This is a genomic window from Frankia sp. AiPs1 (genome assembly GCF_023716945.1).
GTDB lineage: Bacteria > Actinomycetota > Actinomycetes > Frankiales > Frankiaceae > Frankia.
In genome coordinates this window covers 1-42,218 of the sequence record NZ_JAMQQF010000011.1, presented here as the reverse complement: position 1 = coordinate 42,218, position 42,218 = coordinate 1, and the positions used below count along the sequence as shown (strand labels likewise).

Below are 42,218 nucleotides of genomic sequence, written 5' to 3'. Positions count from 1 at the left end.
CGACTCGCCGCCCGCGACCGCCGCGGCGCCCCGGGGGATCGTGCCGTTCCACGGCGCGCAGCAGGCCGGAATCACCACCGACGCCCAGGATCGACTCGCCTTCGCCGCCTTCGACGTCTCCGCCGGGGTGAGCCGCGACCAGCTGCGCGAGCTGCTCGTCGGGTGGACCGCGGCCGCCGCCCGGATGGCCGCCGGGCAGGCCGTCGCCGACGACGCCGCCGCGCCGCATTCGCCGCCGCGGGACACCGGCGAGGCGATCGGGCTGACCGCCGGCAACCTGACCATCACCTTCGGACTCGGGCCGAGTCTGTTCGACGGACGCTTCGGCCTGGCCGGGCGCAGGCCCGCGGCGCTCACCGACATCCCGCCGCTGCCCGGCGACAACCTCGACCCGCTACGCAGCCGCGGCGACCTGTGCGTGCAGGCCTGCGCCGACGATCCGCAGGTCGCCTTCCACGCCGTGCGCAACCTGCGCCGTCTCGCCCAGGGCACCGCCGTGCTGCGCTGGTTCCAGCTCGGCTTCGGCCGGACCAGCACGACCAGCAGCAGCCAGGACACGCCGCGCAACCTGATGGGCTTCAAGGACGGCACGAACAACGTCAAACGCGAGGACACCGCGTCGCTGGCCAAGCACGTCTGGGTCGGCGCGGACGGCGACCAGTCGTGGATGCGCGGCGGCACCTACGTCGTCACCCGCCGCATCCGGATGCTGCTGGAGTCCTGGGATCGCGACTTCCTGCTGGACCAGGAGCAGGTCTTCGGGCGGACGAAGGCGAGTGGCGCGCCGCTGGGCGCGGCCGAGGAGTTCGACCCGGTCCCGCTGAGCACCAAGGGGGCCGACGGCGAGCCGGTCATCCCCGCGGACGCCCACATCCGGCTCGCGGCAGCGTCGACCAACGGCGGCGCGACGATCCTGCGCCGCGGCTACTCCTACACCGACGGCGTCAACCAGGAGACCGGACAGCTCGACGCGGGCCTGTTCTTCATCGCGTTCCAGCGCGACCCCCGCACCGGGTTCCTGCCGATCCAGCGCCGGCTGGCCGCGTCGGATGCACTCAACGAGTACATCGTCCACACCAGCAGCGCCGTCTTCGCGGTCCCACCCGGCGTCCGCGACCCCAAGGACTTCTGGGCCAGCGCCCTGTTCACCACGACCTGACATCCAGCCCGGCCGCGATCTCCGGGAACACGCGGATCACAACTCATCGTCCGGCGGGCGGGCAGCATTCTTCACCGGGAAGGCGGGGCCGCGATGGGTATCGGTGTGGTCCCGGCCGTCGGAACGGAAGGCTGCTATTCGTGCGCGGGCAACGCGGCGCCGGCCGGGCTGCCGCCGCGGGAGCGGGTGCTGGTCGGGACGGGATGGCGGGCGGCACACGCGATCCGGACGGCGCTGCCGGGATGGCTTGTCCTGGTCAGCCGGCGGCACCTCACCTCCCCGGCGGAACTCACCGAGGCCGAGGCCGCCGAGCTCGGGGTGCTGACCTGGCGGCTGAGCCGGGCGCTGGTCAAGGTGACCGGCTGCGCGAAGACCTACGTGGCCGCGTTCTCGGAGGCCGCCGGATTCGAGCATCTGCACGTCCATATCGTGCCGCGGGCCAAGGATCTGCCCGTCACCGCCCAGGGCCCGGACGTCTTCACGTTCCTGCGCCGCCCGGAGGTCGAATGGGTGCTGCCGGCGGTGATGGACGACCTTGCCGTCAGGCTCGCAGCAGTGCTCGACACCGAGCGCTGACGCCTCCTGGATGCCGGCCCAGCCCGGATGCCGACTCAGTCGACGACGGCCGGGGCGGTGGGGTCGTCCAGGTAGCCGAACATCAGGGCGAGCTGGCCGGCGGTGTTGCGCTTCTCGGACAGCGGCGGCAGGGCGTCGCGCTGGAACCAGCCGACCTCAGAGGTCTCCAGCCCCCCACCGGGGCTCCCGCCGACCACCCGGCACCGAATGAAGATCTTGTAGGTGTCGTTCGGGTACGGCGGGTGGGCGTGCCGGCGCTTGTCGAGGACCGCGAGCAGGCGCTCCGGCTCGGCGCGCAGACCGGCCTCCTCGAAGATCTCCTTGACGACGACCTCGGCCGGGGTGAGGCCCACGTCGGCCCAGCCGCCCGGCAGCGACCAGCCGCCGTCCTCCTTCTCCCGGACGAGCAGGATCCGATCGCCGTCGAACAGCACCCCACGCACGTCGACCTTCGGCGTCTGGTAGCCGACCTCGCCACCGAAGAGGCCCTCCGCCGCCTCCACGGTGACGACGGTGCAGTGGGCCGCGATCTCGTAGCTGAGCCGCCGGAGCTGCTCGAACCGTTCGAGGTCGTAGGGGTCCTGGGAGTAGGCGAGCCCGGCCTGGGCAATGGAGTGCAGCTCGCGCACCCACGGCAGCCACTCGGGACTGCGCGACTCGATCTGCCTCCAGGGCGGCTCGGAGGGGCCGGCCCCCGCGGGCGCGGGACGCGGGGTTGGCGAGTCTTCTGTCATTCGATGATCCTCCACCCGGCCGCCTCGGCCGGGACCGTGCGAGTGGGTAGTTCCGCAGGAACACCATCACACCGCAGGCCCCGCGCCCATGATGTTCCGCGGTGCGCGGTCGACGCCGGCGCGACGCCACGGATAGCGTTGCCGTCTCGTGGCACAGGTGATCGCGGTGGACTGGTCGGGGCGGGCCAAGGGCGCGGCCGAGTCGATCTGGCTGGCCCGGGTGGTCGCCGGGCGGCTCGTCGAGCTGGACAACGGCCTCGACCGGGCGGCCCATGGCGGCCGACCTGCCGAGCCTGATCGACCTGCCGCGGTTCGCCCCCGGCGCGCCGCAGCTCATCGAGGGCTCTGTCTGGGCGCCTAGGCCGTGACATACACCCACACCTATGCCTATGCCGTGACGAACGCCTGGGCGGCGGTCTTGGTGACACCGAGGCCGCTGAGCACGCCCGAGCCATCCTCGAGCTCCAGCAGTGCGAGCAGGATGTGCTCGGTCCCGACCTCTTCGTGCCCCAGCCGCAGGGCCTCGCGGATGGTCAGCTCCAGCGCCTTCTTCGCGCCCGCGTCGAACGGGACGAGGTCGGGCACCCGCGCGACCCGCGGGGGCAGCGCCGCTGCGGCGGCCCGTCGGACGGCCGCGAGCTCGACTCCCTGCGCCCGGACGGCCTGCGCGGCGAGCGCCTCGGGCTCGGCGAGCAGGCCGAGGGCGAGATGCGCCGGGCCGATCTCGTCGTTGCCCGCCGAGTGCGCCTCGTTCTGGGCCGCCATCACCACGTTGCGGGCCGGGACGGTGAAGCGGCCGAAGCCCGGGTCGCCCTCCGGCGGCGCCGGCTCGCCCGCGGCCTTCGACACGAATCGCTTCTGCGCCGCCTGCCGGGTGACCCCCATGCTCCGACCGATGTCGGTCCAGGACGCTCCGGACCTGCGCGCCTGGTCGACGTAATGCCCGATCAGATGGTCGGCCACCTCGCTGAGGTGGTCGGCCAGGAGAATGGCGTTCGACAGCCTGGACAGCGCGTCGGGGTGGGCGGCGGCGACGGCCTCGATCAGGTCGTCGAGGCTGACGGCGCGCGTCATCCGAACCGGTTCGGTCACGGCGTCAACTTTAGGTTGACAGGAGAACGCCGTCAACTCGAAGTTGACGGCGTGCCCCAGCTCCGGGATCTCCTACGACGCAGCCGTTCCGCGGTAGCCCACCGGGCCCTCACCCGGGAACTGGGCCGCACCCTGGAACAGGGCGCCGTCCTCGAAGAACGTGACGCTGCCGTTCCCGTGCGGGCCGGACCAGGACACCTGGGTACCCGTGGCGGGCAGACCCGTCGGCGGAACGACCCCGTTACGGTTGCTGATGACGATCTGCAGGTCGCTGTCCTTGTGCCAGTCCGCGCCCGGACCGCCCCACTGAATTTCGGTGTGATAAAGGGACATGTTCCCACCTCTCGTGTCCGCACAGCCGTATCTCGGCCATGCAGGAATCCGGCCAGGAAAAGCGAAAGAAGCAGCCGGCCGGACCCGACCGCGAGACAGTCCACAATGGCCGGCAACCCGTGGCGCCGACGCAGAAACGTGAACCCCCGTGATTCCGCCGGCTGCCCGAAAAGGCACATCGCGAACCGGCGCAGGGGAAGCGTAACGACGCCGGAACCTGGTGACAACACCCACGTGCAGCAAAATACGACCACGGGCGGCCGAAACCCGCTATGCCCGTATTGCCCCGTCGGCGACGCCAGGTCGGATCCCTCCGCTCCCGGGTTCGATCAGCTCCCGGGTTCGCTTAGCTCCCGGGTCCCTGCCCGGTCAGAGGTGCGGGGACGGCAACCGCAACCGTCAGTTCCGGGTCGTCCGCACCGTTCGGGTTGTCCGAGTCGGCGACTGGGCGACCCACCGCCGGACGGTCGGCAACGTCTCCGGGTGTCTCGACGAGGGCGGGCGGCTCGACGAGGACAGGCGGCTCGACGAGGACAGGCGGCTCGACGAGGACAGGCGGCTCGACGAGGACAGGCGGCTCGACGAGGACGGGCGGTTCGACGAGGACAGGCGGCTCGGTGCCGCCGTGGTCGAGGACCTGGTGCATGCGCTCAGTGTCGAGGACGCCTTCCCAGCGGGCCACGACCAGGGTGGCGAGGGTGTTCCCGCAGACGTTCGTCAGCGCCCGGCATTCGGACATGAACTTGTCGATGCCGAAGATGAGCATGATGGCGGCCACCGGAATCGAGTCGACCGTGGATAGGGTCGCGGCGAGGACGATGAATCCGGAACCGGTGACGCCCGCGGCGCCCTTCGAGGTCAGCAGGAGAACGCCGACGATAGCGAGCTGTTGGCCGATCGACAGGTCGGCGTCGACGGCCTGGGCGAGATAAAGGGCGGAGAGGGTCAGATAGATGCAGGTGCCGTCGAGATTGAACGAGTATCCCGTCGGCACGGTCAGCCCGACGACCTGCCGCGGTGCGCCGAGCGCCTCGAGCTTGCGCATGAGCTGGGGAAGCACCGGTTCCGAGGACGAGGTGCCCAAAACGATGAGCAGCTCCTCCCGGATGTAGCGCAGCAGCCGCAGGATGTTGACACCGATGGCAGCAGCGATTGCGCCCAGAACGACAAGGACGAAGAACACCGAGGTGCCATAGAAGATACCGATGAGCTTACCGAGGCTGGTCAGGGTGTCGACGCCGTACTTGCCGATGGTGAAGGCCATGGCCCCGAACGCGCCGACGGGAGCCGCGTACATGATGATCCGCATCACCTGGAACATGGCGGTGCCGACCCGCTCGACCCCGGCCGCGAGCCCGGCGCCGGCGGGCCCGATGAGGTTCAGGGCGATCCCGAACAGGACTGCGAAGAACAGCACCTGCAGGATGGCGCCGTCGGCGAAGGCACCGACCACGCTGCCCGGCACGATGTCGGACAGGTAGTGACCCCAGCCCTCGCTCTTGCCCTGTTTGATGTAGCCGCCGACGGTGTCGTTGACGACGAGGCCGGCGGGGTTGGCGTGCACCCCGTCCCCGGGCCGGAACACGTTCATCACGATCAGGCCGAGCAGGAGCGCGACGCTGGTGACGGCCTCGAAGTAGACGATGGACTTCAGGCCGACGCGGCCCACCTTGCGCAGGTTGTCGACCTGCGCGATGCCGCCGACGACGGTGCAGAAGACGATGGGCGCGATGACCATTTTGATGGCGTCGACGAAGGTCGTGCCCAGCGGCTGGAGGCGGACCGCGAAATCCGGCGCCAGCTGGCCCACGACAATGCCGGCGGCGATACCGGCGAGGACCCACACGTACAACTGGCGATACCACGGGCGGCGGACCCGCGGGGCGATTGGAGCGGGCGCGGACATAGGTGCCTCCTCGCCGGGCAGGAAAACCTTTCCCGGTGATGTCGATGTTCGCGACCACACTGCTCAGCGGCGGCCCCCGTGTCACGGTTCTGCGCATATTCTCCAGGAACGGCACCATAGTGCCGGTGAGCCGCGGAGGAAGGGTGTCGACGGGGCCGCGGCACCGGGCCGTCGACCGCCGGTTCCGCACGTTCGTCGGCCGGACCGGGACGCATCTCCGACAGCTGGCGGATGCATTCCCGGGCTTGCTCTGTGAAAATACGCGTCACCCGAGACCGGGAATCCGACAGACCATTACCCCGATACCTCTCCTGCTGTTTCTTCGACCAGACCGTCCGGAGCCGCGACGTATGCCTGATAATCCGATCCGCACGCTGATCGTCGACGGTGACACGCGGCTGGCCGAGCAGCAGGGCAGCCATGTCGACCAGCTGCCCGGATTCGCCGTCATCGGCATCGTCCACAGCGGCGCCGAGGCGCTGGAGTTCGTCTCCCGCGGTCATCCGCAACTCGTCCTGCTCGATCTCCTCCTGCCCGACATGACGGGCGTGGAGGTATGCCGCACACTGCGGTCCCGCAGCGCCGTGCTCGACATCATCGCCGTGACGTCGGCCAGCGACCTTGCGACAGTCCGGGCCGCGTTGTCCTACGGGGTCGCCCAGTACCTGGTGAAACCGCTCAGCGCCGCGACTCTGCGCGACCGTCTCCACCGGTTCGCGACGACGCACCGCGCGCTGACGACCGCTCCCCCGCACCATCTCAGCCAGGAGGAGGTCGATCGCGCCCTGACCGCGCTCCGGCCACCGTTCACCCCGGTCGCCGACCAGCCCAAGGGCGTGTCCACGACGACCCTCGACGCCGTCGTGGCCCAGTTGCGGGCCGAGACCGTGCCGGCCTCCGCCACGGATATCGCTTCCGCGATCGGAGTGTCCCGCGCCACGGCCCGCCGCTACCTGGAGCACCTGGCCGTCCATCGACTGGCGATCCGCTCCCACCGCTACGGACGGTGCGGCCGTCCCGGGAACCTGTACCGCTGGCAGGGAGCCTAGAACTCCCGCCGGCACCAATTTAGCCGACTCTCCGGTTGACAATAATTCGCGGGATTGTTACCAATGTCACGGACGCGCGGGATCACCGCCGCTTCCGGCGACAGGAGGGTCGATGATCGACCGATCGGAACTGATCATCAACGGCGAGCTCGTCGCCGCCCGCTCCGGGCGGACGTTCGACAACGGCAACCCCGCCACGGAGGAGCTCCTCGGGGTCGCCGCCGACGCGGGACCGGCGGACCTCGACGCGGCGGTCACGGCGGCCCGACACCGGTTCGACCGGGGCTCATGGAGCACCGACCCGGCGTTGCGGGCGCACTGCCTTCGTCAGCTCCAGACCGCGTTGCAGGCCCGGATCGAACAGGTCCGGGAGGTCCTCATCGCCGAGACCGGCTGCACGCTGTCGCTGAGCCGGCTCATGCAGGTCGAGCCGGTGATCGCCGACATCGGCTATGTCGCCGACCTCGCGGAGTCCTACGCGTACGAGCAGGCACTACCCGACACGACGACCCTGATGGGCCCGGCGAGCCGGGTCGTGCGGCGCGAGCCGGTCGGCGTCGTCGGCGCCATCACCCCGTGGAACTTCCCGCTGATGCTGAACCTGGTCAAGGTGACCGGCGCGCTCGCCGCGGGGAACACGGTGGTGCTCAAGCCGGCGCCGGACACCCCGTGGACCGCGGCGCTGCTCGGTCAGATCGCGCTGGAGGACACCGACCTGCCCCCGGGCGTGCTCAACGTCGTCACCTCCGCCGACCACGGAATCGGCGCCCAGCTCACCGCGCACCGCGACGTCGACCTCATCACGTTCACCGGCTCGACCGCGACGGGCCGGGCGGTCATGGCCTCGGCGGCGGGGACGGTGAAGCGGACCTTCCTCGAACTCGGCGGGAAGTCGGCCTCCATCGTGCTCGACGACGCCGACCTCGGCGCGGTCGTCGGACTCGCCGCCTCGCACATCTGCTTCCACGCCGGGCAGGGCTGCGCGCTGGCCACCCGCATCCTCGTCCCACGCTCCCGCTACACCGAGGCGGTCGACGCGGCCGAGGCCGCCGTGCGCGCCTTCCCGTACGGCGACCCGATGGACCCGGCGAACATGATGGGGCCGCTCATCAGCGACCGGCAACGGACCCGGGTGCTCGACTACATCAATGTCGGGCGGTCCGAGGCGAAGCTCGTCTGCGGCGGTGAGCGCTCGCCGCGGCACGACCGCGGGTTCTACGTCGAGCCGACGTTGTTCGTCGACGTCGATCCCGATGCCCGCATCGCCCAGGAGGAGATCTTCGGCCCGGTGGTGACGGTGCTCCCGTTCGACGATGACGACGACGCGGTCGCGATCGCCAACAACAGCATCTACGGCCTGTCCGGCGTGGTCTCCAGTGGCAGCGTCGAGCGGGCCATGGCCGTGGCCCGCCGGCTGCGGACCGGGACGGTCGCCGTCAACAACGCCCACTGGCTCGCCCCGGACTCGCCGTTCGGCGGCTACAAGCAGAGCGGCCTCGGCCGGGAGAACGGCATCCCCGGCTTCGAGTCCTTCCTGGAGATCAAGACGATCGGTTATCCCCCGGCCTGATGCGAGCCGACCCCCGGCCTGATAGGGGCCGACCGGCGGGGGCCGACGTCCCGTTCACTCGTGATGCGAAGGCGCAGGTAGCGACATGGGGAAGTTCGACGGCAAGGTCGCCTACATCACCGGGGTCGCCCGTGGTCAGGGCCGCTCGCACGCGTTACTGCTGGCCGAGCAGGGGGCCGACATCGTCGGCCTCGATCTGTGCGCGCAGCTCGACACGGTGCCCTACCCGATGGCGACGGAGGAGGATCTCAAGGAGACCGGCCGGCTCATCGAACAGCTCGGCCGGACCGCGGTGCTGCGCAAGGGCGACGTGCGTTCCCGGGCCGACCAGCAGATCGCCTTCGACGCCGGGGTCGCCCAGCTCGGGCAGGTTGACATCGCGATCGCCAATGCCGGCGTGATCATTTCTGGCAGCGACCACCCGGACATGCAGCAGGTGTGGGACGACGCGCTCGGAACGATGCTCACCGGCGCCTGGCACACCCTGCAACTCGCCGCCGCCCACATGCGCGAACGCCGGACCGGCAACATCATCGTGACGAGTTCCGTCGCGGGGCTGAAGGCGTTCACCGACGGCACGGCCGGCGCCGACGCCTACACCGCGGCCAAGACCGCCGTGGTCGCCCTGGTCAAGGCCTACGCCGCCCTGCTGGGCCCGGACAACGTCCGCGTCAATGCCGTCGCCCCGACCGGGGTGAACACCGCGATGGTGGTGGAGAACCCCGCGCTGTTCGAGAGCATCACCAGCCTGCCGCACCTCGCCGCCGCGATGCAGAACGCGCTTCCCGTCGAGCTGATCGAACCTCGCGACGTCAGCGAGGTGATCGCCTTCCTCGTCTCCGACGAGGCCCGCATGATCACCGGCTCGACCATCGCCGTCGACGCCGGCTCGATGGCCCGCCCCTGACCGCGGAAGCGGCCGGCACCTCGGCGAGACCGCCCCGCCATCGGCTCGGTTCCCGGGTACGGGTGGGGTGCGGCTCCGGGCAGCCCGTCCAAAGCCGCACCCGACGCCTACCGGTAACCGAGGCTCGCCCACGTCTGCGGTCCGACGATCCCGTCAGCCGTAAGCCGATGGGACGCCTGCCACCTACGCACCGCGTTCAGCGTCGCCGGCCCGAATGCACCATCGGCAGGAATACGCAGCGCGCGCTGCAGGGTCACCACCGCACTCCCCCGACTGCCATAGCGCAGTGTCGGCAACGACTGATGCGTTGTCGGACCAGGTACGCCGCCGCCAGGCTTGTTCGGAACCGTGACAGGAGGAGTGCTGGGCCGGTTGGGAACGGTCACCGGAGGTCCGCCCGCCGGGGAACCCGGAACAATGGTGGTCACCGGCCCCGCCGCGAGGGCCGGAATGGTGGCAACCGAACTGCACGCGGCGACCGTCACCGCGACGACGCCAGCTCGTGCCAACTTGCGGGATACGCTGTTGCCCGTCGGCCCGGCCGGTGCTCGGTGCCGACCGGGCAGTCTTTTGGTCATGTGATCCTCCTCCTTCAGAACGGGCCGTGCTCGAAGCAGCGGGCCCAGGAAACCCGAAAACTACAGCGGTGTGATCAGGGGTGAATGGATGACAGCGCGGGTGCCCCACGCACGGAACGCGACGCCGTCGCCGCCACCCGCACCGCACGATTCCGGCAGGCGCGCCCCGTCGGCCAGCCGCCAACGCACGTGCGGTCCGGCGACTCCGCCGACCGTCCCGACGGCGGTTGCGGTGATTCCCCGCACCTCGATGGTCCATGCGATCTCGATGAGCTCGCCCTCAACATACGGACGCGAGACCGGCGACGGCGTGTCGTTGATAAACGTATAGGTGTTGTACTCGCCAGCCTTGACGATTCCGGCGAGCACCCGTTGCGGCTGATCCGATGATTCAAGGAAGCCGTACTGAAGATACGCCCCCATCGGCTCGCCGTTCTGCCCGATGGTCATGCAGGTGCCCACACCGAAGCCCCAGCCGAGATTGGAGTTCGGACCGGGAAGCAGCGCCAGACGGGGCGTCGTGAGGTCAACGGTGAAGGTGAATCGGTAGTCGCAGTATCCGACCCTGTCCAGGCCCCAGCCGGCCGGGTTGTAGTCGCCCGGCTCGACCCCCACCTCCAGGATATTTGCGCCGTAGGAAACTACGCCATTCCCGAAGCTCTGCCACCGAGAAAGATCGCTGTTCGCCTCCGGTGCGCTTGTCGGACCCTTCCGGCAGCCGGTCGCCCCCGCCTCTCCCGGAGCCGAGTCAGGAAGTACCGTCAGGAGGCCGAAGGCGATGGTAGAGGTTGCGACGACAAGCGTGACCGCCACGAGATACCTGCCACTCCCAAAGGCAAGGTAAAGGGTGGCCAGCAACGCGGCAGCCATCCCCACAGCCAGCCCGAGCCGGCCGACGCCACCAGTGAACAGTAGTAGGACGAAAGCAGCGACAGTGACGCAAGCAAGGAGACCCACGAGGAGCCACCGCGACTGGAGTGGCAACTCCTACCCCCGATTCCAGTACCGATCTTGCAACTAGGTGCCCGAGCCTAGTCCACTCCAAACCTTATTGTCGAAGGCGTTCAATTCTTGTTCGTCAGCAAACATTGGGCGGGTTGCTTTCCAGCAGGAAACTCAGAGATGCACCTACTCCTGAAGCGCGGCCGTGACAAGGTAAATTGCGCGACAGCTGCGAGGCGATCTCGCCTCGGCGGTAGGTCATTCTCCCTGCGGTCAGGAGCGGCGGCCATCGCCGGGCGGACGAGACTCTCTCCATCGCGGCCCCCGGGCAGCCGATCGGAGATCGGCGACCACGGCGGGCCAGCTCGTGGAGGTGACGAGCATGGAACCCGATCCTGCGATGCGTCATATACTTTTGTTGTTAAAAATTATTTAGAGTGGTGATCGTGGCGGCGGGGATAGTCGCGACCGTCTTCTCCGTCCCCTCCGCGCGCCCTGCACCCGGGACCTGCTCGCCGCGATGCACCGGCGGGACCAGGCCCGGCCCCGACCCGGCGGCGAGCCCTGGTTCCGCGGCCCGCCGCCGGCGGTGAGGTTCGACGATGCGGGCGAGGGCGAGTGCGCCCGAGAGGTAGCGTCGGAGGATGCGCACATCGGCGGAGGCGCCCGAGGGCCCGTCGGTGACGCCGCCGGGCCCGGCCGCCGCGCTGTCCGTGGAGGCGGAGCCGGCCGACCCGGGGTCGATCGCGCGGCTGGAGGTCGCGCTGTCCGCGCTGGTGCGGTGGAGCGAAAGCAAGCACACGCGGTCAGAGGTGGCCCAGCGGTCCGGCTGTGACCTGCAGGCGGGACCGATGCGCCTGCTGGAGCACTTCGACGTCGCCGGTCCCATGCGGGTGTCGGACATCGCGGACTGCCTGAAGATCGATATTTCGACCGTCTCGCTGCAGCTCCGCGAGCTCCTTCGGGTCCAGCTCGTCAACCGGGTGGCGGACGGCCGGGACCGGCGGGTCGCCATGATCGTCATCACGGTCGAGGGACGGGCGACGGTCGCGCGGGTGCGGGCTGCGCGGCGTGAGCTGTTGGCACAGGTGTTCGCGCGGGTGCGGCCGGACGAGCTCGAGCAGGCCACCGGCGTGCTCATCCGGGTTCAGGAGCACATGCTGGCCGACATGATCGCCGAACTTCGCTCGACGAGCTGACCCGTTCGACGGGCCGGCGCAGCCGCGTAGGGCTTCCTCTCTACGGGGGGCCGGCCGATCTACGGGGGGCCGGCCGACGCGCTGCGTGGTGCGCGCAGCGGGCCCGCTGCGCGCCACAGACCGGCCGCGGGCTTGCGGCGACGGCGACTTGATGCTTTTATCGACAAAACTTGTGTAGAAGGCCCCCGCCGACCCTGCCAGACCCCCGTCAGCCGTCGACGAGAGAGGGACATGCATGAGCTCGATCGCCATCACGGGCGGGAACGACGGGATCGGCCGAGCGCTGGCCGAGGTCTACCTGAACCGGGGCTACGAGGTCCTCATCATCGGCCGGAACGAGCGGAAGGGCAGAGATTTCGTCGACGCCGCCCGCCGGCGGGGAGCCGGGGACCGCGCTCACTTCGCCCGAGCCGATCTGAGTCTCGTTCGCGAGAACACCGATCTCCTCGAGCGGATCAAAGACCTGTTGCCGACCCTGGACATACTCGTACTGTGCGCGCGGTACCACCGGTCGACGCGGACCGAGACCCCGGACGGCTTCGAGAGCAACTTCGCGCTGTTCTACCTGAGTCGGTTCCTGCTAAGCCACGGCTTGGCCGAGACGCTGGACCAGTCCGAGCGTCCACTGATTCTGAACGTGGCCGGCCCGGGTGGGACGGGCGATATTTGGTGGAGCGACCTCCAACTCCGACACGGCTACCTGGGAACAGGCGCACTGGGCCACGGCGGCCGACTCAACGACCTGCTGGGCGCCGGCTTCGCGGACCAGCACACAAACAGCCGAATCAAATACATCCTCTTCCACCCGGGTGTCGTGTCGACCAGTTTCTCCGGCGAATACGACGCTGCCACAGCCGCCCAGGTGGCTGGTCTGAAGAATTTCGGGAAATCGATTGATCAGAGCATCGGGCAGATACTGCCCTGCCTCGACTCGCCGCCGACCGAGCGGCTGAGCGCGTTCGTGGAGGGCCGTCGTATCCCGGTGAACAACCAGCTTTTCGACCCCCGAGCGGGCGCCCGGCTCCATCAGCTGACCACGAGATTGCTGGCATCACCTACGACGTCCCCTGAAGTGGCAAGGCATCAGGACCGGTCGGTGGACGCCGGATGACCGTAGTTTCTGCGCTCCTGACGACGGCGCGAATCTGATCTCGCAACCAGTGGTGGGCGGGATCGAGGTCGTGGCGCCCGTGCCACGCCTGCGAGATCGGCAGTGCCGGCAGCTCGGCGGGAACCTCGTAAAGGTGGGCGCCGGTGAGTGCGGCGACCTGGTGCGCGTAGCCGGCTGGGATCAACCCGGTCAGGTCGGAATCGGCGATGAGGTGCGCCGCCGCGGTGAAGGTCGGCACCGCGGCCACGACCGTGCGAACGAGGCCGTGTTCGGCGAGGACGTCGTCCAGAGCTCCGCGGGTGCGACCCCGCCGGGAGACCGCGACGTGGCCGACCGACGCGAGTCGGAGCAGCGTGACCGGACCGGACGCCAGCGGATGACCGGCCCGCACCACCGGATCGGCGGACGAATGACGACATGATCGATGGCCTCCTTGCTTGATCCCTGGGATCAGTCCCGGGTGCGCCGGCCGTAGAGGACGGTGGCAAGTGGCGCACAGATTCCTATGATCGCGAACGACCAGATGAGTGCGGCGGCGAGCGGGTGTTGCATCGGCCAGTCGTCGAGCCCGCTGGAGGGGTTGGGATTTCCGAGCAGGTCGCGAGCGGCCGCGGTGACGGCACTGACCGGATTCCAGTTCGCGATGGTCTCCAGCCAACCCGGCATGCCCTGGGTGGGAACCATGGCGTTGGAGACGATGGCGAGCGGAAACAACAGAACCAGACCGAGACTCTGCGCGCTCTCCGGCCCCTCGGCAACCATGCCGATGCAGGCCGTCATCCACGACAGAGCAAAGGTGAACAGCAGTGGAATGGCGAGTCCCGCCACCGTCGAACCCAGCGACGCCTTCGGGCGCCAGCCGATCGCGAGACCTGTGACCACGACCATGGCCAGGCAGACGAGGTACGACAGCAGGTCGGTGAACGAACGTGCCACCAGGACGGTGGCACGCCACATCGGCAGCGTGCGGAAGCGGTCGATGACGCCGGTGGTCAGGTCCGTACTCAGGCCCACTGCCGTCCCGCTCGTCGCGGTGGTGAGGTTGAGCGCGAGCAGCCCGGCGAGCGCGAAATCCTGGTAACTGCCGCCCGGGATCGTCACGCCGCTGCCGAACACGTAGACGAACAGCAGGCTGAACACGATCGGCTGGATGGTGACGTCCGACAGTTGCAGCGGCTCGTGAGCCACATGCACAAGATTACGGTGAGTAAGCACCGACACTTCACGACTCAGGCGCCGAAGGGCGTTGCCGGGGTCGACCGCGCCGACCGCGCTGGTCGGGACAGCGACGCTGTGGCTGGACGTCACGCGGAGACCACCATTCGGTCGGAGTCGACCGGCGCGCCGGTCAGGGCGTGGAACACGTCGTCCAACGACGGCGGATGGACGGCGACGTCGTCGACGAGGACGCCGGCCTGGTCCAACGCCCGGACGATCGCGGTAGCCAGACCCGTGCCCCCGTCGACGGCGGCCCGCAGCCGCCGACCGTCCTGACTGGCCTCGACCGTCCCCGTCACGAGCGGGCCCAAAGCCCGCGCTGCCGCGTCGTGCGCGCGGCTGAGCGTCACCTCCAGACGAGCGCCGCCGGTGGTGTTCTTCAGCTCGCGGGGAGTGCCGGCGGCGATGACGCGGCCGTGGTCGATGACGACGATCTGGTCCGCCAAGGTGTCGGCCTCATCGAGGTACTGCGTGGTGAGCAGGACGGTCGTGCCCTCCTGCACGAGCTCGCGCACGACGTCCCACATCCGCTGCCGACTCACCGGGTCCAGGCCCGTGGTCGGTTCGTCGAGGAACAGCACGGGCGGACGTGCCACCAGCCCCGCGGCGAGGTCGAGGCGGCGACGCGTCCCGCCCGAGTACCCCTTCACCGGTCGGTTCGCGACGTGCCCGAGTTCGAAGCGTTCCAGCAGCTCGGCCGCTCGCGCCGCCGCGCGGGAGCGCGGCAGCCCGCTCAGACTGGCGAGCATCATCAGGTTCTGGCGTGCGGTCAGCGCCTGGTCGACGGTCGCGTCCTGGGCGGTCACCCCGATCCGGCGTCGAACCTCGCCCGGATCGGCGCGTACGTCCCACCCTGCGACGCGGGCCGACCCGCTGTCCGGCCGAGTCAGTGTCGTCAGTACCCGGACGGTCGTCGACTTGCCGGCGCCGTTGGGGCCCAGCACGCCGAGCACGGTTCCCTGGGCGGCGGCCAGCGAGACGCCGGCCAGCGCCTGGGTTCCCCCGTAACGTTTCGTCAGGCCCTCGGCCTCGATGACCGGTGTACTCACGCGGCACCGCCGTGCCCGGAGGCCGGGCGGCCAGCGCCCGCTGCCGCCTCGGGCTTGCGGGCGTCGAAACGGATCTGGTGTGGTCCGGCCGCGGTGACGGTCACGGCGGTGAATCCGGCGGCGCGCAGGCGCTCGCCCAACGTCTCGGGTTCGAGCGGCACGAAGACGTCGTCGACGTGAGCGCCCCGGGCCAGATCGGTGTCCGCCGAGTCGACCCCGACCAGCGGCGCGCCAGGGCGCAGCACCCGGTGCAGCTCGGCGAACAGCTGGTCCTGGGCCTGCGGGGACGGCATGTGGTGCAGCATCGAGAAACAGGTCGCGGCGGAGAACCGGCCTGACGGCAATTCCACCTCCGTCGCGTCACCGGAGATCACCACCACGTTCGTGCCCCTGAGCCGCTCGGCCAGGGCCGCGGCGAGACCGCTGTCGATTTCGACGGCGGTGACCGATGCGCAGCATTCCCGGAGCAAATCGGTCGTCAGACCCGGGCCAGGGCCGATCTCGAGGACGTCGTCGCCCAACTCGGCGACCGTCTCGAGCCAGGGCAGCAGGTCGGTTCGCAGTGCCGCCGCCCATTCGGGGCTCGCCAGATAGTCCAGATGCCCCTGGTTCATCGCGCCACGGCCCAACTGAAATCGGTGTCGCTGGCATCGGTGTCGTCAGCTCCGGTCAGGAACAAGAATGTCATGCCAGTATTGATACTGTTCTCAACCATGACCGTCGCCGCACTATCGGCCGATGATGCGCCTTTTGCGGCCACTGCCACGATGATCTCGCCACGCTCCACCACGTCGGTGGCTGCCGGTACGTACCCGTACACCGCCGTCGACCTCACGACCGACTGGCACGTCCACGATCTTCATCAGATCGAGTACGCGATCGAAGGCGTGGTCCAGGTCGAGACCTCGACCACCCGTTACCTGCTGCCACCCCAGCGAGCGGTCTGGATCCCAGCGGGTCTCGCCCACCGGACGACGATCAAGAAGGTCAGCACGATCTCGGTGTTCTTCGAGCCCGAAACCATCACCGAAGCCGGGGACCGTGCCCGTGTGCTCGCGATCGAACCCGTCCTGCGGGAGATGATCAGATACGCCGTCCGCTGGCCGATCGACCGTGCGTGCAGCGATCCCGCGGCGGACCTCTTCTTCCGCGCCATGGCGGCCCTGGTGGCAGGCTGGTTGGAGCACGAGGTGCCCTTCCATCTGCCGACCAGCAACGATCCGGTCGTCGCCGCGGCCATGCGCTACACCGACAGCCACCTGCGCACGGTCGGCATCGCCGACGTCTGCACGGCCGCCGCCGTCTCCGAGCGGACGCTGCGGCGTCGGTTCGCCACCGAGACCACCATGACGTGGCGGCAGTACCTGCTCATCAGCCGGCTGCTCCGGGCCATGACGATGCTGGCCGAGACCGAGGACACCGTCCTGCGCATCGCCACCGACGTCGGTTTCGCGAGCCCCAGCGCGTTCGCTCGCGCCTTCACCGCCTACACCGGCCAGTCCCCCAGCGACTACCGCCGTCACGCGCGGGCAGGATCACGCCCCTGACAACCAGGCCAGTGCCCGACGCCGCACGGTGAGCAGATCGAGCGGGTCGCGCAGAACCACGCCGCCCGTGAGGCCGGCCAGGATCTGCGCCGGGGCCAGCAGCCGGCCCGCCAGATCCATCGCGTCGGCATGGTCGACGCCGCACCGAACAGGCAGCCTATCCATAGCAAGGTCGACCAGCGTGGTATCAACGCCGGGCGGGACGGACAGCTGCACGCGGGGGCCGAGAAAGATCGAGACCGAACACGGCTCCGAGATCTCCTCACGGCATTCTGTCATGAACCAGATGACGCCATGATCCCACCGACCCCGCCATACATCGCGCCCGTGGGGGTCCGGGGGGTCGCCCCCCGGAAAACATCGCGGCCCGCCGGGAAGCTGACCAAAGGTCAGCGACCACGGCGGGCCAGCTTGTGGAGGTGGCGGGAATCGAACCCGGTCAGGACCGGATCGGGCATGATCGCTGGTAGCCGGAAGCCCTTATATCGCAGCGGCTTCCGTGCCATAGAAGATCGCTGGCGAACGGCCAGAATCGCTCAGAAGTGGAACCGTACTGGGTTCCGGCTGGGTACCAGAGGCGTCCGATAGACACGTGATTGCCGGGACGATCTACGCTCACTCTCCGTGTGCGACGCGCCGGCGCGAAGCTTGAACGGCCGGGCAGCTTCGAAGCTGCCCGGCCGTCGGTCGGTCTGGATTGTCGGCTGGATCAGAGGTCGAACTCACCGTCTCGGACGCCGGCCACGAAGGCGGCCCACTCCTGCGGGGTGTAGACCTGAGTAGGCCCGTCTGGGTTCTTGCTGTCCCTGATGGCGATACCGAGGCCGCCGGGGATGCGGGCGACCTCGACACAGGCACGCTCGCCGTCACTGTGGGTGCTCTTCACGAAGTCGAGCTGTTCGGGGTCAAATTCGATCTTCTTCATTCTTGATCATTCCTCGCTCATCGTCTTGATCATCCGAACCGACTCGTCGGGCGGAAGGGACATCACGATCAGCTCGTCGAGCATCCGCTTGTAGCGCGCCGTAGCGTCCGGCTTCTCTACGTACAGACTGCTCCCGACTTCCTCGACGTACACGACGTCGGAGCTGACGTCCTCGGGAAGCCCCAGGATCGTGAAAGACTTGCCGACCGCTGGGTGCCAGCCCCTGCCGAACGGCAGCACCTGGACCGTAATGTTCGGCCGCTCTGCGCAGCGGACCAGGTGCCGGAGCTGATCACGGAAGACGTCCGCTCCGCCGATGGGCCGGCGTAGGACCGCCTCATCCATGATCGCCCAGAGGTGCGGAGGGGACGCACCGGTCAGCCTTTTCTGCCGTTCGAGGCGAAGCCGCACACGACGATCGACCTCGTCGTCGCTGGCGCTGGGCGACGCGCCGCGGATCAGAACCGCCGCGTAGGCCGGAGTCTGGAGAAGACCTTCGATCGGCCCGCAGGTGAAGGCCGAGACCTTGGAGGCTCCGGCTTCGAGCCCGAGGTAGAGCTCGAAGTCCTGCGGCACCGCATCGCTGTAGGTGTGCCACCAGCCGACGGCCCGCGTGTCCTGGACCAGGTCGATCAACTCGGCCCGCACGGCGGCATCCTTGATGCCATAGAGATCAAGCAGGTCTTCGATGTCCATCTGTCGGAACGGCACGTGGCCGTTCTCCATCCGGCTGACCTTGCTCTCGGTGGATCGCAGAACCTTCGCGGCGTCCTTCATCGTCAGGCCCGCTGCAAGACGCAGGCGCCTGAGCTCGGCGCCAAGCTTCCGGCGGCGCATCGTCGGTGCGGTGGTCATCGGGGTCAAGACGCTCCTTACTCCTCAGCCCCGTGATCGTAGCCTGCCACTACGTAGGCGAATGGGCCTTGCCGCAGGCCCACCAAGGGAACACAAAACTTGCTTACGCACTTGCTTGAGCAAGTGCGATCGGTCATCCTCACCGGTGAGGATGCTCTCCGTCCTCACCCAGTCGCTGTCTCCCTGCTGCCAGCGCAGGCCCGGCAGGGGGACAGCACCTATCTGCTACCGAGAGGGTGATCGCCATGAGCCGAGGTGAGTCGGCCTTGTTCGCCGTCGTCGAGCAAACAGCCTGTGGCCCAGTGATCCAGGGCGGGTTCTACTCATCGGTGGAGGCCGACCTGTGGGGCTCGAAGAACATCGATGGCCCCTACACCGTCGGACCGATGTACCTCCCGGCCACTGCTCTGCACCGCGCGCAGAACAAGCAGGCCGGACAGCCCGCCACGAGCGCTCACCTGCCCGAGGCCGTGCTCCGCGTCCTCTCCCGGCGTCCGGGCAGCGCCGCATGACCGCCTACTCGACGCTACTGCGCGACATCCTCATCCCACGGGTGACCCGGGGGCGAGACGGCCGTGTCGACCATGCAACGGCGCTCGACATGCTGGCGGCGATTCTCACCATCGAGCCCAGGGATCCAGACGGCTACCAGGACCCTCAGGACCACCGCGACGGACAGGTCTCCTTCCAGGAGGACGTCCTGTCCGCGATGCATGCCGTCGTCGGCGGCGCTGTCTACCAGCGGCCAGAGCCGACCGAGAAGCCCAGCATAATGCCCCACAGCGCGAACATCATCGTCTTCGACGGCGACGGAACCGTGATCGCACAACACCCCAGCGACCATCTCGGGCCCGTCCTGCGCTGGTGCCGTTTCTCCATACAGATGGACACGTTCCCACGACCGCTGATGGTGCTCGACCTGGCAAGAGCCCAAACATTCACGATCACCGGACCGGACCGCTTCATCATGCGAGCATGGCACGAAACTGCATCACAGGAAATGGCATATCCCCTGAGAGGCGAGGGAAGCGCCCCCTAGAAGGGCGAGGATACTGCTGGCGTCTACCGACGCTCTGGCGCTCAGAATTTCCGCCAACGGCGAATCCCCCATACCCGAGTCCGCCAGGGGATTCGCCGTTCGCAGTCCTCGGGCAGCCGCCGTATAAATTTCCCGAGTCCGCGCATTTTTCACTTAGTCCGATTAGCTGCCAGCGTCGCACTACCACAACCAAGCCGAAATATGAACCAATTTCACATCACCTTAGGCGACAGTCAGGGTGTGTAGAGCCTGCCAATTCTCTGAATTCTCGCCGAGTAGATCGGCGATCTCTTCGTCGCGCACCGCTGGAGTGATCCCTGTTTGTAGCCCCAGGGCGGTAGCAACGAGAATCAGTGGCTGCATCAGTCGTCCGGCTTCCAGGTACAAGTTCCGTAGGGCACGTTCATGGCGATATCGCCATTGGTACCGCGCGAAGTCGGCGACGAGCAGGATCGTGGCTGCTGCATTTTTTGGGGCCGGCTGTCCGGCGAGAGCGACGTACGCCGCCTCCCGGAAATTTCCCGCTTTGACCAACGAGAGCGTATTCGTCTCGGGATGGTAGCGGTGCACGCCAGATATCAGCCCGTCGACCGCGTAGACAAGGACGTAGATATCGAATGCTGCTCCCACGCTGATCAGCAGGCTGCTCGGTTTCTCAGCGGAGGCAGCTCGGCGGCACGCCCGGATCTTGCTAGTCCCGTAGTACAGCAGTGCCGCCAGAGCCCCCCGATCGACGCTGCTCTGCCGGAACGCTCCGACACTCCGCCGTTTTGCAAGCACCGCACTCAAAGGCGGGGCGTCCCAGTCCCCGACCGCCTGGAGGGAGACCGCGGACGGATCCGGTTCGGGAGGCAGGGGGCAGGAACGTTCATGAAGCATCGACTCTATTGCGGCCGATCGTCTATCCTCTTCGCCGGGACCCGAATCGTAGTACGACACCGACCTCGACCACAGATAGCTCGCGAGCGAAAGCCCCCAACCTCGCTCCTGCCACAGTGCAAGGTCTTCTTCGGCCGGTTCCTCCTCGCCGCCGCTGACGCAGAGGAGGCCACGTTCCGTAAGGCCGTGTTCGAAGGCTGGCGGCACCGGCTGGTCAGCGAGAAGGCGGACGAGTGCGTCCCGGTGTAAGCGGATACGAGATCCGGCCACGGGCGAGTCCATCTCAACATAGCGATCCCCCACGGGAGTCGCTGTGGTGAGTGGCCGCCAAACGCGCTGCTCACTCATGGCCGACCAGCGATGGCCGCACCGGCAATCACGCCTTCGCGGAGAGGCGAGATTTTCAGCATGCCTTCGACCTCCGACTCATTGATCGCGTGGTGGATGAAGGAACGAACCCCCAGCCCACTCGCGACCATTTCCAAGGTGCCGAGAAGGTGTCCCACGTCCATGAAGACCGTGCGGAATGTTCGAGGCTCCCGGTATCTATACATATTTCGGGCGAAAACGGCGGTGACGATCACAAAAGCCTGAGGGGCGAAGGGCGCGAGGTGTAGTCCTTCGAGATTGGCCTTTGCCCAGGCCGCGCTGACGGAGCCGGGGACTCGGACCAGACGACAGCGGGCCGCATCGACGTGCCAGACGCCATCCGACATATCGTCGACGCCTTGCGTGATCACATATCCTTCGGCCGGATAGCGAGCTCCACCGCTGGGGCTTGTCCGGCGGATCTTCCATTCCGGTTGGGTCTCGGTGAAGCAGAAAGTCTGCGCGAGCAGCGCCCGCAGCGTCCCCGCGTCGAGGCTCGCCGACGCTTCCGTGTTGTGTAGCACTGCGGTGAGCGGCGCCGACAGCTCGATGCTCGCCGCGTCGGATAGGTCGAACGCGGTGGGGAGCTCCGCGCAGTATCCGTGGGCCAAGGGGCCAGGATCCGGAGCATCGGCCCGGTAGCCCTCCATCCGGGTCCGGTCGATCTGACGACCGCCAGCCGTGTAGTCGACCAGCGGGAAGTCCCAGGTGGCGAGATGGTGATCGTAAGCCGCGATCCAGCCGTGTTCACGCCACTGTTCGGCAAGAGGACCGGACGTGGGGGGTACTGCGGCATGCAGAAGACCGATCTCGGCGAGGCGGTTGATCTGCCACTGGACGTCTTCCTGCTTGGTAGCAAGAACCTCGGCAGCCGTTTCCGCCCCCTGGCCACGGGTGCGCCCGCCGCTGAAGGTCAGCAGGACCGCGGCAACGGCGCGATTCGCGGTCCATCGCTGCCTCGTCGTGAGCCGCTCGATCAGGACAGCATCGCCAACACCCCAGCGCCCCAGGCGAATGCGCACGTCAGAGGGCACGTAGAGCATCTGGTCCTGCCCGACGGAAGCCAATGCTGACGATTCGTTGCGATCCGACTCCCTAGAGGCTTCCATCTGGCTAGGCTCTCACGTAAAGGGATGAGAGGAGCACGAAGTGGCACAAGAGTCCGCAGTCATCGAATCAGCCGAATCCGTCTTCGACCTGCACGAGGTTCCGGGCCCGGTCTTCGCTCTCAAGCAGCAGGGGGACTTCAGCCAGGTGCCAGCGCAGGCCGCGGAGGCCCAGCAGTCTGGATGATCTTCCTGCGCTTCCGGGTGCGTCAGGTGCCCCGCAGGGGCTTCGGCGAAGGTCGGTAGGCTGGAGAGGTCATCTACGGATGCCGGTCCGTCACCTGGCCCGCCCGGGAGCGTTCACCCAACGCCACCCTCGCGGCTAGCTGGTGCTTTCTGCTGCAAGAGGGTGTGTGTTGATGTCGATCGAGGAGCCCGGGGCAAGCGAGGCGGCCGGGCCGCAGTCCGGCTACCGGACCGACGCGGTTGCAGCCGACGCCGCAGCCGCTCCCGACGGGACGGCTGTCCGTCTCGCCGGTCGCGTAGTCCTATGGCGCCGTATGGGCGGGCTGATCTTCGGGCATCTGCAAGACCGTAGCGGCCGGGTGCAGGTCTCCCTGTCCAAGACCGATCTGGGTGCGGACGTCATCAAGGAATGGTCCCGCGCCGTCAAGATCGGCGATTTCATCGGGATCGCCGGCAGCCTCTACACCACTCGCCGCGGCGAGCGGACCGTCGCCATCTCCGAGATGACGGTCCTGAACCGGACCGTGCGTGCCCTTCCGGACAAGTGGCAGGGCCTGTCCAACGTCGAGGCCCGCTACCGCCGCCGCTACCTCGACCTGCTCGTCAACTCCGAGTCCCGGGAACGGTTTCAGACCCGCACGAAGATCATTAGTCGGATTCGCCGGTTCCTCGACGACAACGACTTCCTCGAAGTCGAAACCCCGATGCTGCAAGAGGCGGCGTCCGGCGCAGCGGCCCGCCCGTTCATCACCAAGCACAACGCCCTGGGCGAAGACTTCTACCTGCGGATCTCACCCGAGACCTACCTCAAGCGGATCGTCGTCGGTGCCTACGACCGCGTCTACGAACTGGGCCGCAACTTCCGCAACGAAGGCATGGACTCCTCGCACCTCCAGGAGTTCACGATGCTGGAGTGGTACGCCGCCTACTGGGACTACCGCGACAACATGGCCTTCGTGCGTGAGCTGATCCTCGCGGTCCTCGATGATGTCCTTGGTGCCCGGTCGGTCACCTACGAGGGCGTCAAGCTCGACTTCGGCGCCGACTGGCCGGAGATCGACTACCGGGCCGAGGTGGCGCGGCGCACCGGCATCGACCTTACCGTCATCCGTGATCTTCCCACCCTGCGCGGCCGGGTAGCCGAGCTCGGCCTGGACGTCGGGACCTCCCCGTCCTACGCCGGCCTCGTCGACCTGCTCTACAAGAAGACCGTCCGGCCCGACCTCATCCAGCCCTGCTTCCTGGTGCATCACCCGGCGGAGCTAGTCCCCTTGGCTCGGCGCAGCGACGCTGACCCCACCGCGCTCGACATGTTCCAGGTAGTGGTCAACGGCGTGGAGGTCGTCAAGGCCTACTCCGAACTGGTCGACCCCGCTGAGCAGCGGCAGCGGCTCGAAGAGCAGGCCGCGCTCCGCGAGGCCGGCGACGACGAGACCATGATGCTCGAAGAGGATTTCATCGAGGCCATGGAGTACGGCATGCCCCCGATGTCCGGCCTCGGGCTTGGTATCGATCGCTTCGTCGCTCTCCTCACCGACGCCCCGACTCTCCGAGACGTCGTCCTCTTTCCCACCATGCGCGGCGCCCACAAAGACCAGCTAGCCACACCCGAAGAGGACGACTGACACTTGCGACCCTGAAAGGGAAAAAGTGTCCCCGTTCGGGGAATCCTCAATTCCCGAAGGCAGGTTAGGCGGGCATCAATTGGCGCGGAAAATATCGCCAATTAAGACTTGGCACACAAGTAGGCCTGGCCCCCGGGTCCCTGAGCCGCCGGTTGGCTAGGCCGACGGGTGGAGGAGTCGCTGCACTGCCTTCGGGAGGTCTGCGATGTCGACGTCGAGGGTGGTCGACCGGTCGCGGGTCCGTACCTCGACCACTCCCTCGGCGAGACGGCGGCCGGCGATGACCTGGACGGGGCAGCCGATCAGGTCGGCATCGGCGAACTTGACCCCGGCCGACCCCGGCCGGTCGTCGACGAGGACGTCCAGGCCCTCGGCCTGCAGCGTCGCAGCCACACTGGTGACTGCCTCCGGGTCGACGTTCTTGCCGAGCGGGATGACCTCGACGTCGTAGGGAGCGAGTTCCGCCGGCCAGAGGATGCCGTTGTCGTCGTGGTGGTGCTGTTCGATGGCAACGGACAGGATGCGGCTGATCCCGATGCCATAGCAGCCCATCATCATCGCTACGTCCTTGCCGTTCGTGTCCAGGTAGCGGGCTTCCAGCGGCTGGGAGTACTTGGTGCCGAGTTGGAAGATGTGCCCGACCTCGACCGAGCGGTCGATCGCCAGCGGTCCGCTGCCGTCCGGAGAGGCATCCCCCGCACGCACGTTGGTGACATCGGCGAACTCGTCGGGAGTGAAGTCCCGGCCCAGGTTGCAGCAGTGACGTGATGGTCGACCTGGTTCGCGCCCGTGCACCAGTCGCGGCCGGCGGCGACGTGATGATCCGCAATGATCCGATAGACGTGGGCTCCGAGCCCGACCGGGCCGACATAGCCGCGGACCAGAGCCGGGTGCGCGGTGAAGTCGGCGGCGTCGAGGAGCGACGGTGGCGCTCCCAGTTCCTTTGTGAGCTTGTGCTCGTTGACCTCGCGGTCGCCCGGGACCAGTACAGCGATCGCCCGAAGGGGCGCCTCGCCCTCGGCCTGGGGCAGCTTGTAGAGGACGCACTTCAGGATCTGCGACGCCCCAGGTGGGCGGACAGGTCGTCGACCCCAGGAACCCCAGGCGTGTGCGCGCGAACCAACGGTTGCGATCCGGGCTCGACCGGCTCGGGACGCTCGCAGTACGCCGCCTCCAGGTTCGCCGCGTACGTGCCGTCGGGCGCGTAGACGAACAGGTCCTCCCCAACCTCGGTGGGGGCCATGAACTCGTGGTTGACGTCGCCGCCGACCTCGACCTCCTCGACATCGAACACGGGCGCACCACCTGACCGTGCGACGGTCACGCAGCGCAGCCTCCAGTCGCGCGGAAAGGCCCACTCGGCAGATCGTGCCTGCACCTGGCGGGACGCTCGGGGCCCGCAAGCGGATGACGAGGATGGAGCAACAGTGCGCGTTCGCGCGGGGCAGCGGCAAGCATGTTCGACAGACCATTGTGACCGATAGTCTGTAGACTGTCGGAGGCTGCGCGGACAGGGTCGTAATTTGTGCATGACCCTCTGTGGCCGCAAGGCGGCCAGTCTCAGCCTGTACTGGCACCGACAGGCGATATTCAGCCGCTCATAGCAATGGGCAAGAAGCTTCAGGCGGAAGCGACGAAGCACGGCATTCACAACGTATTCGACGACGGCGGATACAAGGAGCTGCTACTACTGACGCTACTCGATCTAAAAAAACTTGGCAGAACTGGGGATGATGCCGCAGATAGCCTGGGTAGACAATATGAGATCAAGACGGTCGCTCGCGTCAGTTCGAGAGGCGTAAGAAAGACAAGTCTCGGCATCACAACAGAACACACGCTAACCATCGAGAACATTGAGCGTTACAGGCGCGTCCATCTATGGATCGTAGCAGTCTTTGACCAGGCAGCGCCGGAGTCGATTTACGAGATCGCCCCTTCCCGACTGGAGACTTTCTTTGGGGAATGGGAGCGAAAAATCCGGGATCAGATCAGCCGGGGGGTCGAGGGCTCCGCACCTCCCCACTTGAACAACCCGAAGATTCCGCTCAAGTTCGTCATCAATAATGGTGTCTGCATCTGGCCGCTGCTCGCACAGGATGGTGTACCGCGGCAACAGACGCTGACTGAATGAACTAGATGATCCAGGGGCTCGGCGTTGGTCTAGACGTCCTCGAACAACTGGCCGGGTGCGACGCCGAGCGCCCTGGCCAGGGCGATGATGTTGTCAAGCCCCACGTTACGGTGGCCGCGCTCCAGACTTGAGATGTACGTTCGGTGCACGTCCGCTTGCTCAGCGAGAGATTCTTGCGAGAGTCCTCGCGCTTCTCGGAGGGTGCGGACACGGCGCCCAAAGGCGACACGGTGGGGCTCGGGGGTCGGCGCGGGTCCGTACGGCATGATGTCGTAGACCGTATGAACCGGGCAGACTATGAGGCTACAGACTATGAGTAACAGTCGTTCGGTGCCAGAGGAACTAGTCGTAGGCCGCAGCGACCCAGCATACATGGCACATGCTTACCTAACGAAGGTGCCGATCCCGGCCATTACTCCGTTCATCGCCGCGTATTCGAACGAGGGCGACGTAGTAGTAGACCCGTTCGCCGGGTCGGGGATGACGGGCGTAGCCGCAGCTTCCCTTAGGCGTCGAGCCCGACTGTTCGATATCAGCGTACTAGGCCAGCATATCGGGCGTAACTATGCAAATCTTGTGAATCAGGACCTTCTACGGAAGACCGCCGACGAACTAGTGTCCGCAGTTCGTAGTTACCTCGGTGACGTATACGGCACGAAATGCCGGAAATGTTCTGAGACCGCAAAGTTGGTCAAGACGATCTGGAGCTATCAGTTCCAGTGTGCGCAGTGCTCTCATGTTGGCAGTTTCTACCGAGCGATGGAGGCCTCCGGCTGGTCGAAGAAGGACATGCAGTGTAGTAACTGCGGGCTGCGCGTGCCGTCGGGAAGCGAGCGCATTGGCGAGATCGGTGAGGTCGACTGTATCGAGTGTGGGTGTTCAACCACTCAGATCGAACAGGCTGCGGCTACGCCGCCGGCTGTCGACTTGGATGCGCTGCCCTACCCAAGGGTTGAGATCACTCCCGATCGCCAGATGTACAAAACCCAGTCGCTGGGTAGGTCTGGACTTATCTCGGTATCCTCTTTCTACTCAAAGCGCAACCTTGCCGTTTTGACGGTATTGCGAGAAGGTATCCGCGAGGTCGAGGACAAGGCGATTAGAGATAAGCTGCTATTCGCATTCACAGCTTGCCTTACTAGAGCGTCAAAAAGGTATCAATGGTCGCCAATGCGGCCATTGAACGCCGCGAACGCTAACTACTACGTGGCCGCCGTATTCTACGAGTGGAATGTTTTTGATCTTTTTCTCCGTAAAGTTGAGGCGGCCTGCCGATCAGACAATTATCTTCGCTTGCTCATGCAGGCTGGCACGCTATTCGACTCGGACGATCCTGAGATCGACGTTTCATACGAGTTGTCTAGCGCCGAATCGATTCCGCTCGCAGACAGCAGCGTTGACTACGTGTTCACGGATCCGCCATTCGGATCGAATCTTTTCTATGCAGATATGGCGCTTTTCCAAGAAGCGTGGCTAGAGGGATTCACCGATGTCTCTCTAGAGGCGGTTGTGGACCGGGGTTCAAAAAAGGTACGTTCAGCTAGCCGCTACGAGGGAATGCTGACCAATGCTCTATCGGAATGTCGACGGATCTTGAAGCCTGGCGGACACGTGAGTATGGTATTCGGAAACTCGACCGGTAGTGTTTGGTCGCTCGTGCAGCGGTCCATCAAGAATGCTGGCCTGCTAATTGACCCCCATAGCCTGGCCATTCTCAACAAAGGTCAGCGTTCAGTGAAGGGTCTCGCGTCGGGGTTCGAGCACGTGGCTACGCTCGATCTGATAATCACGATGACCGCAGGCGATGACAGTAGATGCTTCAAAGTGCCTACCGCGGACCAGGTCGGAAATGTGGCACGGGAGATCGCTAGGGGGAACATTGGCCGAACGCCCAGTCACGTGTACCTGGAGATACTGAGGATGGGCATACGGGAGAGCTGGGATCTCTCGGCTGTCCATCTACGTGACGTAACCCAGAGCCTGATTGACGACGGCTGGCAGGTCGCCAGCGGTTCTGGCGCCCTGTCTCGCGCCTGAGACGGCGGGCTTGGGCTCGGGCGCCGCGCGATTGTGGCCGAACGCAGTCGCCGGCTATTGGATCCAGCCGGGTGGTTTCGCGGTCGAGCCCGTATATTCATCTGCCCCCCTGTTCGCGATGCCACTTTCATTTCCCGGACGAGATGGCCGACGAGTCGGGAGCAAAGGGCTCGTCGAGCCGCTTTCGAAGGCCCTCTTTTGGCCGGCAGTGTGGCACTGTCTGTTTGCACCCCGAAATTTCCTACGCGAGTGTACGGGCGGCATGCTTACAGGGGAGATCATTTAAGGGTAGGGGGTGTCGCCCGAAGATTGCCAAGCCGATCAGGTGCCTCGATCGCGAATCCGCAGGGTTGACGACCAGCCCCGCGCTCGATCTCCTCGGGGTGCACCATGGGGATGATGCTCGCGATCTACTCGGCGAGGTAGCTGGCGAGCGCGTAGGCCGCGTGCCGGTCGAGGTTGTGGCGGGCTCGGTCGTAGCGGCGGGTGGTGCGCGGGTCGGCGTGGCCGCAGGCGTCTTGGACGTCGCGGAGCGGGACGTTAGCGTCGAGGGCGAGCGTGGCGAAGCTGTGCCGGAGGCTGTGCGGGCTGAGCTTGTCCGCGTTGGCGATGCCGGCTTCCCTGGCCAGGCGGCGGACGAGTCGGAAGACATACGGTTCGTCGAGCCGCTTACCGGTGCGGGTGGAGAACAGCGGCCCGTCTGTCCGGCGGGCGAGGTAGGTGTCCAGCGCGTTGACCACCGATGGGGCGAGAGGAACGGTGGCCCGCTTGCCGCCCTTGCGGATGATCCGCAACACGCGATGGCCCCGCTCGGTATCAAGGTCTACGACGTCGGTGGCCAGGACCTCGCCGACCCGCAGACCGTTCCCTGCGAGCAGAGAGATCAGAGCACCAGCCCGTGGGCTGTCCGCGGCGGCGGCAACGAGCAGGGCTCGGACCTGGCTTCGGTCGAGGCCGGTCGTTTGGGAGTCGTCGCCCACCTTCGGACGCTTGACATGCGTCAGCGGGGAACTCGTGATCGCTTCCTCGGCTACGAGATATCCATAGAAGGAGGCCAGGGCGGAGAGCCGCCTCGCGACCGTCGCCGGGCTCTCGCCCTGGACCTCCTCGGCCTCGCGCGCGTAGGCGTCAATGTGACCGCGTCGAACTCCCGTGATCATGTCCAGGTCGTGCGCAGCGCACCAGTCGGCGAAGGCCCGAAGGTCTCGTGCGTATGCCCTGCGGGTGTGCTCCGAACGATGGCTGAGCAGCCATGCGCCGGCGAGGTGCCACAGTTGGTCACCATCGGTAACCGGAGTGAGAGCGTCCCGTGAGTGAAGGGCGATCGTAGCCACGAGTACAGGATAAGAGGCCTTATCCTGTATCGAAGCCCGCTTCCCCTCCCCGCTCCCACAACACGCAATTGGTAGCGACATGGCTACCATCCGCGACGTCGAGTCAGAGGAACATGCGGAGGTTGTAGGCATCGACAACGTCGGAGACCGTGCGCTCCGGGAGACCGGCCGGCGGTGTGTGGATGACGCCGAAGTCCTCCATAGCTACCGTGAAGAGTGCGTCTGACAGGTAGGTCAGGACCTCCGGGTCATCGCCCCCGGGCAGGCCTTCAGCAAGGAGGTGGGCGCGCAGAGCGGCATGCTCCTCGCCGGAGTCGTACAGCCTGACCAGATCCTCGGACATCGCATCTCCCCGCCAGGTGGTTCGTTGCAGCGTAGCGGGAGGGTCCGACAAGGCCTGAAAAAAGCGTCGTCAAGATGGTCGACGTGGATATGCTCCCCGAGCGATCTCGTGACGCCTCGGCCTATTGGCCTGATGGTGATTGACGACGGCTGGCCGTTGCTGACGGTACTGTCCCCATACAGAAATGCAACCCCCACCAATCCGTCCAGGAGCTCGACGGGAGACCTCCTCGATGGAGTTAATACAAGAACCCGGCCATCCGGCTGGGTCGGGCAGCGCTTCCACCTCCGTAGCGACTCCAACGCTTCTACGGGGAAGCTCATCTTTCACAATACAAACCTTGGTAGGACTGACCTTTTGCGGGTTTCCGGCTTCAGGTTGCCGGCAGCTACGACTGGCGTCGAATCTGCTGTAGGCCTGCTATTCCCACTTGGGGTATAGATTTATTGTGGCGTGCGCATACCGCCAAGTCGCCGTGGACACACCAACGGCTTGATCCTCTTGTCTCGCACCTGTAACGGAACGTCATTGCCCGCTTATCTAGCTGACGGGTTTCCGTGTGAGTCCCGGTTGGTGATTCTACCTGTTTTTCAAGACCACTGTAGCACGGGTTATAAGCCACACTTAATCGGTCCCAAATCCGAGGAAAAAAGGTAGCCGCGATCAGGTGAAGTAGTGGAACGTGAGCTACCCCCTGAACACTGGGCGACCCGAGCCGGTTCAACCACTACTTCCGCCTCGTGTGTGACACAAGGCTGGCTCGCCGCCCGACCCTCATCTCCCAGAAGCCGAGATGGTCAGTCATGTATGTTCCCCTCCCTTTTGTCGTTGGTCGTAGTTAGTATGGTTCTTCTGCAGCGAGCCGGAATTCCCGTGGATGCCAGTACTTTGATCTTCCATAGGCCCGATCTTCCGAGCTTTCGATTTTCGCTTTTCGGGACCCGTGGTACCAACTATATCCGTCACTCCTTCCGCTTTTTCCTGTGCCACTCTATGGGCTGGTAGTTACTCTGATCCCTCCCAGCCGCAGGCGCCTTCTCCACTTTCAGACCTAGATTCGCCAGTAGTGGCTGATGTTGGGGGTTCGTAGATCGTCCGAATGTGAGCGGGTGCCTGCCGTGCAGGGAGAATCGGGGTTACCAGACCAACCGAAGCTCGCTGACGAGAGGCACCCGCCGGGTGAACAGAATACGCAGGTCGAAGGGGTCGAGGACACGGGCCCGGCGGGTTCGGGTCGGTCCGGCGGACCGGTCGCTGACCGGGACGGCGGGGCTGGCCGTGGTCGCCGAGCTGGTCGACCGGCTGGGTGTGGTCGAGGCACTCGACGAGCGGGTCGGCCTGGTCAAACAGCGGGCGCGGTGGCGGCCGGCGCGGACTTCGCAGTCGCCGCGCCGCGTAACGCCGCGTTGTGGCGGGCCTACGCCGCGGTGCCCGAGACCGCCTGGACCGACGCCCGCGACATGCACGGCGCCCAGGTCACCGCCGTCGGCTACGCCCCGGCGGGCTGGCCGCCCGGCACCTACACGATCATCCGCCGGGTTCGGGTCCCCGCCGAGGAGATCTCCGGAGATCCCCGCTCCCGGCGGCGGCGCACCATCCCGAAAGGCCAGCTCGCCCTCGCGCTGGAAGGCGTCGCCGACCACGCCTGGGCCGTCAGCTTCATTGTCACGAACATCCCCGCCGACGACGGCGCCGGCATCGTCGCGGTCGAGCACTGGTTCCGCGGCCGGGCCGACATCGAGACCCAGATCAAGGACACCAAGCTCGGTGCCGGGCTGCGCCACCTGCCCTCGGCCGACCCCGCCGTCAACGCGGTCTGGATGTGGGCTGCTGTCCTCGCCGGCTGGCTGTCGACCATGCTCCAGTCGCTGACCGGGCTGGATCAGCGCGCCGGCCGCGCGCACGGCGACCGGCTCCGCCACGAACTGCTCAACGTCCCCGGCCGGCTCACCCACCACGCCGGCACCCTGACCCTGCGGCTGCCACCCGGCCGCGACCAGTACCTGCCCACCGCGCTCACCCGGCTGCGCGACCTGCCCGCGGTCGCCTGACCAGTCCCGACACCCGACGCGCGGCACCCCTCCGGCCCGTGGAACCGGCGCCCACCCGGCACGACAGCCGGACCTTCGCCCTGCTCACACCCCGAGAACCGCCGCGACGCAACCCCGAAAACGAAGATCCCACGCCGCGGTCACACCGCAAACGATCACACCACAGGTACTGGCGAATCTAGGTCAGACCGAGACAGATGCAACTTCACCGGCATGCGTCCCATTGCCGGAGTGATGGGTGGAAGAGTCCGAAACAGGGGGAAAGACCTAAGAGCAGGATTGCCAGTGCCAACGTCTTCCCTTCGGTTCGGTCGGCTGAGTCACCTCCTCGATAGGAGCGGTATGGGCTCGGCCGTCGGCCCTGATTCGATGTGTGATTGCCCCAACTAGGGCGCACCTCGGTCACTGGCGTCAACACGGGGGTGACCACACGTTTCAGGAAGCTCTGGCGGAAGACACGAATTGGGCCAATTAGTACGTGCCGTAGGGGGATTCCTCGAGGTCGCACACCGATCTGGTGCATGCGCCCAGACCTAAATCCCCCTTTCATAGGTCAACAGCGATTAGATCGGCAGACCTTGGCGTCAAACCGGGGATCAAGGGTTGAGCGGGGGCGCCGGGTCGCTGGAGAAACGGAGGCCAGGAAACTGGGTGCGGCTAATCCATGTTCCGCAATGCCCGTCGAGCCAGTGGGCTCACATTGGTAACATGAATATTCCTACCGAGAGGCTGAGTCCACTTCAGAAGATTATCGGCTGAGAATTCATTGAATATCGCCCGAAGAGTCCGCCAGTGCACGTCGGAGAACATCGACCAATTCAGGTCCGCACCATCATTGACGATCACGCTCAGGATTGATCGCTTAATCCCTTCCAGGTCAATTCCCATTGCCCGTTCCGCTGTCAGCCACACAAAGTCGGGCACGCCTATAATCTGCCAGCGAAGGCCTCCGGACATCACCTTGGCATTTACGACTCCCTGATTGACGAGCGACACCATGCTTTCGTAGAAGTCTTCCGCCGAGACGTCCACCGCAGCCAACCTCTCTTGTATTGCGTTGCTCATCAGTATCGACATGGCCGTCGATCCGCGGATCTCTTGGATGATCTGGGTAAGAACCAAGTCGTCAACTGGGTCACCCACTACTAGCTGTGGTAGCTCGCCGGATCGCGTGTAGGCCGGCGCGTTCCCCAAGGGCGGCTTGTCGGAAATTCCATACAAGGTCCGTCTGACACGGTGGGCGGTGCCTTCAACGCCGAAGGCGTCCGCGTCATAGCGCAGAAGATGAGCGATCGCTGCGGGAACCTCAATACCGTCGAGTGTGACCGGTATAAGCCGCGCAGACTTCTCGATCCGGCGCACGATCGCTGCGTCAAGTTCTTCCTTCACCCAACGTTTGTTGACGCTGACTCGCGATACGATGACTATTATCGCATCGGCTTGCCCGATTCCTTCTCGGAATATCCGGTCGACGATAGAGTCTCCGCCCACCATTTCCCACTGGTCGAGCCATGCGTCAACTCCACCGGCGCGTAGCGCCGCTGCGAAGGGCACGACAAATCGATCCTTGTCCTCGTGGGCATGGCTGATGAACGCCTTTGGTACGTTGGTCACGCGAGAAGGTTAGCGGAACGCTGGCGGGTCGGGTTTCCCGCCGTCCGTGCCTGCCGCGTCGTCGGCCTCCAGCACCTCGTCCCCGCCGGCCGCCCGGTGCAACCCCGAGCCGGTCTACGCTATGCCGGGTACGCGGGTGCCCCGTCCGCGAAGACGCGATCGGCGACGGCCCGCCCCTGGACGGGCTGCCCGGCAGGCGGAGCTCGCCCGCCCTCGTCTCCACCACCACAACCCAGATCATCTACCATCGCCACCAAGTGCCGTTGCAGTACTCACGATGTGCCGGACACCGGCTGGTACGACGTGCTCCTGGTCGATGTGCCTCAGGTCAAAATGGCGCCGATCATCACTGTGGATTCGTACCGCCGATGTAGCTTCGCCGAGGACACGCCCCCAAGGGTCCAGGATCGCCGCTGAGCATTAGACTCCTTCCCTTGTACCGGGAGGCGTCGTTCGTCTTTCTACGGCGATTCTGGGTACCGGGAAAAATAACTCTGCGTGTGAGGCACACCTTCGCGTACGCGAGGAGAACGCGGGAGGCGCGTTCGCTGATCGTGACTGAGCGCATAGCCGTGGAGGTATCTCCTCTCTGGGTCTTCCCCGAAGAGCAGTCTCTTGATCTTTAGCGCGATGCGCGCAGAGCGGAGCGATGCGCGTACGGTACGAAGTACCGATCTTAGGTCACCTTCAAAAGCCTTGAAGGACCTTGAAGAGCCTTAGAACTCCTTAGCGGGACATACGCGGGACACGACCGGGGCGTAGGTGGGACACGCGCGAGACGCGCGGGGGACCTCATCGGGAATCTGGGGGCGTTTGGATGTCCTTCGGACCGAGGCCGCCACAGGGCGCGCAAATTACACTCGGCAATTAAAAAATACACTCAGTCACGGAATCCTGGTACACTCCGTTGCCAGAACTTCCCCCTGCCAAGGCTACGCCGCTTGCTCGTTCAGTGTTTCCTTTGCGAGGTTGAACAGCCGGGCCTTCTGGTTTTCGAACTGACTCCAGATGTCGGCGTTCGGCCTGCCATTCAGCGTCCACTCGTCGAAAAACTGATCGATCATGAAGATGATGTGGTCCAGGGTGCACTCAACCGTCGTAGCCCCTAGCCAGCGGCCGAACGTATCCTTGATCTCGCTTTCGCTGGTAGGTACCTTGTCCACCCGGTGCGCGACATCGAAAGCCTTGACCAGGAAGTACTGGGCCAGTTCCTCGGCTTCGGCCTGAATATCGGGCCGATGCTTGTAGCTCTTCAGCGGCTTGATCGCCACTCTAGGCGCAGGAATGTCGAACAGGTCGGGAGTCGGCTCCACGATCCCGATTCGTAGGAACGCCAGGTGTGCCCGCATCTGCTTCGGGTCCTCATGGACGATCCACGGATGACCGTGTGGGAGGTGAACCCTTCCTCCGAGAGTGAGGAAGAAACGGGTTGTGATGTTCGCGGCGACTGGGGTTCCGTCTTCATCGGTGGCCGCAAGCCGATCATAATTGATCACATACCGATTGGTCCGTCCGCCGGCCCGGTACCGCGGGTTGACGAACGGCCCGTTTCTGCGGATAGGCCTGACGATCTCCAGGAGTCCAACGCCCTCCAGCTCCCCGATCTTCCGGGAAACCGTCTTCTCCGATACGGGCTTGCCGCGGTGCTTGACGGCCTTCGCCAAGGTCGAACGAGAGGGGAAACACGCCCCGGTCTCGTAGTTCTGGTGGTACATGATCGTGTGAAAAATCCGGTGCGTGATGGGCTCCAGATATTGACCCCAGTACCGCTCGTACCCATTCTTCAGCAGGACATGTCCCGGCTTGTTTAAGTGAGACCACGGCAGGTCAGGGTCCGGGCCCTCACCGAAGACGTTTGCGGCCAGGTACTGGTCTAGAATATCCTCGTCCATGCAGCTCCTCACCCGGCGGCCAAGTCCGGTAGGAATTACGGCCGCCGAGTCTTGTCTATTGACGTTAGTCTTTAGTTGGGCGTCCGGTCGACGGCCATGATCAAGCCTGGTATGCCGACTAGGTAAACCTCTGTAATTGGCAAGGGAAATTTCGCAAACCGCCCTCTCTGCCGCCAGGATATTCGGTGATCGATATCTCGACACTGTCTGTCGTCGGCCCCTCGAGCGCCTACCCGTGTCACAGCGCCGAACCGCTCAGCGGCGGCGACCCCGAGGCCAGGGGCGCTTAAAACCTCGTGAGGATTGCCTTGTCCTCAGCCGACTCGGACCTCCTTCCAGCGTTCGCTGGGTTGGCGTGTCCGCAGCGGAAAACCCCCCCGTCGTGCAGATCGAAAGTCCGTCGAGGACGCCGTAGACCCCGCGCCACCACTCCGGCAGAGCCGCTGTGTGAGCCGGCCTGCATAGACGTTGCGGAGGAGCAGGGAGAGATCGCCGAGGTCGGGCGGCACTGGCGGCGCACCCGCCCGTTGGCCTCCCGGTCGAGAGAGCGCGGCAAGATCAGGTACCCCAGCCACACTGCTATGTCCAGGCAACTCATCCGACCTGCACCGGCTCGGGCTCGACGTTCAGCAGCGCCAGTAGGGGGCGAGTAGGCACGACGTACCGATCGCCGTGCCGCAGCACCGGCACCGGGAACCGGTCAATCCGTGCAAGATCGCGTGCCTTCGTGAGGCCCATGTTCAGCACTGACGCGGCAGTGGCAAGATCAGTCGTCACGGGAAGCGCCCGCAAGTCGGCTGCGGTCCACTGACCGCGCTTGGGCAGGCTCACGCAGCCCCGGCCGACCCGTCGGTCGGCAGTGGGCAGCGGCTGGTGCTTCCTATCCCGGATTTGCGCTGGCCGCAGGCGCGCTGTTCCGCCTGGTCGAGCGGGCCGACTGAGATCTCGCCCGTCGAATCGGGTTCGCGTGGTGTGAGGAACGCGTCTGACAAGATCACTCTCCGAGGTTCATGTAGGCCCCGATTCTGGGGCGCACCAGGTTTCTACACGCGGCCGTGCGGCGCTGTCAAGCGCCCCAAATTTGGGGCGTCTCGGGTAGTGTGTGGGGCGTGACGAACACACGCCCACTCCGGCAGGTCATCGGCGAGGGTGTCCGACGTGCCCGGGAGGCCGTGGGTGCCCGGCAGGACGACGTCAGCCAGGTGGCCCGCGTGCACGGCCTCGCGTGGTCGCGGGCGAAGGTCGGCGCTCTGGAGAACGGCGAGAAGGCGATCAGTGCGGAAGAGCTGATGTTGCTTCCGCTGATCCTCAGCAAGGTATGCCAACGCCCTGTACGGATGGCCGATCTGATCCCGCCCGATGTCCTGATCCGGCTGTCGTCGACTGCGTCTGCCAGGGGATCCGCAGCCCTGAAGATCCTGGCCGGCGCAGGTCTACACGACGTCCGGGAGGGCGATCTGGAGCTGTCACCGGTCAGCCGTCCTCTTCCGGAGTCGTGGCCGCCGCGCATGGACGTCGAGGTATTGGAAGAGGCCGATCCATCACCGGACAGTCACGAGAAGGCGGGTCCGGAGAGACGGGAGTTGGTGGCCGGGAAAGGCGAGGACCAGGCGTCCGATGTGATCAGGCAGCTCGCCGCCTCGAAGGGCCGCTCTTACGGGCTCGTCCGGCTGCTCGTGCCGAGCGAGACGGAACGCAAGGCAGCGAAGCGCCTCGACGAGACCCCCGAGACGGTGCTCCGCCTCTCGCGGGGCCTGTGGGGGCTCTCCCTGGCGGAGGAACGGGATCGGCTCGTCGACGAACGCGCGGACGCGGGCGATGATCCGGGCCGGCTTCGTGCACTACGTGGCCGGATCACGCGTCAGCTTGTCGACCGCCTGGCCGAGGAAATTCAACGGGGAGCAAAGAGATGAAGATCAATATGGAGAAGCTCTGCGGGTGCCGGGACGAGGCCGGCAAGAAGTACGGGCGCGGGAAGTGCCCGCAGTTGACCAAGCGCACCCACGGGACGTGGGCCTACCGGATCTGGGTTCCGAAGGAACTGGTCCCGCTGGTCGGGAAGCAGGAGATCAGCGACTCCGGCTATGCGACCAAGAAGGAAGCCGAGAAGGCCGGAGAGAAGGCCGTGGCGCGGGTCCGCGCGGGAGGGCAGCACATCGGGAACCTGACGGTAGGCGCCTACCTCCAGGACTGGCACTCCCGGAAGAACGCCCTACGACCGACGACCCGCAGCCGGTACGAGTCGTTCATCCGGCTCCACCTGGTACCGACCCTCGGCGAGATGCCACTTGTCGCGCTACGAGCCGAGCACATCGACACCGCGCTGAAGAAGGCGGCGGAGGCCGCCCGGGAGCGCGGGCGGCCGATCGGGCCGGCGACGGTGGGCGACGTCTTCGAGATGCTGCGCACCGCGCTCAACGACGCGCACAGGCAGAGGATGATCGAATTCAACCCGGCGGCCGGCGTCGAGCTGGCCTCGCACTCGGCCCCCGAGGTGGAGCCGTGGGAGCCCGAGGAGGTCGGTCGGTTCCTCGACGAGGCGGCCGACGATCGACTTGCCGCCGCGTACGAGTTGATGGCGCTGCATGGGGTGCGCCGTGGGGAGGTGTGCGGGGCGACGTGGCCCGGACTCGACGATGCGGGGTCCGTGCTCACGATCCGACAGCAGATCGTCCGCAGTGGCGGCGTGCTCGGCGTCTGGGCGCCGAAGACGAGGTCAGGTCGGCGGAAGGTCGACCTTGACGGCGTCACCCTCGGATCGCTGGCAGCCCACCGGCTCCGCCAGGAGGACGAGCGGGAGACGGTCGGCGATGAGTGGGACAACGGCATCCTTCCCGACGATCACGGCAACCCGGTCCAACTCCGAGACCTGATCTTCACGCACCCCTCCGGGCGCTACCTGTTCCCGGAGTACCTGACCAAGCGCATGCAGCAGATCGCCCGGCGCGTCGGCCTGCTCGGCACCGTCCGGTTGCCGGCGGCGGCCGGGGCGACCACCGTCGTCGTGGGCACGCGGTACCGACCAGCCGAGGGCACGTGGACGCTCTACCGCGACCGGGAACCGGTCGGCGCGGTGACGGTGCTCGGCGCGGCGGTGCAGGGCTCGCGGTCGCTGCTGCATCTGGCCGAACCGTTGCCGGTGGCCCTGGAGGTGGGCGACGAGATCGGCGACCGACTGCTGTCGCGCAAGCGGCTGCACGACCTTCGTCACGGGTCGGCGTCGATCCTGCTCGGCGAGGGAGTCGACATCACGATCGTGTCGAAGAGGCTTGGTCACTCTTCGACATCGGTGACGGGGAACCTGTACGCGCATCTGCTGCGGTCGACAGGTCGTAAGGCGGCCGAGACGGTGTCCGCGGCGATCCCCCGGGCGAACCGTTCTGGGGACCGACTGGGTACCACCACTTGCGGATCTTCTCCGGTGGGATCATCGCCGAGCGTTTCCGCTGGTCACAGCGGCGTCGGCAATGATCCCATACCGAATCCAGCGAGTGGAGGTGGCGGGAATCGAACCCGCGTCCTCCGAAACCGACACAGGGCTTCTCCGGGCGGAGCCTGCTACTTGTTTCTCAGCCCCGTCGGACCCGCAGGCAAGCCGACATAGGCTCAGTCGCTGTTTGATTTTCCGGCTGGCCCCGCGACCGGGTCAGTCGGTGATCCTCCTAGCGACGTCAGATCCTGGGCCGGAGGCACTCCCAGGCTGACGGTTACCTAGTCTCTATGCCGCGAGGGCGTAAGAGGTGGTAACAGGCTGCGACTTGTTGGCAGCTATTTTTTTGAACGGATCGTTTACGAGATAACCGTTCATCCTCGGCCCGCTTCCCCTGCCTCGACGTCCGAAGTCGAAACCGATCACCCCCAGGTACAGTCTTGCCTGGCGCTCCATGCTACCGCAGGACGCCGGCGACCGGAGCGTGCGCCGCAGCCGGCGGGCGTCACGCGAGGTGGGCGTCACGCGAGGTGGACGACGGACGGCAGCGCCACCGGCCGGGCGGACGCGAAATCACTATGCCGCGGCGGGCATGCCGGGCTCCGCGTGGTAGTTGTACGAGCAACGGCATCCCGTCCGCCAGCCCCGGGGAGACCACTGTGGAGATCAAGGAACTGGGACATCTCGTCCTCTACGTCCGCAACATCGATCGATCGGCCACGTTCTACCGGGACGTCCTCGGCTGGCGGCAGGTGTTCCCGGCCCCGGCCGACTCCGCCGGCAACCCGCTGCGCGTGCCCGCGGCCGGTTTCTCCGCCGGCCGCACGCACCACGAACTGCTGCTCATCGAGGTCGGCGAGGACGCGGCCGCGGTGCCGGCCGGCCGGCGGATCGGGCTCTACCACTTCGGGCTGAAGGTCGGCGACACCGACGACGAGCTGCGCGAGGTCCTGGCCCGCATCCGGGAGGCGGGCGTCGACATCGTCGGGGCCTCGGACCACACGATCACCCACAGCCTCTACATCCTCGACCCGGACGGCAACGAGATCGAGCTGTACATCGACGTGCCGGGCGTCGACTGGCAGTCGCAGCCGCACCTGATCGCCGCCCCGATCCGTCCCCTGCGCCTGTAGCAGTCCCCGTCGCCGGCCCCGCGGCCCCACGGCCCGCGGCACCACGGCCCGCCTCCCCGCCTCCCGACCCGTCGACTCGGATGGCCGTTCGGCGGGCGAGGGCTGCGGGGCCAGCGACTCGGCGTCGGTGACACTGGGCCGATGACGCCGTCGACGCCACTGCCGTCGACCGGCCCCACGCCCCCGCAGCCGCCCGCGCCGTCGACGCCGTCGACGGGGTGGGATCGGCGGGAGGTGGCATTGCTGCTCGCGATGGCGAGCCTGACGGGGCTGGTCGATGCGACCAGCTTTCTCGGGCTCGGCCGGGTGTTCGTGGCGAACATGACCGGCAACGTCGTGCTCCTCGCGTTCGCGCTGGCGGGAGCGCCCGGGTTGTCCGCGGACCTGTCCGCGCTCGCGTTGGCCGGCTTCCTGACCGGCGCGGTCCTCGCCGGCCGGACAGGTACGGCCCCGGCGCTGCGCCACGGACGCGGACCGCGGTGGCTGACGGTCGCGCTGGCCATCCAGACCGGGCTGATCATCACGGCGCTGGTCGCCGCCTGGCTCACCGGGGACACAGACCGGCCCTACGCGATCATCGTGCCGCTGGCCGTCGCCATGGGGCTGCAGCATGCGACGGCACGGCGGGTGGCGGTCCCGGAGGTCCCGACCAACGTGCTGACCACCACCCTGACGGGGCTGGTCATCGACTCGCGGCTGGCCGGCGGCCCCGGCTTCCACGCCCCGCGCCGGCTGGCCGCGCCCCTGGCCATGTTCACCGGCGCGCTGGTCGGCGGCGCGCTTCTGCTGCACGTCGACCGGATCGTGCCACTCGCCTTGGCCGCCGCCATCGCCGCCGGCTGCCTCACCGCCGCCGCCACGGGCCGACTCACCGCCCCGTGACCCCGCTCGTCGGCCGCACCGGGCGGCACCGGGGCCGATTACGGACAGGTTCGGCCGCTCATTTGGCTCATTCGGAGACGGACGGGCTCGGCAGGGGCCGGGCGTCAGCAATCCCGTCCGTGCAGAGGAAGGCCCAGGGCTCGTCGCGCAGCCTGGTCATCACCAGGGTGATGGCCGGACCGCCGGCGACCAGGTCGCGACGGCGGGGCAGCAGGCGGCGGCGCAGCTCGTCGACGTCGCCCGCGAGACCACGGCGGCGGATCTCCAGCGACCCGATTCCGCGCCCACGTAGTTCGGCGGCGAGCCGCCGGACATCGAACGGCAGGCTCGCGGAGATCCGTAGCAACCGGGCGAAGGGGCTGGCGACCGGCGTGTCCGAGCTGAGAAAGGCGATCATCGGGTCGATCTGCCAGGCACCGAGCCGGCGCGCAAGCTCACCCACCAGGCCGGCCCGGGTGACGGCCGGGCTCGGGTCGTAGAGGTACTGCCCAGGGGCGTCGACCGGGCCGCCGGCCTGCGCCGGGTCCGGGCTGCCCACCAGGCTGACCGGTCTCGGCCACCCGACGCCGACCCCAGCCGACCCGAGCGACACGGGCGACGCGGGTTGCGACGGCGACACAGACACGATTGGTGACGCAGACACGATTGGTGACGCAGACACGATTGGTGACACAGGCAAGGACGGCGAGGCAGCCAGAGGCGGCGACGCAGATGGCGATGCGAAGGCAGACGGCGAGGCGAACGAGGACGGCGAGGCGGGGTGCAGCACGGTCGCGCGGCGCTCGGTCGTGGCGAGGGCCGGGGAGAACAACACGGCCTCCTTGAGGTCTCGGCCGTCGGCGACGAACTCGATTTCCCAACCGGGGGGGACCTGGTCGGTCACAAGTCCCGGGGCCGCCTTCACCGCCACCGCCGCGACCCGGTCGGCGAGGGCGAAGCACCAGGGCAGCGGCGGCTCGCTGGCCCGCGAGGCCAGCCGGCGGTCCCCGGCGCGCCGGGCCGGGTCGACGAAGACCCCGTCGTAACCGGTCAGGTCGGCGTCGCGGACGTCGGCGAGCAGCGTGTCGACCCGGTGCGCCCCGTGGACGGCGACGTTCAGCGCGGCCATCCGCAGATGCACGGGGTCCCGGTCGACGAGCAGGATTTCTCGCCCCGGTGCCAGGGCGAGGGCGTCCCCTCCGATCCCGGTGCACAGGTCCGCCAGGCGGCGCAGGCCGACGAACCGGGCCGCCCGGTGTTCGGCGGCAGCCTGGGAGGACGCCTGTTCCAGCCCCGCTCGGGTGAAGAACATCTCCTCGGCGCGGGCGAACTTGGCCGCCGCCCGATGCCGCAGCTCCGCCTGGGTGAAGGCGGCGGCGACCAGCTCGGCGGGCACACCCTCGGCCCGCAGCCGCGCGCCGACCGCGAGCACCCCCCC

Annotated in this window: 45 protein-coding genes, 1 other RNA gene and 2 pseudogenes; 20 read left to right on the top strand and 28 right to left on the bottom strand. The window is 66.7% G+C overall.

What is annotated here, in order from left to right; all coding sequences use genetic code 11:
* A partial coding sequence (efeB, locus tag ND748_RS03180; RefSeq protein WP_251743891.1) for an iron uptake transporter deferrochelatase/peroxidase subunit occupies window positions 1-1,159 on the top strand: 1,159 nt, incomplete at its 5' end.
* 93 nt (window positions 1,160-1,252) lie between these two features.
* A complete protein-coding gene (locus tag ND748_RS03175) occupies window positions 1,253-1,735 on the top strand; it encodes an HIT family protein (protein WP_251743890.1) in 483 nt (160 codons plus the stop codon).
* A gap of 35 nt (window positions 1,736-1,770) precedes the next feature.
* On the opposite strand, the gene ND748_RS03170 is transcribed toward ND748_RS03175, so the two are convergent.
* Complete coding sequence (locus ND748_RS03170) at window positions 1,771-2,469, bottom strand: NUDIX hydrolase (RefSeq protein ID WP_251743889.1); 699 nt, start codon at window positions 2,467-2,469, stop codon at window positions 1,771-1,773.
* Between the two features lie 148 nt (window positions 2,470-2,617).
* On the opposite strand from ND748_RS03170, the gene ND748_RS03165 reads away from it, so the two are divergent.
* Entirely contained in the window at window positions 2,618-2,830 is a 213-nt protein-coding gene (locus ND748_RS03165; protein ID WP_251743888.1) for a hypothetical protein, read from the top strand.
* Window positions 2,831-2,856: 26 nt separating this feature from the next.
* Here the strand turns inward: ND748_RS03165 and ND748_RS03160 are convergent, their stop codons facing one another.
* From ND748_RS03160 to dctA, 3 genes are all read right to left on the bottom strand, one after another.
* Complete coding sequence (locus ND748_RS03160) at window positions 2,857-3,561, bottom strand: Clp protease N-terminal domain-containing protein (RefSeq protein WP_251743887.1); 705 nt, start codon at window positions 3,559-3,561, stop codon at window positions 2,857-2,859.
* Between the two features lie 72 nt (window positions 3,562-3,633).
* The gene (locus ND748_RS03155; RefSeq protein WP_251743886.1) at window positions 3,634-3,894 is read right to left on the bottom strand and encodes a hypothetical protein; all 261 of its coding nucleotides are present in this window, start codon (window positions 3,892-3,894) and stop codon (window positions 3,634-3,636) included.
* A 346-nt stretch (window positions 3,895-4,240) separates the two neighbouring features.
* Complete coding sequence (gene dctA, locus ND748_RS03150) at window positions 4,241-5,800, bottom strand: C4-dicarboxylate transporter DctA (RefSeq protein ID WP_251743885.1); 1,560 nt, start codon at window positions 5,798-5,800, stop codon at window positions 4,241-4,243.
* Window positions 5,801-6,150: 350 nt separating this feature from the next.
* Here dctA and ND748_RS03145 point away from each other — a divergent pair, with 350 nt between their 5' ends.
* The 3 genes from ND748_RS03145 to ND748_RS03135 all read left to right on the top strand — a co-directional run bounded on the left by ND748_RS03145 (window position 6,151) and on the right by ND748_RS03135 (window position 9,326).
* The gene (locus tag ND748_RS03145; protein WP_251743884.1) at window positions 6,151-6,849 is read left to right on the top strand and encodes a response regulator; all 699 of its coding nucleotides are present in this window, start codon (window positions 6,151-6,153) and stop codon (window positions 6,847-6,849) included.
* Between the two features lie 112 nt (window positions 6,850-6,961).
* Window positions 6,962-8,419: an aldehyde dehydrogenase family protein gene (locus ND748_RS03140; protein ID WP_251743883.1), complete on the top strand. Its 1,458-nt coding sequence runs from the start codon at window positions 6,962-6,964 to the stop codon at window positions 8,417-8,419.
* An 85-nt stretch (window positions 8,420-8,504) separates the two neighbouring features.
* Window positions 8,505-9,326, top strand: coding sequence for a mycofactocin-coupled SDR family oxidoreductase (locus tag ND748_RS03135; protein WP_251743882.1), 822 nt, complete (start codon window positions 8,505-8,507; stop codon window positions 9,324-9,326).
* 107 nt (window positions 9,327-9,433) lie between these two features.
* Here ND748_RS03135 and ND748_RS03130 read toward each other — a convergent pair whose 3' ends face one another.
* The 3 genes from ND748_RS03130 to ND748_RS03120 all read right to left on the bottom strand — a co-directional run bounded on the left by ND748_RS03130 (window position 9,434) and on the right by ND748_RS03120 (window position 11,498).
* Complete coding sequence (locus ND748_RS03130) at window positions 9,434-9,904, bottom strand: peptidoglycan-binding protein (RefSeq protein WP_251743881.1); 471 nt, start codon at window positions 9,902-9,904, stop codon at window positions 9,434-9,436.
* 60 nt (window positions 9,905-9,964) lie between these two features.
* The gene (locus tag ND748_RS03125) at window positions 9,965-10,717 is read right to left on the bottom strand and encodes a hypothetical protein (protein WP_251743880.1); all 753 of its coding nucleotides are present in this window, start codon (window positions 10,715-10,717) and stop codon (window positions 9,965-9,967) included.
* A 550-nt stretch (window positions 10,718-11,267) separates the two neighbouring features.
* Window positions 11,268-11,498: a hypothetical protein gene (locus ND748_RS03120; RefSeq protein WP_251743879.1), complete on the bottom strand. Its 231-nt coding sequence runs from the start codon at window positions 11,496-11,498 to the stop codon at window positions 11,268-11,270.
* On the opposite strand from ND748_RS03120, the gene ND748_RS03115 reads away from it, so the two are divergent.
* Together ND748_RS03115 and ND748_RS03110 are read left to right on the top strand one after the other, a co-directional pair.
* Window positions 11,491-12,045 (top strand): MarR family winged helix-turn-helix transcriptional regulator, encoded by a 555-nt coding sequence (locus ND748_RS03115; RefSeq protein WP_251743878.1) that lies wholly within the window; start codon window positions 11,491-11,493, stop codon window positions 12,043-12,045. The genes ND748_RS03120 and ND748_RS03115 overlap by 8 nt on opposite strands.
* Window positions 12,046-12,280: 235 nt before the next feature.
* Window positions 12,281-13,156, top strand: a complete 876-nt coding sequence (locus ND748_RS03110; protein ID WP_251743877.1) for an SDR family NAD(P)-dependent oxidoreductase — start codon at window positions 12,281-12,283, stop codon at window positions 13,154-13,156.
* On the opposite strand, the gene ND748_RS03105 is transcribed toward ND748_RS03110, so the two are convergent.
* The 5 genes from ND748_RS03105 to ND748_RS34450 are packed head-to-tail and all read right to left on the bottom strand — an operon-like array spanning window position 13,101 to window position 16,243.
* On the bottom strand, window positions 13,101-13,547 hold the full coding sequence (locus ND748_RS03105; RefSeq protein ID WP_251743876.1) for a LysR substrate-binding domain-containing protein: 447 nt from the start codon (window positions 13,545-13,547) through the stop codon (window positions 13,101-13,103). The genes ND748_RS03110 and ND748_RS03105 overlap by 56 nt on opposite strands.
* 59 nt (window positions 13,548-13,606) lie before the next feature.
* Window positions 13,607-14,464 (bottom strand): ABC transporter permease, encoded by an 858-nt coding sequence (locus ND748_RS03100; protein ID WP_251743875.1) that lies wholly within the window; start codon window positions 14,462-14,464, stop codon window positions 13,607-13,609.
* Window positions 14,461-15,423: an ATP-binding cassette domain-containing protein gene (locus tag ND748_RS03095; RefSeq protein ID WP_251743874.1), complete on the bottom strand. Its 963-nt coding sequence runs from the start codon at window positions 15,421-15,423 to the stop codon at window positions 14,461-14,463. Before ND748_RS03095 ends, ND748_RS03100 begins: the two co-directional genes overlap by 4 nt.
* Window positions 15,420-16,037, bottom strand: a complete 618-nt coding sequence (locus tag ND748_RS03090) for a class I SAM-dependent methyltransferase (protein WP_251743873.1) — start codon at window positions 16,035-16,037, stop codon at window positions 15,420-15,422. The genes ND748_RS03095 and ND748_RS03090 overlap by 4 nt, the downstream gene beginning before the upstream one ends.
* Window positions 16,034-16,243, bottom strand: a complete 210-nt coding sequence (locus tag ND748_RS34450) for a hypothetical protein (RefSeq protein WP_251743872.1) — start codon at window positions 16,241-16,243, stop codon at window positions 16,034-16,036. The genes ND748_RS03090 and ND748_RS34450 overlap by 4 nt, the downstream gene beginning before the upstream one ends.
* On the opposite strand from ND748_RS34450, the gene ND748_RS03080 reads away from it, so the two are divergent.
* The gene (locus ND748_RS03080; protein ID WP_251743871.1) at window positions 16,218-16,970 is read left to right on the top strand and encodes a helix-turn-helix domain-containing protein; all 753 of its coding nucleotides are present in this window, start codon (window positions 16,218-16,220) and stop codon (window positions 16,968-16,970) included. The two genes, ND748_RS34450 and ND748_RS03080, sit on opposite strands and share 26 nt — an antisense overlap.
* Here ND748_RS03080 and ND748_RS03075 read toward each other — a convergent pair.
* From ND748_RS03075 to ND748_RS03065, 3 genes are all read right to left on the bottom strand, one after another.
* Window positions 16,959-17,135 (bottom strand): hypothetical protein, encoded by a 177-nt coding sequence (locus ND748_RS03075; protein ID WP_251743870.1) that lies wholly within the window; start codon window positions 17,133-17,135, stop codon window positions 16,959-16,961. The genes ND748_RS03080 and ND748_RS03075 overlap by 12 nt on opposite strands.
* 544 nt (window positions 17,136-17,679) lie before the next feature.
* The gene (locus ND748_RS03070; RefSeq protein ID WP_251743869.1) at window positions 17,680-17,895 is read right to left on the bottom strand and encodes a DUF397 domain-containing protein; all 216 of its coding nucleotides are present in this window, start codon (window positions 17,893-17,895) and stop codon (window positions 17,680-17,682) included.
* A gap of 6 nt (window positions 17,896-17,901) precedes the next feature.
* Window positions 17,902-18,750 carry a helix-turn-helix transcriptional regulator gene (locus ND748_RS03065; RefSeq protein WP_251743868.1) on the bottom strand — a complete coding sequence of 283 codons (849 nt, stop codon included), beginning with the start codon at window positions 18,748-18,750 and terminating at the stop codon, window positions 17,902-17,904.
* Between the two features lie 245 nt (window positions 18,751-18,995).
* On the opposite strand from ND748_RS03065, the gene ND748_RS03060 reads away from it, so the two are divergent.
* The gene (locus ND748_RS03060; protein WP_251743867.1) at window positions 18,996-19,262 is read left to right on the top strand and encodes a hypothetical protein; all 267 of its coding nucleotides are present in this window, start codon (window positions 18,996-18,998) and stop codon (window positions 19,260-19,262) included.
* Window positions 19,259-19,789, top strand: a complete 531-nt coding sequence (locus ND748_RS03055) for a hypothetical protein (RefSeq protein ID WP_251743866.1) — start codon at window positions 19,259-19,261, stop codon at window positions 19,787-19,789. The genes ND748_RS03060 and ND748_RS03055 overlap by 4 nt, the downstream gene beginning before the upstream one ends.
* 222 nt (window positions 19,790-20,011) lie before the next feature.
* On the opposite strand, the gene ND748_RS03050 is transcribed toward ND748_RS03055, so the two are convergent.
* Both ND748_RS03050 and ND748_RS03045 read right to left on the bottom strand, forming a co-directional pair.
* Window positions 20,012-20,950: a SagB/ThcOx family dehydrogenase gene (locus ND748_RS03050; protein WP_251743865.1), complete on the bottom strand. Its 939-nt coding sequence runs from the start codon at window positions 20,948-20,950 to the stop codon at window positions 20,012-20,014.
* Window positions 20,951-21,012: 62 nt separating this feature from the next.
* Window positions 21,013-22,080: a SagB/ThcOx family dehydrogenase gene (locus ND748_RS03045; protein WP_251743864.1), complete on the bottom strand. Its 1,068-nt coding sequence runs from the start codon at window positions 22,078-22,080 to the stop codon at window positions 21,013-21,015.
* A 106-nt stretch (window positions 22,081-22,186) separates the two neighbouring features.
* Between ND748_RS03045 and ND748_RS03040 the strand changes: the two genes are divergently transcribed.
* Window positions 22,187-22,330 (top strand): hypothetical protein, encoded by a 144-nt coding sequence (locus tag ND748_RS03040; RefSeq protein WP_251743863.1) that lies wholly within the window; start codon window positions 22,187-22,189, stop codon window positions 22,328-22,330.
* Window positions 22,331-22,502: 172 nt separating this feature from the next.
* On the top strand, window positions 22,503-23,954 hold the full coding sequence (lysS, locus tag ND748_RS03035; protein ID WP_251743862.1) for a lysine--tRNA ligase: 1,452 nt from the start codon (window positions 22,503-22,505) through the stop codon (window positions 23,952-23,954).
* A 156-nt stretch (window positions 23,955-24,110) separates the two neighbouring features.
* Here the strand turns inward: lysS and ND748_RS03030 are convergent, their stop codons facing one another.
* From ND748_RS03030 to ND748_RS34440, 3 genes and pseudogenes are all read right to left on the bottom strand, one after another.
* Window positions 24,111-24,659, bottom strand: a complete 549-nt coding sequence (locus tag ND748_RS03030; protein WP_251743861.1) for a His/Gly/Thr/Pro-type tRNA ligase C-terminal domain-containing protein — start codon at window positions 24,657-24,659, stop codon at window positions 24,111-24,113.
* 98 nt (window positions 24,660-24,757) lie between these two features.
* Window positions 24,758-24,985: pseudogene (locus ND748_RS34445) on the bottom strand (YbaK/EbsC family protein); the annotation flags it as partial.
* 17 nt (window positions 24,986-25,002) lie between these two features.
* A complete protein-coding gene (locus ND748_RS34440; protein WP_251743893.1) occupies window positions 25,003-25,248 on the bottom strand; it encodes a hypothetical protein in 246 nt (81 codons plus the stop codon).
* A gap of 231 nt (window positions 25,249-25,479) precedes the next feature.
* Here ND748_RS34440 and ND748_RS03015 point away from each other — a divergent pair, with 231 nt between their 5' ends.
* Complete coding sequence (locus tag ND748_RS03015; RefSeq protein ID WP_251743860.1) at window positions 25,480-26,085, top strand: hypothetical protein; 606 nt, start codon at window positions 25,480-25,482, stop codon at window positions 26,083-26,085.
* Between the two features lie 29 nt (window positions 26,086-26,114).
* Here ND748_RS03015 and ND748_RS03010 read toward each other — a convergent pair whose 3' ends face one another.
* The gene (locus ND748_RS03010; RefSeq protein WP_251743859.1) at window positions 26,115-26,351 is read right to left on the bottom strand and encodes a helix-turn-helix domain-containing protein; all 237 of its coding nucleotides are present in this window, start codon (window positions 26,349-26,351) and stop codon (window positions 26,115-26,117) included.
* Between the two features lie 46 nt (window positions 26,352-26,397).
* On the opposite strand from ND748_RS03010, the gene ND748_RS03005 reads away from it, so the two are divergent.
* Window positions 26,398-28,122, top strand: a complete 1,725-nt coding sequence (locus tag ND748_RS03005) for a DNA methyltransferase (protein ID WP_251743858.1) — start codon at window positions 26,398-26,400, stop codon at window positions 28,120-28,122.
* Window positions 28,123-28,532: 410 nt separating this feature from the next.
* Here ND748_RS03005 and ND748_RS03000 read toward each other — a convergent pair whose 3' ends face one another.
* On the bottom strand, window positions 28,533-29,456 hold the full coding sequence (locus ND748_RS03000) for a tyrosine-type recombinase/integrase (protein WP_374215828.1): 924 nt from the start codon (window positions 29,454-29,456) through the stop codon (window positions 28,533-28,535).
* A gap of 103 nt (window positions 29,457-29,559) precedes the next feature.
* Window positions 29,560-29,799, bottom strand: coding sequence for a hypothetical protein (locus tag ND748_RS02995; protein ID WP_251743856.1), 240 nt, complete (start codon window positions 29,797-29,799; stop codon window positions 29,560-29,562).
* Window positions 29,800-31,157: 1,358 nt separating this feature from the next.
* Here ND748_RS02995 and ND748_RS02990 point away from each other — a divergent pair.
* On the top strand, window positions 31,158-31,850 hold the full coding sequence (locus ND748_RS02990) for a transposase (RefSeq protein ID WP_251743855.1): 693 nt from the start codon (window positions 31,158-31,160) through the stop codon (window positions 31,848-31,850).
* A gap of 657 nt (window positions 31,851-32,507) precedes the next feature.
* Here the strand turns inward: ND748_RS02990 and ND748_RS02985 are convergent.
* From ND748_RS02985 to ND748_RS02975, 3 genes are all read right to left on the bottom strand, one after another.
* Window positions 32,508-33,464, bottom strand: coding sequence for a toll/interleukin-1 receptor domain-containing protein (locus ND748_RS02985; RefSeq protein WP_251743854.1), 957 nt, complete (start codon window positions 33,462-33,464; stop codon window positions 32,508-32,510).
* 932 nt (window positions 33,465-34,396) lie between these two features.
* A complete protein-coding gene (locus ND748_RS02980; RefSeq protein WP_251743853.1) occupies window positions 34,397-35,356 on the bottom strand; it encodes a helix-turn-helix domain-containing protein in 960 nt (319 codons plus the stop codon).
* 594 nt (window positions 35,357-35,950) lie between these two features.
* Complete coding sequence (locus ND748_RS02975; protein WP_251743852.1) at window positions 35,951-36,187, bottom strand: hypothetical protein; 237 nt, start codon at window positions 36,185-36,187, stop codon at window positions 35,951-35,953.
* Between the two features lie 341 nt (window positions 36,188-36,528).
* Between ND748_RS02975 and ND748_RS02970 the strand changes: the two genes are divergently transcribed.
* The gene (locus ND748_RS02970) at window positions 36,529-37,269 is read left to right on the top strand and encodes a hypothetical protein (protein WP_251743851.1); all 741 of its coding nucleotides are present in this window, start codon (window positions 36,529-36,531) and stop codon (window positions 37,267-37,269) included.
* Window positions 37,266-38,612: pseudogene (xerC, locus tag ND748_RS02965) on the top strand (tyrosine recombinase XerC); the annotation flags it as partial. The gene ND748_RS02970 and the pseudogene xerC, both read left to right, overlap by 4 nt.
* Window positions 38,613-38,845: 233 nt before the next feature.
* Here xerC and ssrA read toward each other — a convergent pair.
* Window positions 38,846-39,216: a transfer-messenger RNA gene (ssrA, locus tag ND748_RS02960) on the bottom strand.
* Between the two features lie 229 nt (window positions 39,217-39,445).
* Between ssrA and ND748_RS02955 the strand changes: the two genes are divergently transcribed.
* Together ND748_RS02955 and ND748_RS02950 are read left to right on the top strand one after the other, a co-directional pair.
* Entirely contained in the window at window positions 39,446-39,919 is a 474-nt protein-coding gene (locus tag ND748_RS02955) for a VOC family protein (RefSeq protein WP_251743850.1), read from the top strand.
* Between the two features lie 234 nt (window positions 39,920-40,153).
* Complete coding sequence (locus ND748_RS02950) at window positions 40,154-40,801, top strand: YoaK family protein (protein WP_251743849.1); 648 nt, start codon at window positions 40,154-40,156, stop codon at window positions 40,799-40,801.
* A gap of 67 nt (window positions 40,802-40,868) precedes the next feature.
* Here ND748_RS02950 and ND748_RS02945 read toward each other — a convergent pair whose 3' ends face one another.
* Complete coding sequence (locus ND748_RS02945; protein WP_251743892.1) at window positions 40,869-42,212, bottom strand: class I SAM-dependent methyltransferase; 1,344 nt, start codon at window positions 42,210-42,212, stop codon at window positions 40,869-40,871.
* Window positions 42,213-42,218 lie beyond the last annotated feature (6 nt).

Coding starts and splice junctions, on each gene's coding strand:
- dctA (WP_251743885.1), bottom strand. CDS start 5,800: ATGTCCGCGCCCGCTCCAATCGCCCCGCGGGTCCGCCGCCCGTGGTAT.
- ND748_RS03010 (WP_251743859.1), bottom strand. CDS start 26,351: ATGCCGTACGGACCCGCGCCGACCCCCGAGCCCCACCGTGTCGCCTTT.
- ND748_RS03175 (WP_251743890.1), top strand. CDS start 1,253: ATGGGTATCGGTGTGGTCCCGGCCGTCGGAACGGAAGGCTGCTATTCG.
- ND748_RS03135 (WP_251743882.1), top strand. CDS start 8,505: ATGGGGAAGTTCGACGGCAAGGTCGCCTACATCACCGGGGTCGCCCGT.
- ND748_RS03045 (WP_251743864.1), bottom strand. CDS start 22,080: ATGCTCTACGTGCCCTCTGACGTGCGCATTCGCCTGGGGCGCTGGGGT.
- ND748_RS03110 (WP_251743877.1), top strand. CDS start 12,281: ATGAGCTCGATCGCCATCACGGGCGGGAACGACGGGATCGGCCGAGCG.
- ND748_RS03155 (WP_251743886.1), bottom strand. CDS start 3,894: ATGTCCCTTTATCACACCGAAATTCAGTGGGGCGGTCCGGGCGCGGAC.
- ND748_RS03065 (WP_251743868.1), bottom strand. CDS start 18,750: ATGACCACCGCACCGACGATGCGCCGCCGGAAGCTTGGCGCCGAGCTC.
- ND748_RS02980 (WP_251743853.1), bottom strand. CDS start 35,356: ATGGACGAGGATATTCTAGACCAGTACCTGGCCGCAAACGTCTTCGGT.
- ND748_RS03145 (WP_251743884.1), top strand. CDS start 6,151: ATGCCTGATAATCCGATCCGCACGCTGATCGTCGACGGTGACACGCGG.
- ND748_RS03075 (WP_251743870.1), bottom strand. CDS start 17,135: ATGGATAGGCTGCCTGTTCGGTGCGGCGTCGACCATGCCGACGCGATG.
- ND748_RS03055 (WP_251743866.1), top strand. CDS start 19,259: ATGACCGCCTACTCGACGCTACTGCGCGACATCCTCATCCCACGGGTG.
- ND748_RS03140 (WP_251743883.1), top strand. CDS start 6,962: ATGATCGACCGATCGGAACTGATCATCAACGGCGAGCTCGTCGCCGCC.
- ND748_RS03115 (WP_251743878.1), top strand. CDS start 11,491: ATGCGCACATCGGCGGAGGCGCCCGAGGGCCCGTCGGTGACGCCGCCG.
- ND748_RS03060 (WP_251743867.1), top strand. CDS start 18,996: ATGAGCCGAGGTGAGTCGGCCTTGTTCGCCGTCGTCGAGCAAACAGCC.
- ND748_RS03170 (WP_251743889.1), bottom strand. CDS start 2,469: ATGACAGAAGACTCGCCAACCCCGCGTCCCGCGCCCGCGGGGGCCGGC.
- ND748_RS02995 (WP_251743856.1), bottom strand. CDS start 29,799: ATGTCCGAGGATCTGGTCAGGCTGTACGACTCCGGCGAGGAGCATGCC.
- ND748_RS03050 (WP_251743865.1), bottom strand. CDS start 20,950: ATGGACTCGCCCGTGGCCGGATCTCGTATCCGCTTACACCGGGACGCA.
- ND748_RS03070 (WP_251743869.1), bottom strand. CDS start 17,895: ATGAAGAAGATCGAATTTGACCCCGAACAGCTCGACTTCGTGAAGAGC.
- ND748_RS03130 (WP_251743881.1), bottom strand. CDS start 9,904: ATGACCAAAAGACTGCCCGGTCGGCACCGAGCACCGGCCGGGCCGACG.
- ND748_RS03090 (WP_251743873.1), bottom strand. CDS start 16,037: ATGAACCAGGGGCATCTGGACTATCTGGCGAGCCCCGAATGGGCGGCG.
- ND748_RS03005 (WP_251743858.1), top strand. CDS start 26,398: ATGAGTAACAGTCGTTCGGTGCCAGAGGAACTAGTCGTAGGCCGCAGC.
- lysS (WP_251743862.1), top strand. CDS start 22,503: ATGTCGATCGAGGAGCCCGGGGCAAGCGAGGCGGCCGGGCCGCAGTCC.